Source organism: Alteromonas gracilis (assembly GCF_002993325.1).
Classification (GTDB): Bacteria; Pseudomonadota; Gammaproteobacteria; order Enterobacterales; family Alteromonadaceae; genus Alteromonas; species Alteromonas gracilis.
This window is the reverse complement of sequence record NZ_PVNO01000022.1, coordinates 57,672-115,342: the sequence shown is the minus strand read 5'-3', so window position 1 is coordinate 115,342 and position 57,671 is coordinate 57,672. Positions and strand designations below refer to the sequence as shown.

Below are 57,671 nucleotides of genomic sequence, written 5' to 3'. Positions count from 1 at the left end.
CAAAGGCATTAGGGTGATCGTAATTATTTTTCTCGCGCTGTTCCATCGGAAGATGGTCTTGCGCACGATAATAATGATCTTCACGCAGCACTTGAACAGGACGACCCTGAGCACTGAAGCCGTTGAACAAATTTTTTGTAAAAAGAGACTTCCCAGAGCCTGAAGCCCCAGAAATGGCAATAATAAGTGGCGATTGCATAGTACTATAAAGCTGGTTTTGTTGGTGCAAAGATACGCGTTTAGGCCTCGCGAATCAATGATATATTCACAAGTTATCTGTTTTTGGATCGGTCTTTGCTAGAACTTTATTGTATTTTCAAGGCATTGCAGGCTGTTTACTTAATTAGCAAAAAATGACAAAAAGCTCTCCAAGTGGTCAGTTTTTAGTTAGTTACCAATGATTGTTATATCCTCTTGCTTGATAGATGGTATTGCGTAAGAGTGTTGTTTAGACCGAGAACCCTCACCCTGAGCCCGCGGTGGGTAATACGTTTCTTTCTCTTCACTGAATGAAGAGAACACTTCGTCTAGAGCGGCTCTAATTTCGCTTAACGTCTTATCAAGATTTGCATTGAAATCTGGGCGCTTACGTTTTGTGTGGCCAAGTTCAATTAAGCGACCAAAACTTTTATTTGCAAGGGCTAGTAATTCACTTGGCACATCTTTGTGCGGGGGGAGTGGTACACCGGGGTGTTCAATGCAATATTTCACTAGTGCAGTGTAAAAGCAAAGTGGTTTGTTTTGCAGGATAACAACCTTATCGTCGATACCATTTGAAATTGTCTTTTCCTGAAGATTAATTACCAGCTTCGGTGAAGGAGGAATCACTTCTTCTAGCGACGTCGGTTTCTTTTTAACCTTATTTGAGACACTGAAAATAGGGGTCAATAGTAGTGACGACAGCAGTGCAGTCCAGCTAAAAGAGAGCGCACTTAGCGTTCCAACTGCTCGAATTTCTACGGTAATCGTTTGTTCTGCGTTTTTGAAATTAGCATTAATAACAGAACTGAAAGATGTGAAGTCTTCTTTATCGTCCTCAACAAACTGAATACTCTTTACAAGAACTGGATAATCTCCATCTTTGAGCGCCTTGTTGAGTTTCTCTAAATACCTAATAATTGCAAATTGATTGACGGGCGTATTGAGCGTGCTGTTTCCTACGTCAAGAAAGGCGCTATCCAAGCTTATTCTTCGTTCTACCTTATCGACTGCTTCATGAATTGATGATTGATGAGACCAGTATTGTGCGACGAGAGCCACACACTGTATACACGCAAAAAGTGCAAAGAATATAAAAAAGATAAAAGGCTTAGGCTTCCAGTTGAGAGATTTATTACTCATTAGTTACAGCCTTCTTCAAGTGTAATCGTTTTGTAATAAGGCCTTGGGTGTGACATAGCTATCTCGTTTACAACCGTTTGCATAGCGCAAAATAAATCCGTGTTTTGCGTAAGCATTTTCAAGTACCACTGCATGCCGCTGACATCCTCTTGGAGGGGCGTTGCATAGTTTTTGGAAAAGTTCTCACTATCTTCTTCAGCCCAGTAGGACGAAATTATATCGATTTCGCCGGCGAGTAATGCTCGCCTTAATTCTTTATGAGAACTGTAGTAAACAATGTTTACGTTGCTGTCACTTAACCCAATATTTTGTATCACGGTTTTCGGCACAATGTGGCCAGAGCGGCTGCTTGGATAATCTAAAAGTCCAATGCTTTTTCCTAGCAAATACTCTTTTGAAAGCTGTGGTCGCTCTCTCAAGGCAATAAAAAACGCTGAATAATCTGGATGGGAAGCTATTTTCGTTAATCCATATATTTGATCTGCGCCAAACGCATCAACCACGTTGCTCTTTACCAGCGCTAGATTAACTACACCGTGGTTAATGTAACGGAAAGTGTCATAGTCGCTTTGACCAATAGTTACCTTGACCTCGCCATATTGACGCTTGATGATTTTATCATCACACAAACGCTCGCTAGCCATTTCTGCGATTCTGCCATCGGTGACATAAACAGAAAAAACATCATTGTTACCCTCAAGACCAGTCTTGCAGGTTATATAATGACCGGTTTGTGGCGCGATATCACCATACGATGCAGAATTTAGAAAATAGTTTATCGAACCACAAGTAACAGCGGCCAAAATAAAAATTATCCATTTTCCTGAAGCAACAATTCTGAAATTAGTCAAAAAAACGACCGAATGAATTAACGATTTATAATGTGATTTCATCAGTTAAGGTTATTTATTGCAATAGGTAAGTTTATTTTAATGTGTTAATATATTGAAATTTAACGGTTTTTTATGGGTAAACCTGATTTTTATTAAACGCTGTTTATTAGTTGCCCGTCTGTCAAGAATAGGTCCAGCAAATCGAAACGGGTCAGCAATAATAATAACAAGTAAATTAACTTGACCATGTGGTCAAGAAAAAATTTGCAAACTCAGTATTCTCGTACGATTGCTGTTAAATAAAAATGTAAAAGTGTAATAAAAATGACATGAACCTTGACGACAATTCATCGGGTTCCGGTTAAGATGCAAGCACACTGCGTAATTTATGTGCAGTATTTGGCCGAAAAAAGAATTTTAAACAAAAAGGGAAACACACACATGAACTTCAAAGCAAAGCTAAGTCGCGTAGCGATCGCTGTTGCTGTTGCTGCAGGTCTGGCTGGCACAGCCACGGCACAAACAACAACGTCGTCTATCCGAGGCAATGTTGTTACTGAAGCTGGCTCAGACCTTTCTGGCGCGACAGTAACAATTAAACACGAACCTACAGGTACTACTTCGGTAGCAACTACGAATGAAAACGGCACTTTTTCTTCGCGCGGTCTTCGCGTAGGTGGCCCTTACACGATTACCATTTCAGGCGACGGCTTCGTTCCTGCGAAAGTTGAAAACGTTTATCTATCTCTAGACCAGGCGTTGGATCTTCCTATTCAACTTGAATCGTCTCGTAGCACTGAAGTTATTACTGTAACTGGTAGCTCTGCAGGTACTGGTTATACCAATGAAGCACTAAGCACAAGTCTTGGTCTTGAAGCGCTTCAGCAAGTAGTATCGATTGACCGTGATATCCCAGATGCGGCTCAACTTGACCCGTTTGCATCTGTAAACGTTCAGAGTGGCGGTTCAAAAGAACTTAGCATTGCAGGTGCAAATAATAAGTTCAACTCTTTGACAGTAGATGGTGTAGCATTGAACGACCGTTTCGGTCTTAACGCTAACGGTTACCCAACTCAACGCTCTCCAATTTCCTACGATGCAATTGAGTCTTTGTCAATCCAAACCGCGCCGTTCGACGTTGAGTATAACGGGTTTACCGGTGGTACAATTAATGCTGTAACCAAATCAGGTACAAACGAATTCCACGGCTCAGTTGGTTACTACTACACTGATGATTCATTCATTGGCGATAACAATGGTGATGAAGAATTCAATTTCGATTTCGAAGAAGAAACGTTTGTTGCCACTTTAGGTGGCCCGATAATAAAAGATAAACTCTTTTTCTTTGTTGCGTACGATAAATTTGAATCAGTAGCACCGCTTAATCGTGGCCCCGCTGGGTCAGGCGCCGTTAATGAAGTTTCAACAATCACGTTAGATGATGTTGCTCAAGTTTCTCAAATCGTTTCTGACGTTTGGGGCTTTGACATAGGTGGTTTCCAGAAAGACGACGTACAAGATGAGAAAGTTCTTGCGAATATCGACTGGAATATCAACGATGACCATCGCGCTAAGTTTACTTATATGCTTACCGACGGTAACTCAATCAATGAGCAAAATGGTAACAACTTCCTAGCGCAAGATGAAGTACTTGGTGCATCTTCGGCGTGGTATGACCGCTCAGAAAAAGTTGAAAGTTTTATTGCGCACGTCTTCTCTGACTGGACTTCAGACTTCTCTACACAGTTCAAGGTAGCGAAAACAACGCAAGCTACAGGCCAAGATTCTCTAAATGGTTCGGAGTTCCCTAACTTTGCCGTTTTCCTTCGTGAAGTAGATGGCGATGAAAATTACTTAACGATTGGTCCAGACCGCTTCCGTCACGGTAACTCTCTTGATCAGGACTTCTTCCAAATTAAACTAGTTGGTATTTACACAACTGGCGACCACATCATGAAGCTTGGTTATGAGCGCGAAGAAGTAGATGTGGATAACCTATTTGCTCAAAACTCTGAAGGCTCATATCTATTCGATAGTCTAGAAGACCTTGCAAATGCTGAAGCTTCTGCGCTTCTTTACAATAATGCTGTTACAAATAACGAGAACGACCTTCGCGCAATTTGGGGTTATAACTACAACTCACTTTATTTCCAAGATTCTTGGGAAGCTACAGCTGAGTTAACTATTGACGCTGGTATCCGTTATGACTGGTATGAATCTGAAGGTTCTATCCGCGAAAACCAGAACTTCGTAGACCGTTACGGTTATTCAAATACTAATGACATTGATGGACTTGATGTAATTCTTCCTCGTGTGTCATTCCAGTGGTATGCCTCTGATTATACAACTGTACGTGGTGGTATTGGTCGTTTCTCTGGTGGTGCACCAAGTGTTTGGGTTTCAAATAGCTACTCAAATGACGGTGTAATTTCTGATAATTATGAAGATTTTGGTTCTGGTCAGACATATCAAGTTCCGACTACACCAGATCCAGTAACAGGTCAGTACATTCCTCAGAACATTCTTGATCTGCTTGCTAACATCGATCCTGATGGCGATGTGAACGCGTTGGCGAATGATTTTGATATCCCTACTACTTGGAAAGTAAGCCTTGGAGTTGCTCACGAACCAGAGATTGAAGAACTAGAAGGTTGGTTGTTCTCTGCTGATGTGCTTTACAACAAGCTTGAAAATGCAACTTACTGGTATGATCAACGCTGCGAAAACCCAGTTAGTACAGCGCCAGATGGTCGTGGTGTTTATGACTGTAGTGAAGGTCCAGAAGCTATCGTAACTGGCTCAGTTGATGAAGGTGATTCAATACTATACGCCTTGTCTGCTTCAAAAGCGTGGGATACCTCTTATGGCTCATTCGACTTCTTCACGAGTTATACTTATGCTGATGTAGAAGATGTTGGTTATGGCACATCTTCAACTGCAACGTCTAACTATTCAGACTTCGCTGCTTACGATCGTCAGCAGCCACGTGCTGGAACTTCTAACTTCCAGACTGAACATTTATGGAAAATGCGCTTCAACTGGAAGAAAGAGTTGATTGATGGTTATGAAACGACTGTTTCAATCTTTGCAGAGCGTCGCTCTGGTCAGCCTTACAGCTACACATTTGATGAAAACAACGCATGTGTGCTAGATGTTGGTGGTGGCCGTTGTGCGCGTGAAAGCCGTAACGATGATGCAGGGCACCTACTTTACGTTCCAGATGGCATCAATGATCCATTATTTGCAGCAACTTCATTTGGTGGTGACGTAGCCGCTCAGCAGGAGTTCATCGACTATATCAATAGTTCAGAGCTAGCTCAGTATAAAGGTGGAATTGCTGAACGTAATGGCGATAACTCTCGCTGGTCAACAATCATAGATGTGCGTATTCAACAAGAACTTCCAGCGCTTTACCCTGAGCATAAGTTGACGGTTTTCTTTGATATTGAGAACTTTGGCAACCTGCTTAATGATGACTGGGGCCGTATCGAGCGTACTCAATACGAATACGAGCGTGCAGTAGTTTCTGCAAATATAGTAGATGGTCAATATGAATACTTTGACCTGAACAGTGATTCACGTATTAAAAACCTAGAAGTACTTGATCAATCAGTATGGCAAGTTCAGTTTGGTATTAAATACGACTTCTAATCACTTAGTGTAAAAAAGTTTGTAGTGTTAGGTGCCACTCTCCTTAACAGGAAGTGGCACTTTTTTATGCCTGCGATTTATCTCACCCATTTGCAACTAATCGATCCTTCTCTTCTTTTATGATCTAAGACCCTCCATCACACGAATTAACTGGCGTTACATTTTTAAATGCTCGCAAGGAGGGCTTATGTCAAAACGTATGTTAATGGTAATGACGTCTCACGAAATTATGGGCGATACTGGTGAGAAGACAGGTATGTGGCTAGAGGAGTTCGCCGCACCTTATTACGCATTTAAAGACCAAGGTTACACAATTACACTGGCCTCGCCGATGGGAGGGCAGGTTCCGATTGACCCTAATAGTCTATCTGACGATGCCATGACCGATGATGCAATTCGATACACGAAAGATGAATTAGCACGTAGTGCGATAGCGTCAACTATTCCACTTGAAGATGTACGTGCCGAAGAATTCGACGCGGTATTTTATCCTGGCGGTCATGGACCATTGTGGGACCTCTCAGATAACGCGCACTCTATCAAATTGATTGAAGAGACTATTGCCGCTAATAAGCCCGTCGGAGCGGTTTGTCACGCTCCAATCGTGCTGAAGGATGTAAAAACTCCTGATGGCAAGTATTTAGTAGACGGCAAAGCCGTAACCGGTTTTTCAAATAGCGAAGAAGCCGCAATGGAACTCACTGATGTAGTGCCTTATCTTGTTGAAGATGAGTTAGTCAAGAAAGGCGGAAATTATGAAAGTGCAGATGATTTCGCTGTGAAGGTTTGTACAGATGGGCTATTGGTTACCGGTCAAAATCCGCCATCGTCACGCCCAGCAGCAGACGCGCTCATTAAGCTTCTGTCCTAATTAACGTGCTAATCCTATAAATGAAGAAACCGCCTCATTACGGCGGTTTCTTTGTTTTGCGAAGCTATAATTTAATTTAAAGCGCTTTTTAGTCAATGGTACTTTTAGACAGATGCACTTTTTTAAACGTTCTCAAACAGGTCTTCAACTCGCTGTCTTAGCTCTTCTATTTTAGATACATCTGCGGGGGCAATAAATATCGTATCATCGCCGGCAATGGTGCCTAATACACCGTCTTTTTTGCTCAAAGAATCTAGCAAGCGCGCGATAAGCTGAGCAGCACCTGGACTCGTTCTGATAATCACCATCACATTATTGTGCACAATGTCTAATACGAGCTGTTTTAACGGGCTTTTAGCCGTTGGCATACCCAACTCAGGGGGAAGGCAATAAACCATGTCACCACGGGCGTTACGCGTTCTTACCGCACCAAACTTGCTCAACATTCTTGATATTTTTGACTGGCTGATATTGTCAAAGCTTTGCGACTTCAAAGCATCCACAATTTCGCCTTGTGAACCGTAACTTTCCGCTTTGAGAATCTCTTTAAAAGCCTTGATGAGTTGCTCTTGTTTTGCGTTTGCCATTAGCGCTCTTTTCTTTTCTGAGGGTTATCGTTAGGAATTATATTTAGTATGCGTATATTGTGCCGCACAGGTGGACTTTGCGCAATTTCTTTGCATAATCATTCATGATAATGAATATCGAATAAAAATCGCCATAAATAACGTTAATAAGACGATCCGGTGATTGAGTTTTCCCCCGCGTTGCATTAGTGTGACGTTCCGTTTAAATACGTGAAGTAATCCCATAGGAGAAATGGTATGAAAGTAGCCGTGTTAGGTGCTGCCGGTGGTATTGGTCAGGCGCTGTCTTTGTTGTTGAAAACACAATTGCCAGCAGGTTCAGATTTAGCGCTTTACGACGTTGCGCCAGTAGTTCCTGGTGTTGCCGTTGATTTGAGCCACATCCCCACTGCGGTAAAAGTAACCGGTCACGGTAAAGATGACCTAGCTGATGCATTAACTGGAGCAGACGTAGTTCTGATTCCAGCAGGTATGCCTCGTAAGCCAGGTATGGATCGCTCTGATCTGTTCAACATCAACGCCGGCATTGTTAAAAACCTAATTGAAGGTGTAGCTGATAACTGCCCGAACGCGTGTGTTGGTATCATCACTAACCCAGTTAACACTACTGTAGCTATTGCAGCTGAAACGCTAAAAGCAAAAGGCGTTTACGACAAGAACAAGCTTTTCGGTGTAACTACGCTTGACGTTATCCGCGCTGAAACTTTTGTTGCTGAACTTAAAGGTGTAGACGTATCTTCAGTGCACGTACCGGTAATCGGTGGTCACTCTGGTACAACTATCCTTCCTCTACTTTCACAAGTTGAAGGCGTTGAGTTTACTGACGAAGAAGTGTCTAGCCTAACTACTCGTATCCAGAATGCGGGTACTGAAGTTGTTGAGGCAAAAGCGGGCGGTGGCTCTGCAACCCTATCTATGGGTCAAGCAGCAGCACGTTTCTGTTTATCTCTAGTTGCAGCAATGCAAGGTGAGAACGTGGTTGAGTACACTTACGTACAAACTGACGACAGCGACGACGCAGCATTCTTCGCACACCCAGTTCGCCTAGGTGCAAACGGTGTTGAAGAAATCTTGCCATACGGCGAGCTAAGCGCATTTGAAGAAAAAGCGAAAAACGACATGCTTGAAGGCCTACGCGGCGACATCAAGCTAGGCGTTGACTTCGTAAACGGCTAATCGGATAACATCATTGGCGGAACTTTGAACGCAGACCCGCCGTGAATACGTCCATGTAGGCTTCGCCACCGCATCCCTGCGGTGGAGAGCCTGCTTATCAAACTTCCCCCCACTCAATACGTCACCCAACAACCTTTGACAAACTCATTAATTGGGGAAAATTAAGTCTGTTACGACCTTACGTATCCAGCCTTTTTTTGCGGCGTGTTTATAGACTTTGCCACTGCACATTCAGAACAGGAGAGCTACGTAAAGCGGTGCTTGTTGAAAGCATCACCTAGCAGCTATTCATTAGTTTACCACCTAAGAAAATTAGTGTGCTTTGGCTGGCTCTATGCGGTACAGCTTTATTGCGCCCATGGCTGCTGGATAGCCCTTATGAATTGCGTAGGTGTAGCCAGAAATCATGTTGTCTGTTAGCACGAAAAGAATAATTTTTGATGCAAAAGTTGTGTGAGTGGCTTCAATTTCGATGACTCTTCCATCAATACTTACATTGTTAGCAGAAAAATTTGATTGAACTTCATTGAGAAGGTTAGCGCCTTTTCTGTAAACGCGTAAGGCTCCTTGCTCACTTTCATTTAGCTGCAGTAATGCTAATTCAGGCTTGTCCAAATACTGCATAACACCAATCCAAGTGCCAAAAGGGTGTTCAGTTGTATTTTGCTCTGCATCAACAATTAGCTTCCCACGTTTTTCGAGGAATTTTCGAGGCGTAGATTCTGCGTCTTGTTTTACCAGGTGATACGTGTGAGATGTGTAACTCTCTTCACCTTTGAAGCTCGATTCAAGTGCCTTCAAGCCCCTATCTAAATAGGGAGACACAGTAATCGTGCGCGTTACATCGCCTTCAATAATAGTTTTTATAGTGCACCTGTTTTCTATACAAGCAATGTCTTCATTGGTGAATGGCGTGCGACGCACTCTTTTTAAACCACCTGGAATGGCTATTTCAAAAAAGCTGTGTTCGCCACTTTCACTTATTTGAAGTAATCGGAATGTGAGTTCATCTTCACTAATGCCTTCCCACAATCCAGTAGGTAACTCCATATTACTGGGAAAACAGCGGCCACTGAGTGAAAGCAGAGTGATGAAGAGTATCAATAGAGATGTGCGCATATTTAGTCCATTAACGCATAGGGTGACAAACTTTGTTACTAATCATATTCATATTCTGTTGAGTCGCAAAGTATTTCATTATTTACTAGTCACTCTCAACGGTTCTATTCGAATTAAACAAGGATGTATTATGACGTCTATGATGCGTAACGTTTTGCTTCACATTATGTGTTTTGTATTTTGTTTTAATGCCAACGCGACGGGTGAGGCTCTTAACAAAGCCAATGATGAAGCACTATTAGCAGGCCAAATTTTTACTCAATTACCTAAAACACTTACGTTAAAAGGCAATGCATTGCCCTTCGAAAATTATGGGGCGTGGCTTGCGCATGCACAAAGCAATAATCAAAACGTAGCGTATGTGGATAGATGGCAAAAAGCGGTAAATCCTAAAAAATTCAATGCGCTTATAAAGACAACAAGTGCGCAATGGATTGAGTATGAATCGGATGGTTTGAAGATTTCAGGTGTTATGGTGTCACCAAAGCATGTTGGCGGCAAAAAGTTACCTGTGATCATCTTTAATCGCGGTGGTAACCATAAGCATAATGTAACGCGCATAGCCGTTGTTGAGCGTTTAATGCCGCTCGCCGAACAGGGTTATATTGTTTTGGCGAGTAATTATCGCGGCGCTAAATTTAGCCAAGGGAAAGATGAGTTTGGCGGCGCAGATGTTAACGACGTCTTACGACTGATTGAAATAGCCAAACAGCTACCTAATGCCGACCCTAATAAGATAGCCCTATATGGCGTTAGTCGTGGCGGCATGATGACATGGCAGGCGCTTCGCAAGAACACAAGCGACATTACTAGCGCAGTTATTGTAGCTGGCCCCTCTGATTTACATACCACTGTGGAACGTCGTCCAGATATGCGGGCGCTGCTTAATGAACTTGTTCCAAATATGGAGCAGAATCAAACGAAAGCCCTCGATGAGCGCTCTGCAGTAAAATGGATTAATGAGCTAAATCCGAATGTGCCTATTTTGTTAGTGCACGGAAGTGCTGATGTGCGCGTCGATATTTCACATTCACTTAAGGCGGCACAGCAGCTAAAAGATAATAATCACTCGCATAAGCTTGTAGTTTACGACAACGGCGATCACAGCTTAACTTTCTATCGCGATGAGGTGGAAAGGGAAATCAACAAATGGTTAGCAGTACATTTTCAGTAGCGCAATAAAAAAGCCCGCTACGTTAAACTAAGCGGGCTTCTATGGTTTACTGAATAAGCGTATTTAACCTGTATTACGCATACCGATAGCAATACCCGCAATGGTAACCATCATTGCACGCTCTAAGCTGGTATTTTGCGACTCATCACCGGCCTTACGGATACGGTCAAGAAGCTCAATTTGCAGGTAATGAAGAGGTTGAAGATACGCAGCGCGAATTTCCATAGACTCTTTACCCTGCGGGTCGTTCTTCATAATGTCGTCGTCGCCTGTAATAGCCAATAGTGACGAGATGCTTTCTTTCAGCTCGCTACGCAGCGCTTCACCAAAGTGCTTGAGCTCTTTAGGTACAAGGCGTTCATCATACGCTTCGCTGATACGAGGGTCGGCTTTGTGGAACACCATGTCTAGCATAGAAAGACGCGAACGATAGAACGGCCACTCGCTGAACATCTCATTTACCACTTTCTCATTCTCAGGGGTCTTCACGCTATCAATAGCTCGCATCACGCCTAACCAGCTTGGAAGTACTAAACGGGTTTGTGCCCATGCGAAAATCCATGGAATAGCGCGAAGGCTTTCAATACCACCTTGTGGCTTGCGCTTCGCAGGGCGACTACCTAGCGGAAGTTTACCTAACTCTTGCTCTGGCGTTGCTACGCGGAAGTAAGGTACGAATTCTTCATCGTGTCTTACCGTAGCGCGGTAGTTATCGCGACCTTGGGCTGCCATTGCGGTAATAAGCTCTCGCCATTCTTCTTTAGGCGCCGGAGGCGGGAACAACATGGCTTCAATAATAGCGCTGGCGTAAATACCTAGGCTGCGTTTAGCTAGCTTTGGCATGCCGAACTTATAGCGAATGGTTTCACCTTGCTCTGTTACTCGGAAGCCGCCGTCTAATGAGCCAGGAGGCTGAGAGTAGATAGCTGCATGTGCAGGCAAGCCACCACGACCAATCGTACCACCACGACCGTGGAATAGGGTCAGGCTTACGTCAAATTCATCAGCAATGGCTACAAGCGCTTCTTGCGACTGGTACTGTGCCCAGCCTGCTGCTAGTGCACCAGCGTCTTTTGCTGAATCAGAATAACCAATCATCACAAACTGACGACCTTTCACGTAACCGCGATACCAGTCGATTGATAGAAGTTTGCGCATGACATCAGGTGAGTTGTTCAAATCGTCCAACGTTTCGAACAGTGGCGCTACTGGCATTGGCCAATCTACACCGCTTTCCTGAAGTAGTAACTGAACCGCTAATACATCTGATGGCTCACTTGCCATAGAGATAATGTAGATCCCAAAGCCGTGCTTACTGTGTTTCGCAATCACTTTACAAGTATCGAGTACTTCTTTTACGTCATCAGACGCATCCCATTGCGCAGGGAAGAGTGGGCGTTTTGAGCCCAGTTCTCGCAACAAGAACGCTTGCTTGTCGGCTTCGCTCCACTGTGCGTAGTCGCCAAGGCCAAGATAACGAGTTAACTCGCTAAATACGTCGGCGTGACGCTCAGAGTCCTGACGTACGTCTAGGCGTAGAAGGTGAATGCCGAAAACACGTGCACGGCGAATAGTATCTAGAAGTAGACCATTTGCTACAACCTGCATACCGCAGTCTAGTAGAGACTGATAGCAAAGCATGAGCGGTTCGATAAGCTCGTCGTCGCTTTCTATCCAGTTTGACGTATCTGGATTTTTGCCTGCTAGATAGTCGCTGATGCCATCGCGGGTAGCAATGAACTTGTTCACTAATGGGCGAAGTAGGGCGCGGTATGGCTCGATGGCGTCGCCCACTTTTTCGCGTAGTTCTTCGTTGCAATCGTACATTGAAAGTTCAACTTGCAAACGATCAAGGTCGATAGCGAAAAGCTTAGCTGCGCGCTTTCTTGCCAGTAGCAATACTTGCTCGGTTACCTTTGACGTAACAAATGGATTGCCGTCTCTATCACCGCCCATCCAAGAACTAAATTGTACTGGTGATGCGTCTAGCGGTAGCGATACGTCGTAGTCTTCGTTTAATCGGCCATCAAGCTCGCGCATGAAATCAGGTACGGCTTCCCATAACGAGTTTTCAATAACGGAAAAGCCCCAACGCGCTTCATCAACAGGGGTAGGGCGAACTGAGCGAATTTCTTCAGTGTGCCAAGCTTGCGCAATAAGATCAGCAATGCGGGTTTCGATTTTTTTACGCTCAACATCACTTAGCGACGCCTGATGCACTGCTTGAAGGCAGTCAGCGAGTTCTTTGTGTTTGTGAATAAGCGTTCGGCGCGTGACTTCAGTCGGGTGCGCAGTTAATACAAGGTCAATGTTCAGCTTTGCTACAGCATCTTGTACTTTGTCAGCTGTTAATTCAGCTTTATCTAGGTGTTTGAACAGCGCATCAATCGATGCATCGACATTCATTGCTGCGTTGTATTCTTGCTCGGCAATATTGCCCAAATTCAAGAATTGTGCGAAAGCACGGCCAACAGTCAACAAATCGCTGTCAGACATTGTTTTGAAAGTTTCTTTCAGTTCTTCACTGCATGCAGCGTCTCCCTGATAAGAGGCTCGGCCGCCTTTACGAATCTTTTCAATGCGGTCAAGCCACTCTTGACCCAATTGATTTTTGATTGTTTCACCAAGGGTTTTACCAAGGTATCGAACGGTATCTTTCAGTTCAGCATCATAGTGTGTTTGCATGCTATCCTCCTAAATATATGGGCTAACCATACTGTGTCCTTTGCGACTTGTCTAACCACTTTCGGTTATAATTTACAACATTTTGATACTTTTGCACCCTAATTAACATTGCTCAAAGCAAGATATTTTATGGTGTGATACACTCTTGCACCGGAAAATGCAGAAACATTTTCGCATTATGCGGTTTGTTTGAAATTTGTACTGCATTTGTAATTTAATTTCAGGAGTTCTTGTGACTGATACATTCAATACAGTAGAAACCCAAGCAAGTTACGGCATTGGTTTTCAAATGGGTCAACAATTGCAATCAAATCCTTTTGACGGTTTGGCAGTCGATGCAGTTGTTGCTGGCCTAAAAGACGCTTTTGCGGGTCAAGCCCCTCAAGTTGACAACGATACGCTGCGCGATGCGTTCGGTGAAATTCATAAGCGTATGCAAGCGGCTAAAGAAGAAGCGAGCAAAGCAGTTATTGAAGAAGGCACAAAGTACCTTGAAGAAAACGCGAAGCGTGACGAAGTAACGGTAACTGAGTCTGGCCTTCAGTATGAAGTCATTGCGGAAGGTGACGGTGAAACACCAGATGCATCTAGCACTGTTCGTGTTCACTATCACGGTACGCTTATTGACGGTACAACATTTGATAGCTCTTACGAGCGTGGTCAGCCGGCTGAATTCCCTGTTGGTGGCGTGATTAAAGGTTGGACCGAAGCCCTTCAACTTATGAAAGCAGGTGCTAAGTACCGTTTATACGTACCACATGACCTAGCTTATGGTGAACAAGGTGCTGGTGCAGCGATTGCCCCATACAGCACATTGGTATTTGATGTAGAACTACTAGACGTTCTAGGTTAAAAACACCATTACAGGAGTGCTCAATAGCGCTCCTGTAGAATTCAGCCTTCACTTTTCTTCCCTCAGTCTCTTCTTTTGTTTTCTCACAAATACCTATAAGTTCTCGACTATCAAAATGGCGTGATGCCGTTGTTTAATAACCTGTAAAATATAACAAATCTTCAAATATGAATGGGTGAGTGCTCAAGTTTTGTTGGTCTAACTACATGTATGCGATATGCTGGTTCCTTATCTGCTCCGAGTTGTTATCAGTGGCTTCGGCATTACAATAGCCCCACGCTCAAATAAGGAAAATTATTATGGTTATCAAGCCTAAAGTGAGAGGCTTCATTTGTACAAACGCGCATCCGGTAGGCTGTGCTAAAGCGGTTGAAGAACAAATTGCTTATGTGGAAGCAAAAGGTGACTTAGGCGAAGGTCCTAAAAACGTATTAGTGATTGGAAGCTCTACAGGCTATGGCTTGGCGTCACGCATCACTTCAGCGTTTGGTTATGGCGCAAAAACACTCGGAGTGTGTTTCGAGAAAGCCCCCACGGAACGAAAAACAGGTACAGCAGGTTGGTATAATACCGCTGCATTTCATGAAAAAGCGAAAGCGAAAGGCCTGTATGCAGACACCATCAATGGCGATGCATTCTCGGATGAAATCAAAAACGAAGCCATCGAAAAGATCAAAGCGGAAATGGGCAAGGTTGACTTGGTTATCTATAGCCTTGCATCGCCGCGCAGAACCGACCCTGAAACAGGTGTAACGTATAAGTCTACCCTTAAGCCAGTAGGTGACGCATACACAACAAAAACCTACGATACCGATAAAGACAAAGTACACGAAGTGGCACTAGAGCCAGCTAACGACGAAGAAATTCTGAACACTATCAAAGTAATGGGTGGCGAAGACTGGGAACGTTGGATGGACTTTTTGCGCGATGCAGATGTGCTTGCTGAAGGCTGTAAAACAACGGCGTATACCTATATTGGTAAAGAGTTAACATGGCCTATCTATGGTCAGGCAACGATTGGAAAAGCGAAAGAAGACCTTGATCGCGCCGCTGCTGCTATTATAGGCAAAAACAGCGACTTACTTGTGCAAGCAAATGTGAGCTCGTTAAAAGCATTGGTTACGCAAGCAAGCTCGGCCATTCCAGTAATGCCACTTTATATTTCACTTATATACAAGGTGATGAAAGAAGAGGGTACTCACGAAGGCTGTATTGAACAGATTTATGGCTTGTTTACAGAGTGTTTGTTCGGCAATACACCAACGTTAGATGAAGCAAATCGCTATCGTATGGATGGCAAAGAAACGAACGACGCCACTCAAGCGAAAATTAAAGCGCTGTGGGATCAAGTGACACAAGAGAACTTTCATGACTTAAGTGACTATAAAGGTTATCACCATGAGTTCTTAAAGTTGTTCGGTTTTGATATAGAAAACGTAGATTACGATAGCGAAGTTGACCCATTAGTTAAGTGGTAATTCGTTAACTTACTATTAATTAACGTAACGTTTAAAAATGAAAAGCCGTCTGATTTGACGGCTTTTTTACGTCTAATTACAGTCTGCTACATAGGAAAGCTTCGCAAAATGTAAATGAGTGAGACCAAAGGTTTACATTAAATTGTAGAAAAATTTGCCTTTATACTTAAATAGCGTGGCACAAACGTATGGGTTAATGCTAAAATCCCGAAATTAAGTAGGGGTCTTTTCTGCCTCTACCAAAACAGCAGTAGCGATTGCAGCTACACAACAACAATAATAAGTGTAAATTTCTGCTGGTGGTCTATAAAAAGAGGGCGAATTAAGCGTCCGCAAAAGGAATTATGCGTTACGGCTTCATAACAGGCTGACCGTAACAATTGCAGCAAGTTCCATCATTCAACAACGAAAAGGTGTCTAACACCTGTTAATAGTGCGTTTTTGCATGCTGACAGGCAGGTTTTCTGCGGTCATGCAAAAGGGTATTTCTATTAGAGTAGTGCGATTACATATGATAAAAATCAAGAAAGGTCTCGACCTCCCAATTGAGGGAGCGCCAAAGCAGGAGATTGCTGATGCATCTGCTGCTACGCGCGTTGCCATTCTGGGAGAAGAATATGTGGGTATGCGCCCTACCATGCACGTCCAAGTTGGCGATGTAGTGAAGAAAGGTCAGGTACTTTTTGAAGACAAAAAGAACCCTGGCGTTAAATTCACTGCCCCAGCAGCGGGTGAAGTGGTAGAGGTTAACCGTGGTGCAAAACGTGTTCTTCAGTCTGTAGTTGTTAAAGTAAGCGGCAGTGATGCTGTGACATTTGACAAAATTGCAGCTGACCAGATCGCGAGCGCTTCACGCGAGCAGCTTCAGTCAATCCTTGTAGAGTCAGGCATGTGGACGGCGTTCCGTACACGTCCATTTAGCAAATCTCCAAAGCTAGACTCTGTTCCAAGTTCAATTTTCGTTACAGCAATGGATACTAATCCACTGGCAGCAGATCCTGCTGTGATTATTGCTGAGCGCCAAGACGATTTCGTAAATGGTCTTAAAGCGTTAACGCAATTGAGCGGCGGCAAGACTTACGTTTGTAAAGCGGCAGGTGCGTCAGTTGCTACTGGCGATGCGGCAGTTGATGTTGAAGAATTTGGCGGTCCTCACCCTGCGGGCCTACCGGGTACTCACATCCACTTCCTTGATTCTGCCGGCATGAACAAAACGGTTTGGCACATCAATTACCAAGACGTAATGGCGATTGGTGCATTGCTGACTTCAGGCGAGCTAGATAACCGTCGTGTTATTTCACTAGCAGGTCCTGCAGCAACAAACCCACGCCTAGTGCGCACGGTAATCGGCGCAGACTTAACCGAGCTAACTGCAAACGAGCAAGTTGACGGTGAAATACGTGTTATCTCTGGTTCTGTACTTAGCGGTACAACGGCGATGGGCGTTCACGGCTTCCTAGGTCGTTTCCACACGCAAGTTTCACTACTAAAAGAAGGTCGCGAGAAGAAGCTATTTGGCTGGATAACTCCAGGTTCAGATAAGCACTCAGTGACACGTGCTTACTTAGGTCACCTAAGTGGCAGCAAGACATTTGATATGACAACAACTACCAATGGTTCTGAACGTTCTATGGTTCCAATTGGTAATTACGAACGCGTTATGCCCCTAGATATCATTCCTACGCTTCTGCTTAGGGACCTGATTTCTGGTGATACTGACGGTGCTCAGACATTGGGTTGCTTAGAGTTGGACGAAGAAGATTTGGCATTGTGTACTTATGTATGCCCTGGCAAATATAACTATGCTCCTATCTTACGCGACTGTTTGGCCACGATAGAGAAAGAGGGTTAAGTCATGGGTTTAAAAGCGTATTTAGAAAAGATCGAACCAAACTTCGAACCAGGTGGTAAGCACGAAAAGTGGTATGCGCTTTACGAAGCTGCGGCGACCATTTTCTACACCCCAGGTAAAGTAAACAAAGCTAACACGCACGTGCGTGACAGCATTGACCTTAAGCGCATCATGATCATGGTATGGATGGCAACATTCCCAGCTATGTTCTTTGGTATGTACAACATCGGCTTCCAAGCGCAAGAAGCAATTGCTGCTGGTGCAGGTACACTTCCTGATACGTGGCAAGCAGGCCTATTCGCTGCACTTGGCGGTGACTTGGCAAATGCGGGCACACTAGGTCTGTTCTTCTATGGCGCATGTTTCTGGTTGCCAATCTACGCGGTAACGTTCGCGGTAGGTGGTTTCTGGGAAGTATTGTTCGCGTCTGTGCGCAAGCACGAAGTTAACGAAGGTTTCTTTGTTACATCGGTATTGTTCGCACTAACACTTCCAGCCACTATTCCTCTATGGCAAGTTGCACTAGGTATTACCTTCGGTGTTGTTATTGCTAAAGAAGTATTCGGTGGTACAGGTCGTAACTTCCTTAACCCAGCACTGTCTGGTCGTGCATTCCTTTACTTTGCGTATCCTGCACAGATTTCAGGGGACCAAGTATGGGTAGCGGCGGATGGTTATTCTGGTGCAACGTCTCTAAGCCAAGCGGCGTCTGGCAACCTTGACTATGCGAATATGGATCAGTGGATGAACAGCTTCATCGGTACTATCTCAGGTTCTGCGGGTGAGGTGTCTACTCTTGCGATTATTCTTGGTGGCTTGTTCATCATGTACATGCGTATAGCAAGCTGGCGCATTGTTGCTGGTGTAGCAATTGGTGTAGCGTTCTTCGCAACCTTGCTAAACCTAATTGGCAGCGATACTAACCCTATGTTTGCAATGCCTGCACATTGGCACTTTGTTGTTGGTGGTCTTGCTTTTGGTATGTTCTTTATGGCGACAGACCCAGTTTCTGCGTCGTTCACAAACCAAGGTAAGTGGGCTTACGGTATCTTCATTGGTTTCATGACGGTACTAATCCGCGTCCTAAACCCAGCCTTCCCTGAAGGTGTAATGCTAGCGATTTTATTTGCTAACTTGTGGGCGCCACTGTTCGACTATTTCGTCGCACAAAGCAATATCAAGCGGAGGGTAGCACGTGTCGGCTAAGAAAGAATCTTTAGGCAAAACGGTAGGTATTGTTGTTGCCGTATGTTTAGTTTGTTCAATTGTTGTTTCTGGCGCGGCTGTTGGCCTTCGCTCTTTACAACAAACAAACGCTGCTCTTGATAAAAAGAGTAACATTCTTAATGCTGCAGGCCTTTACGAAATGGGCATGAGCAACAACGCAATTGAAAGCACGTACAGCGAGCGAGTAGAGCAGCGTTATGTAAATCTTGACGAAGGTACTTTTGTAGAAGCGCCTAAGCCAGATTACGATATGTATAAAGCAGCCAAAGAAACTGAGTACAGCACTAAAGTAACTAACAGCAATGTTGGTTTCCAGCGCCGCCCTAACGTGGCAAGTGTTTACTTAGTTCGCGACGACGCAGGTGATGTATCTCGTATCATTCTTCCTGTACACGGCAGCGGCCTTTGGGATCTTATGTACGGTTTCTTAGCGGTAGACGCAGACGGCCAAACGGTTCGCGAGCTTATTTACTATCAGCAAAAAGAAACGCCAGGACTAGGTGGTGAAGTGCAAAACCCTGCTTGGCAGGACAAATGGGACGGCAAAGAGCTTTACGAGAATGGCGAAGTTGCTATTCGCGTAGTGAAAAATGCTAACCCTAGCAATCCTCACACTATCGATGCGCTTTCAGGTGCAACCCTAACCAGCAACGGTGTTGAAAACACAATTCGTTACTGGGTAGGCGAGCAAGGCTTCGGCCAGTTCCTGAAGAACCAAGCATGGCGTTCATAAGGGAAGTCTCATGGCAGATACTAAAGAAATGAAAAAGGCCCTCTTTGGGCCAATCCTGGACAACAACCCGATCGCCCTACAGGTATTGGGTATCTGTTCAGCACTGGCAATTACCACTAAGCTGGAAACAGCCTTGGTAATGTCGCTTGCGCTTACCAGCGTTGTAGCGTTCTCAAACTTGTTTATTTCACTAATTCGCAACCAGATCCCATCTAGCGTTCGAATTATTATCCAGATGACCATCATTGCGTCGTTGGTAATCGTTGTTGACCAAATTCTGAAAGCGTATTCGTATGAGATATCGAAGCAGCTGTCGGTATTCGTTGGTCTTATCATTACTAACTGTATCGTAATGGGTCGTGCTGAAGCTTACGCCATGAAGAGCCCACCTCTGATGAGCTTCCTTGATGGTATCGGTAACGGCTTGGGTTACTCTTTCATTCTAGTTGTAATTGGTACAATTAAAGAGCTATTTGGTTTCGGTACTATTTTAGGTTTCGAAATCCTTCCACTGGTTCAAAACGGTGGCTGGTATCAAGGTAACGGTTTGTTGATCCTACCATTCAGCTCATTCTTCTTAATCGGCGGTATGATTTGGTTTATCCGTACTATCCGTCCAGAGCAAGTAGAGCCTAAGGAGTAAGTCATGGAACATTATTTGTCGTTATTTGTTCGCTCAATTTTCGTTGAGAACATGGCGTTATCACTTTTCTTAGGTATGTGTACATTCCTAGCGGTATCTAAGAAAGTTAAAACTGCTATGGGTCTTGGTGTTGCTGTTATCGTGGTACTAGGTATCTCTGTACCTGTTAACCAAGTTATTTATGTAAACATTCTTGCTCCAGGCGCACTAGCATGGGCAGGTTTCCCAGAAGCTGACCTAAGCTTCCTTAACTTCCTAACGTTTATCGGTGTTATTGCGGCGTTGGTACAGATTCTAGAGATGAGCTTAGACAAGTTCTTCCCTGCGCTTTACAACGCACTAGGTATCTTCCTTCCGCTAATTACCGTTAACTGTGCAATCTTCGGTGGTGTGGCGTTTGCGGTACAGCGTGAATACAACTTCACTGAAAGCATCGTTTACGGCGTTGGTAGTGGTATGGGCTGGGCATTAGCAATTGTATTGCTAGCGGCAGTACGTGAAAAGCTGAAGTATGCTGATATGCCTGATGGTGTTCGTGGTCTTGGTTCTGTATTCATGATCGCTGGCCTAATGGCACTTGGCTTCCAGTCATTCACTGGTATTCAGCTGTAATAGAGCTCGGGAGCATATAAATGAATAACGTAGAAATATTTCTTGGCGTCGGCATGTTTATTGCCATCGTATTGGCGCTAGTATTTATCATTATGTTTGCCAAGTCTAAATTGGTACCAAGTGGTGATGTAACCATCACTATCAATGGTGACCCAGACAAGGCAATCAAAACTGCACCGGGTGGCAAACTTCTTGGTGCACTAGCTGACGCAGGTTACTTCGTATCGTCTGCGTGTGGTGGCGGTGGCTCATGTGGCCAGTGTCGTGTAGATGTACACTCAGGTGGTGGTGAAATCCTTCCAACTGAACTAGACCACATCACTAAAGGTGAAGCGCGCGAAGGCTGCCGTCTTTCATGTCAGGTTGCTATCAAGCAGGACATGGAAATTGAGCTAGAAGAGTCGGTATTTGGTGTTAAGAAGTGGGATTGTGAAGTTATCTCTAACGATAACAAAGCAACCTTCATCAAAGAGCTTAAGCTTAAAATTCCTAACGGTGAAAGCGTACCTTTCCGTGCAGGTGGTTATATTCAGATTGAAGCGCCAGCTCACCATGTTAAGTACAAAGACTTTGAGATTCCTGAAGAGTATCGCGGTGACTGGGAGCGTTTTGGCTTCTTTGACATCGAGTCTAAAGTAGACGAAGAGACTATTCGTGCTTACTCAATGGCGAACTACCCAGAAGAAGAAGGCATTATTATGTTGAACGTGCGTATCGCTACGCCGCCACCTAATAACCTAAGTCTACCTGCTGGTAAAATGTCATCGTACATTTGGAGCCTGAAAGAAGGTGACAAAGCGACTATCTCTGGTCCATTCGGTGAATTCTTCGCGAAAGAAACTGAAAACGAAATGGTATTCGTTGGTGGTGGTGCTGGTATGGCCCCAATGCGTTCACACATCTTCGATCAGCTTCGTCGTCTTAAGTCTAAGCGTAAGATGAGCTTCTGGTACGGTGCACGTTCACTTCGTGAAATGTTCTACACAGAAGACTTCGACGAGTTAGCAGCAGAAAACGATAACTTTGAGTGGCACGTAGCACTTTCTGATCCTCAGCCAGAGGACAACTGGGAAGGCTACACAGGGTTCATTCACCAAGTACTTCTAGAGAACTACTTGAAAGATCACCCTGCACCAGAAGACTGTGAGTTCTACATGTGTGGACCACCGATGATGAACGCGGCCGTAATCAACATGCTTAAAGATTTAGGTGTTGAGGACGAAAACATCATGCTAGATGACTTCGGTGGCTAAGCTACCAAGCTAACAAGCAATTTAATAAAGGGGCGAAAGCCCCTTTTTTGTATAAGCTTAACGCGCAACGTACATCTCGCCTCAAGGCTGTGTACATGTTAGTAAGGACAACACTGTGATTCGATTTGCAATTCGAATTTTTCTCGCTTTTTTTGCTATAGGTATTCTTTTACTAGCAAGCTGTAGCGATGACAAAACGCCTGTGGTCCACCTTCAGGGCCAAACTATGGGTACAACCTACAATGTGAAATACCTTGTAGCTGAAACGCCAGTAGAAGGCTTACAGGCTGAAATAGACGCCCGTCTTGTTGACGTTAATAAGATGATGTCGACCTATGACCCTACATCAGAGTTATCAAGGTTTAATCAATACCGCTACACCGATAACTTTGCTGTGTCGCCAGATACACTTACCGTGGTAAATGAGGCACTGCGCTTGGCAAACCTCAGTGGCGGCGTACTCGATGTAACCGTTGGTCCACTGGTTAACCTATGGGGCTTTGGCCCAACAAAGCGCCCTGAAAAAGTACCGAGCCAGGCAGACATCGACGAGATTCGAGAGTATGTAGGATATAAAAAGCTATTAACCACGCCGACGGGCTTAAAGAAAAGCCACCCAATGTTGTATGTCGACTTGTCGACCATTGCTAAAGGGTTTGGCGTTGATGAAGTGGCAGAGATCCTTGAAAAGCACGGTATTGAAAACTACCTTGTGGAAATAGGCGGTGAAATGCGCGTAAAAGGTGAACGCGGTGACGGCAGTGAATGGCTTATTGCTATCGAAAAACCGGTTACTACTGAGCGCGCTGTACAAAAAGTGGTGTCTATTGGTACTAATGCCGTGGCAACATCCGGTGATTATCGCAACTACTATGAAGAAGACGGTGTTCGTTACTCGCACCTAATCGACCCCACAACGGGAAAACCAATTTCCCATAACTTGGTGTCGGTCACAGTTGTTCACCCATCATCTATGACGTCAGATGGTTTGGCGACAGCGTTTAATGTGATGGGATGGGAACAGGCGATAGCGGTTGCAGAGCAAGAACAGCTTGCCGTATTTCTCATTCGTCGCACAGATGACGGATTTGAAGAGTATGCGTCGCCAGAATTTGATAAACTGGTCACAGTTCATAATTAGGGGGTAGCGATGTCTACATTCATTCTTGCTTTTGGTTTCTTTCTTACTATGGTTCTGGCTATGGCCATCGGTTACCTAGTTCAGAAAAAAACGATTTCTGGAAGTTGTGGTGGCTTAGGCGCACTAGGTATTGAGAAAGCCTGTGACTGCCCAGAACCGTGCGATCGTAAAAAGTCGCGCATGGAAAAAGAAGAAGCCCGCCAGAAAAAGTTAAACGAGTGGAAACAAAATCAAATTTTGTAATGCTTAGTCTCTCGTTGGCTTAATATTTAGAAGCGCTGTTAGAGTAAATCGACAGCGCTTTTTTGTTTTTTAGCATTGCCTTCAAATATAAGTGCGAGCCATTACTTCGATTTAGAAGCCATGATTAGATAGTGTAATTCAGCACTATTAATAATATACTGTCTTTTTGTACAGTTTTACGTTTGTAGCGATATAGCAAAGGCAGGTAATGCGAAAAATTATCCACGTCGACATGGATTGTTTTTACGCCGCAGTTGAAATGCGCGATAACCCAGCCTTGCGCGATATTCCTATTGCCATTGGCGGCAGTGCCGACCGTCGTGGCGTTATCTCTACCTGTAACTATCCCGCCCGCAAATTTGGTGTACGTTCAGCCATGGCTACAGCGTATGCCCTGAAACTATGCCCAAACCTCACTTTAGTGAAAGGGCGCATGGATGTGTACGCTGCCGAGTCGCAAAAAATACGTAAGATTTTTGCTGACTATACCGACTTAATTGAGCCTCTATCATTAGACGAAGCCTACCTAGATGTTACCAACAGTGAGTTTTGTGGTGGCAGTGCTACATTAATAGCTGAAGAGATACGCGCTCGTATACAAAAAGAACTAGGTCTTACTGCTTCAGCAGGAGTGGCGCCCTGTAAGTTTGTGGCAAAAGTAGCCAGTGATGAAAACAAGCCCGACGGCATTTGCGTGATAACTCCCGACAAACTCGATGAGTTTGTGCGCGACATGCCGCTAAAGAAAATTCCGGGCGTGGGCAAGGTTACTATGCAAAAGCTTCAGCGCATGGGGCTTAATACCTGCAACGATGTTCGCAAATATCCCTTTGAACGTATTCAAAAAGAGCTTGGAAAATTCGGCAGTGTATTGTGGGAGCGTGCCCACGGGATTGATGAGCGTGAGCTATCCGTATCTCGTGAACGCAAATCTATCGGTGTAGAACGCACGTTAAACGAAGATATACACACGTTCGATCAGTGCCTCGACTTTTTGCCGCACCTGTTTGAGAAGCTTCAAGAACGAATGGAAAATCACAAAAAGCGAACGGGCAAGCCTGTACGTATTCGAACCCAAGGTGTTAAGCTCAAGTTTAATGATTTCCAGCTAACCACGGTTGAACATCGCTGCGCAACCCTTAATGAAGCGTACTTTCGCACATTGATGCAGGAAGCCTTTGAACGGGCAACAGGGCGAGGTATCCGTCTTGTGGGCGTGCACATAGGGCTTGCGGCCGATCAATCAACTCAGCAATTGGTTTTGCCTTTTGAACAGATTTAACTAAAGGTATCATGCATTTTTAAGGCTCGTGCGCTGTAGTCGCTTGTTATAGTTAGTGCGGCGAAGTTGTGGGGCATACCGCTGATGCTATCTTGCGTAGCGAAAGCACAGACTAGTGGTTTGGCAGCCAAGGCATTTTTATCTGCGGCACTCAAACAAAGCAGCTAACTGCTGCTATTTTATTACTCTTTTAATGAAGAACATTATGAACTCAAATCAACTCAAAACCCCCGGTCGTTATAAACACTACAAAGGCAATTTATACGATGTATACGAGGTGGCCAACCATTCGGAAGATGAAAGCAAGTTAGTGGTGTATCGGCCGTGTTACGGTGAAAAAGCGTTGTGGGTTCGCCCCCTTGAGATGTTTGTAGAATCGGTAGAAAGAGATGGGGAAACATTCCCTCGCTTTGCTTATGTTGGTGATATTCCTGATGATGAAAAAATGATCTAATTGTGAAATTGGGTCATAGTGTAAGAGGTCTTATTTAAACAGACTTTCTACAAGGAAATAATAATGAAAACTGCACCTCGTTTTAGCGCGCATATCATGGCCGCACTTATTGCTGCTAGCCCTTTGATCTATTCAACGATTAACCCTGCAATTGCACAAGATAGGTTTGCCGATGTCGAAGTGAAAGCGACGGCAATAAAGGGCTCTGTGCACATGCTTACAGGAGCTGGCGGAAATATCGGCGTATCAGCTGGGGAAGACGGCGTTTTGATCATTGACGACCAATTTGCGCCACTTGCTGAAAAAATAGCGGCGCAGCTTGGGGAGTTAGGCAGCGATAAACCAAAATATGTAATAAACACCCATTATCACGGCGACCACACTGGCTCTAATGCGTTTTTTCATAGCCACAAAGGCGCGACTATTCTTGCCCATGAAAATGTGCGTGTTCGTCTAGCTAACGATGAAAAAGTAAAACCCGAAGCCCTGCCAACCATCACTTATGAAGACGGGATTAAAATTTACTTTAATGGTGAAACCCTTCACGTAATGCATTTAGCCGTCGGCCACACCGATGGCGATAGCGTAGTGTGGTTCGAGCAACCAAATGTCATGCATACAGGCGACTTATTTTTTAACGGTCGTTTTCCCTACATTGACCAAGGCGCAGGTGGCAATGTCGTTGGCTATATGGACTCAGTAAAGCAGCTACTGACTAAAATAAATGACGAGACGGTTATAATTCCAGGTCACGGTGATATTAGCAATAAGCAAGAATACAGCGCGTTTTTAGCTATGATCAGCGAAACTTTTGACTACGTGAAAGCACTTAAGCAAGACGGAAAAACTCTTGATGAAGTGAAAGCGATGGGCTTAGATGACAAATGGGCTGATTGGAGTTGGGATTTCATCAATGAAGAGAAGTGGATAACGACGCTATACAAAGATGCGTAGAGGCTGAACTTATTTAACTATAAAGCTATGCGGCTCTAAACTCTCTATGAATCGAAGAGCCGCTGCCTAACTGTTTCCATCTCTAACGCTGTTTTGTCTACATTTCCTGTATCCATAAAGTCTACGAGAATGTCACTGAGCGGCTGATAGTAATCCTTACTCGTAGAGCGGTCGAAAAACTGTACTACTCCTTCGGCCTTTTTTAAATTAGAGCTACCGCGTTGAACAAAGCTCACATCACTTATTTGGGCATCTGGGTGTGCGGGTAGAAAATTAAGCCTTTGATTGAGTAGGGCTTGTACATCATCTTGAATTACGTATCGTAAAAATACTTTAGCAAGTGATTTTTTTTTGCTGCTTGCGCGAAGAATGAGAAAATCCGTAGGGGCAATTTCAAACTGGACTATCTTCTCATCCACAAAAGGAAAAGGGATAAATTCCAGCTTTTCAGAGACCGCATCAGGGATCTGGCTTATCGTATAATTTCCTGAAAGCACCATTCCCACTCTATCGCGATACAGGAATGGGAGAACTTGCTTTTGTGTGTACTCATCAGCATTTTTTAGAAAACATTGGTTATCAATCATTTCTCTCCACAATTGAAGTACCGCTAACACCTTCTTATCAGTAAATTTTACATTTCCTTCCATTACCTGATTGTGAAAATAAAGCCCGTTTACTTTGAGATTTAAATAGTCAAACAGTGCTAGAACAGGCCACTTTTCTTCTAACCCTAAACCGATAGGAACAATTTGATTTCGAGACAGTGTTCGGCATGCACTAAGCAGATCGCTAATATTTTCAAGACGATTGATTTCAAATTCTTTTAGGACGTTTCGGTTGGCAAAAAATCCCCAAAAACCCACTGATAAAGGAACGCCGAATTGCTCTCCTTTATGAGTAATCAATTCTTTCATTTCGTTTGGATATTTCTGAAGCTCTGTTTCTGTCCAAAGAGACGTTAAAGGTTCTATCAACCTTCTCTCAATGACCTTTTTTAGCTCGACAGGCCACAACCATACCATGAGATCTAGATTAGGGTTGTCGCTTAACCACAGCCCAGTCATTTGCTTGTAGCCGGTATCATCTGACGATGAGTAAACAATATCTATACCCGGGCATTGTGCTGAAAAGTTCGCTGCCATTTCTTCAAAGGCATTTCGTTGTTCGACACTAAAAATAAGCAATGACACATTTAATGTGCCCTTCGCTTCTTCACAATCCACAGCAGAAACGGGGAAGGTAAAGTAGAAATAGAAAAAGGACGGTAGAAAGAAAAACTTAAGCCACTCCGGCTTACTTTTACCCCACATATCAACATCCCTTGTAAATCAAAACATTCAAAAATTATTCATTAGCTGTATTTGAAGTGTAGTACATGAGAGGGGAGTCGCTAGTTAAAAAACGCAAGGCTATTGTCATAGTTAGATGAGACCCTTTGACTGAAAGGGCTATTCAGGCTGTTTAAACGTTTGTATGTAAAGCTGCTCTACTTTATCTCTTGCCCATTGTGTTTTTCTTAAAAATTTAAGGGATGACTTAATAGATGGGTCGTTATTAAAGCAGTTCACTTTGATACGGTAATACAACCCATCCCAGCCATATCGTTCGTGAAGTTGCGTGACGATTGTCTCTAAAGTTAAACCGTGAAGCGGATTATTAGGTTGTTGGTTCATGACGTGTCGCTGCTCTGTTTCTATTCAAGCTGTAAGTTTATCACGAACGTAATAGGTTATGGGGTCAGAGTCATTACTCTGACCCCATAACCTGATAAAGCCGCATTAAGCACTGCTCTTCGTAGCCTGCTGCATGGTTTGTTGTTCTGAGCTGAGTTCCGGTAAATTGGCACTGGAGGATGGGGCCTTTAGCTGCTTTGGCTTTCTCGGCGTTTTATAAAGCGGCCATATGAGTTGCTCTTTCCAGTTGGCATAAAACATACCTTCAATCCCGTATTCCTTGGGATACTGCCTTGTAATTTTTGCAGTGCCAAAGAGCACATCCCAAAAGAACAATAGGTTGCCATAATTACCTTTGTAGTTGGTCACTCCGTCATCTGCTTTCAATCCATGGTGCGCGCTATGTGTAGAAGGCGTCGATATAGTGCGTTCAACCACCCAGGCAATAGGATGTAACCAAGGTATACTGTACAGCACTTTGTCCCACTTCCATTCTGCATGAGCGCCAGTTATCACAGTAAGCTTTACCACTAAATAAAGGGCGTAAGTCCAACCCAATCCCATATAGATTAGCGCGCCAGAAAACCATAATGACGGCATAAATAAGTAATAGAAGAAGTTATTTCTGTAGATAATACGAACACTCATGTACTTAGCGTTATGGTGGGCTCTATGTAAGTTGTAGAGAAATCGGGTTGAGTGCGAAAGCCTGTGCCACCAGTATTGCATCATGTCATCAAATATTAAAAGCAGCGCTAAGTGCAAGAGAGTAGAGGAATCTGCAAGTACTCCCTGAAATTGGGGGAATGCTAACCTCATTATTGCAACAGAGCAAAAGAGAACCAGAGGTTGTGTTACGGTAAATAATAGTAACGTACCGATAAACTCTACTTTTCCATCATCGCTGACTTCTGTCGCTTTTTTAAATAGCTTACCGTTCTTCGCTTCAAGCAAAGCGAACGTAACGAAAACAGCCAAAATTGCCCATTGATAACTCATAGTAATCACTCACACCACAAGATTGTTGAGATTGAATTTACATTGCGTTAACATCGTAGAATATATATTTATATAGATTTGATAAGCATGTCGTACATTCACGGTATACAGCAGACGGTTATGCCTGATGATTACCTCGATATTTGTATGCCCTTTGGAAAGGTAATAACCTATGCAGCTAGCTCTACTATTCACGATAGAGGAAGCAAGAATAAAGGGTTGTCTATTGTAGTGGCGGGAGACGTTAAAATAGGTAACTATGGATTAGACGGCAGCTATCAAATCACCACCATACTGCAACGCGGAGATACGTTCGGAGAATTTACGTTATATGCTTCACTTGCCAGAACTCACCATGCACAAGCGCTAACCCAAAGTAAGATATTGCAGATCCCTGAACCTGCTTTTCGTTCTCTTATAAACCAGCATCCCGAAATCTCTGACTTTATCTCTCGATCACTCGCAATAAAGCTTCATGCGGCGCTAGAAAGGCTAGATGATATTCGACGTCTACCCACTTACGTTCAATTGGCAAAGTTGATTTACCAGTCATATTTGACCACACAAAGTGACGTCATACCCCTGCGGCAAAGCGATTATGCAGAGAGGTTGGGAGTAACAGTACTTACCGCACATAAGTCGCTTACTAAGCTGTATGACTTACAACTCATAGAGAAACGATATGGGGGAATAGCAATTACCAATGTTGAGCGCCTTAAAAATTTTTTAAAAGACAGTTCGTCTTTATTACCTTTGTAGGGGGCTCTTGGTACTCACTCAAAAATTACAACGACCTACTGCATGTCTTATCTAAACAAAATACATTGAGCGTCCTTCCAATTTATTAGATTTTTATCAAGGCTTTAGGCCGTCTAATAAAATGTGTTGAATATTATTAAGGGTGGTATCGAAGAAAACCGGGTCGCTTAAGTTTTTTCCGGTTACAGCTTTTATCTGCACGCTAAAATCGGCGTAATGCTGAGTAATAGCCCAAATGCTGAATATCAAATGTATGGGGTCGACCGGTTTTAACTTACCTGCTTTTATCCATTCGTTAATGACGGCGCTTTTTGCATCCAGCAATGTTTTAAGCGGCGTTTCTAATTCTTTTATTAAAAGGGGCGCACCTTGTACTACTTCCATACAAAAAAGCTTAGATTCGGCTGGGTTGTCTCTCGACATTTCAAGTTTTACTTTAATGTAGTTGCTTAGGGTTTCTATAGGGTCTTGTTCTGCTGAAAAGCTCTGAAGGGGCGTTAACCATACATCCAGCAGGTGGGTGATAACCGATAAGTACAATCCATCTTTACTTTTAAAGTAATAAAGCAAGTTACTCTTTGAGACATTCGCTAACTCTGAAACTTGCTCTACCGTAGTACCGCTAACGCCGTTTTTTGAAAACAAGGAAAGTGCAGCATCCATAATTCGGGTGCGCTTTTCTTGGAGGGCTTGTTCACGCCGCTTTTGAGTTGTAGGGCTAAATGCTCTTGCTGTTTTTGTATTTACGTGACCTTCAGGTTTACTCACTTCTCATCTCTTCTTAACCGTGTTCTTCGCGATCTGATACCTAGTTTACGTGGAGTTTTCGTTGCTATAAACCCATTCGCACAAATATGCACCAATTAAGTTCAATTGCACTGGACTTGGTGTTCCATTTTGAACCAATGAGTCCAATTTAAACTGTGAAATTGTTTAAGTCACTGAATTTTATGAATTTAATAATTTGGCCTGCTTTATGCTGTTCACTATGTATACCGCCACTTCAATGTTTTGAATTCGGCAACCTTAAAAAAAGCGGGGTTAACCGCTTAAAACGCATACAAGCAGAGGGAACAACATGGATATAGGTGTATTTATTCCGATTGGTAACAACGGCTGGCTAATTTCGAAAAATTCGCCTCAGTTCAAACCATCATTCGATCTCAACAAAGAGATTGTAATGAAGGCAGAAAAGTACGATATGGACTTCGCGCTCTCTATGATCAAGTTGCGCGGTTTTGGCGGTGAAACCGAATTTTGGGACTACAACTTAGAGTCGTTTACGTTAATGGCAGGCCTTGCCGCCGTTACCTCAAAAATTCAGCTATACGCCACAGCTGCCACACTAGTCTTGCCACCTGCGATCATGGCGCGTATGGCCAGTACCATCGATTCTATTTCCAACGGTCGTTTTGGGGTCAACCTTGTTACCGGATGGCAGCGCCCTGAATATTCGCAAATGGGTATGTGGCCGGGCGATGAATTCTTCGGTAACCGCTACGAATACTTAGATGAATACATTCAGGTAGTAAAAGAGTTATGGGAAACCGGAAAAAGCGATTTTAAAGGCGAGCATTTCCAAATGGATGATTGTCGCATGCTGCCCAAACCACAACGAAAAATTCCACTTATCTGTGCGGGCCAAAGCGCAGCTGGCATGGATTTCTCGGCCCGTCATGCCGACTATAACTTCTGTTTTGGCAAAGGTGTGAATACACCTACTGCATTTGCTCCTACCGCAGCGCGCTTAACCGAAGCGGCTGAAAAACACGGTCGCAGCGTGGGGTCAGCGGTACTTATCATGGTTATTGCCGATGAAACCGACGAAGCAGCCATGGCGAAATGGGAAAGCTATAAAGACGGTAAAGATCAGTCCGCGTTAGATTGGATGGCAACGCAAGGGGCCGCTGATAAGAAATCGGGTAAAGACACTAATATTCGCGATATGACCAACCCAACCTCAGCGGTAAACCTGAATATGGGGACGCTTGTTGGCTCGTACGAATCGGTGGCTTCTATGCTAGATGAAATTGCCACAGTGCCAGGCTGTGAAGGCGTATTGCTAACCTTTGATGACTTCCTTAAAGGCATGGATGATTTTGGTACTAAAATTCAGCCGTTAATGAAATCCCGTCAGCACTTGCTTAGCACATCGGGAGCAGCCTAATGTCTGCCGGTGAAGTATTTGAAGTATCGGGGTGCTTTCAAGCACGCCAAACAGGGCAGCCCGTACTGCCGGCTAAACCTGAGCCTTTAACCCTAAACCCATCTGAAACGGCCGTGATAGTTGTGGATTTGCAGAACGCTTATGCCAGTAAAAACGGTTATTTAGACAAAGCTGGTTTTGACGTATCTACTACTGCGCCTGTTATTGAAAATACCGTCAAGGTGCTTGATACCGCTCGCGCTGCGGGCATGCCGGTTGTCTTTCTGCAAAATGGTTGGGATGCCGACTATAAAGAAGCTGGCGGCCCGGGTTCACCTAATTGGTATAAGTCTAACGCCCTCAAAACCATGCGTAAACAGCCAGAGCTTAAGGGTAGTTTGCTTGCCAAAGGCACTTGGGACTATGCGCTTGTCGACGCGCTAAAACCTCAAACCGACGACATCGTTATCCCGAAAACCCGTTACAGCGGTTTTTACAACACCAATTTAGACAGCATGCTTCGCGCACGCGGTATTCGCAACTTAGTGTTTACGGGCATTGCAACTAATGTGTGTGTGGAATCTACGCTGCGCGATGGCTTTCACCTGGAATATTTTGGCGTGGTGTTGGCCGATGCTGCATACCAAGCTGGTCCGCCCGATATTCACGAGGCGTCACTTTTCAATATTCAGACGTTCTTCGGATGGGTGTCTACTACTGCGCAATTTTGCGAAGTATTTGAAGGAGCGAGTTAGACGCTTTCTACTTAGCTTCGATTAGCTACAGAGACAAAAACAACACGATTAATCAGTTAGCACAAATTGAAATAAACCAGTTATAGGCGCTAGGCAGCAAAGCATCCATAGCGCAATGAAAAGGAAAAGAACATGCCAAAGAAAGCCATAATTCCAGCAGGTACATCCACGCCAATTGCCCCTTTTGTTCCGGGCTCTATGGCTGACAATATTTTGTATGTGTCAGGTACTTTGCCGTTCGACGAAAACAATGACGTGGTGCATGTAGGGGATGCCGAAGCGCAGACTCGCCATGTTTTAGAAACCATAAAAAGTGTCATTGAAGAAGCCGGCGGCACAATGGATGACGTCACCTTCAATTCCATTTTTATTACCGATTGGGACAACTACGCTGCGGTAAACAAGGTATACGCCGAGTACTTTCCAGGTGAAAAGCCAGCGCGCTACTGCATTAAGGTTGGGTTAGTAAAGCCTGAAGCCTTAATTGAAATTGCCTCTACAGCACACATTGGGTAAGCGATTATGTTTGGACTTCCCGTTAATTGTGCTCATTGGTTTTATGTAGGTGAGCTTTATGCCTTCTGATAAGCAGGCAAGCTACGCCCATATGAACGGCGAAATGAACGTTGGAGAGCGCAACAAGATACATTACGAGATACACGGCCTGACATCGCCCGACGCGCCAACTGTTGTTTTTAGTTCAGGGCTTGGCGGGGCCGCTAAGTTTTGGCAGCCCCAACTGGCTGACTTTGCCCAAGACTACAGAGTGATCACTTATGATCAACGTGGCACCAACAAAAGTGTGGGTGACTTGCCAGCGAATTACAGTATTTCGGATATGGCAGATGAACTCGCTGCACTGCTGAAAAAACTTGAAGTGCAGCAATGTCATCTGGTCGGCCATGCGCTCGGAGGGCTGGTGGGTTTAGAACTTGGGTTAACTCAGCCCAACCTTCTACAAAGCTTAGTGCTAGTAAACGCATGGAGCAGCCCCAACCCGCATACGCTGCGTTGCTTTGATATACGCAAAGCCTTACTCGCCGCGGATAGAAAAGATATGTATCTAAAGTTGCAGGCGCTGCTGTTGTATCCCCCTGATTGGATAGCGGCTAATGCAAAGCACTTAGACGATGAAGAGGCGCATCTACTTAATCATTTTCCCGATGTAAATAACTTGCTAGCTCGTATTGGCGCGCTTAGCGCGTTCGATATCGATGACAAATTAGCGGGCATTACGACACCAACACTGGCGCTGGCAAATAAAGACGACACCCTGGTTCCGTGGCAGCGCTCAAAAGTACTAGCTGAAGCTATGCCTAATGCAGAGTTATCGGTAATGGGATATGGCGGTCATGCATCGAGTATTACGGTGCCTGAGGAATTTAATAAATTGGTATTGGAATACTTACAGCGCTTGGCTTAGGCGATAAATATAACGAGCCTAAAAAAACGCGCTCAAACCAATACCTGGGTGGCTAAGACACTGCCTAACAATTTGAAAACTGGAAAGACATTGAAATGACGGTATCAGAGAAAACTGAATATGAAATAAAAGGCCCTATTACTGATAGCGGTCTAGCCCAGCTTTTTAGCGGTGCACACACGCACACTACATGGCTCGATAAAACGATAGATGAAGCCCTGCTTAAGCAGCTTTATGACTTAGTGAAAGTTGGCTCGACATCAGCAAATTGCAGCCCGGCGAGATTTGTTTTTATTACGTCAGATGAAGGGCGAGAAAAACTTAAACCATGCCTTTCTAGCGGTAACGTAGAGCAAACCATGACAGCACCTTGCACCGTTATCGTGGCCTATGATGAAGAGTTTTACGAAGAACTTCCTACGTTATTCCCTTATGCAGATGCGAAAAGCTGGTTTACTTCAAGCCCAGAAGCGGCCTATGAGACTGCCATGCGCAATAGCTCTATGCAGGGCGCTTACCTAATTAGCGCCGTTCGTGCACTAGGTCTTGATGCCGGTGCCATGTCTGGCTTTAACCCCACATTACTTAACGAGACTTTCTTTTCAGATAGCACGTGGAAGGTGAACTTCTTACTTAACATTGGCTATGGCGATGGAAAGAAAGTGCACAAACGTTTGCCTCGCTTAAGCTTCGAGCAAGCTTGTCAAATATTGTAACGCCAACACAAAGGATATTTGTATGACTATTACAGCAATAAAAAACGCAGTAACGGAAGTGCTTCCCCCGGTTACGCCTGAGCAATACCGTCAAGGCATGTCTAGCTTAGCGGCAGCGGTAAACGTCGTTACAACCACGGGTCCTGACGGACGTGCTGGCTTTACAGCAACTGCAGTGTGCAGCGTAAGCGACAGCCCAGCAACCTTACTGGTGTGTTTAAACCGCGGTGCGTCTGTGCATCAGGTATTTAAGAACAGCACGCATTTAGTTATCAATACGCTTACCTCGCAGCATCAGTTAATTTCAAACACCTTTGGTGGTAAAGCGCCTATGAGTGAACGCTTTGAAATTGGCGAGTGGGTGGAATCTACGACCGGCTGCCCTAGACTTGCCGATGCTGCCGTGAGCTTCGATTGTATTATTACAGACGTTAAAAGTGTGGCCACTCACGACGTTATCTTTTGCCAAGTGGTAGATATCAAGCAAGACCCAGAAGCCGACGCGCTTTTATATTATCAACGCGGCTATAACAGCGCTTGCAAAGACGCATAACTAAAGGATTAGACAAATAATGAAAGTAGTAGGCCACTTTATAAATGGTGAAACCTGTACCCCAAAAGGGCGCATGCAAGATGTTTATAACCCGGCAACAGGTGAAGCAGAGAAGCTCGTTTTACTTGCATCAAAAGCCACGGTGAACGACGCCATTGTCAGCGCGCAAAGTGCGTTTATTGAGTGGCGTAATACGCCCGTAAGTAAGCGGGCTCGCGTTATGTTTAAGTTCAAAAGCTTACTTGAAGAACATGCTGATGAAATTATCGCGCTAATTGGAGCCGAGCACGGAAAAATAAGCCACGACGCGGCTGGCGAGCTACAGCGCGGTATCGAGAACGTAGAATTTGCCTGTGGCGCGCCACAGTTGCTCAAAGGTGAACATAGTAAAAATGTTGGGCCTAGCATAGACTCTTGGAGTGAGTTTCAACCCCTTGGCGTGGTGGCGGGAATTACACCGTTTAACTTCCCTGCCATGGTGCCGCTTTGGATGTTTCCGCTCGCCATCGTGTGCGGTAACACCTTTGTTTTAAAACCATCTGAACGAGATCCAAGTTGCGCTATTTTCTTAGCTAAGCTCCTTAAAGATGCAGGGCTACCTGACGGCGTTTTCAACGTTGTTAATGGCGACAAAGAAGCGGTTGATCAAATACTTGATGATGAGCGCATTAAAGCAGTAAGTTTTGTAGGCTCAACACCTATCGCCGAATATATCTATTCAAAAGCCAACGCAAACGGCAAGCGCTGCCAAGCATTAGGCGGGGCGAAAAACCACGCCATTGTGATGCCTGATGCCGACGTTGATAACGCAGTTAATCAGCTGTTGGGCGCAGCCTTTGGTTCATCGGGGGAGCGCTGCATGGCGTTGTCTGTGGTGGTTGCCGTAGGCGATAAAGTCGCTGATGAAATTGTAGATAAGATGCAATCGGCTATGAAAAGCTTGAAAGTAGGAGCGTTTGACGATGGGACTAACGATTTTGGCCCGCTTATTACACTTCAGCACAAAGAGAAAGTAGAAGGGTACATTACAAGTGCCGCTGAGCAAGGTGCTAACGTAGTCGTAGACGGGCGAAGCCCCACAGTCGTGGGGTATGAAACGGGCTTTTTCTTAGGTGCCACGCTTATCGATAAAGTCACGCCGGACATGACAAGCTACAAGGCTGAAATTTTTGGCCCTGTATTGCAAGTCATGCGGGTTGAAACTATGGAGCAAGCTATGCAGCTCATCGACGCTCATGAGTACGGTAACGGTACCTGTATTTTCACCCGCGACGGCGAGGCTGCCCGTTATTTCTCAGACAACATCCAAGTGGGCATGGTAGGTATAAACGTACCGTTGCCTGTGCCTGTGTCTTATCACAGCTTTGGTGGTTGGAAGCGGTCACTCTTTGGCGACCTTCACGCATACGGACCTGACGGCGTGCGTTTTTATACTAAGCGCAAAACCATTACCCAACGTTGGCCTTCAAGTGGCGTACGAGAAGGAGTCAGCTTTTCATTTCCAAGTTAACTAACCATATTCGTAAACAATGACATGCAGCCAGTTTATTAATGTCTTTAGCTAGGACAGTAAATATTCACTGGCGGTAAATATAAAAAGCTACGCCATCAATAATAACAATTTAAAACCGCAAGCCTTTGACAGTTCCTCTCCAGTCCTGTCTTAGGTTTGCACCCCAGTGGCAATCGATAAGCAGTTCACGTCGACCGTTACTCTTATAAAAATATCGGGACAACACCGCCGCAAGGCTTGTTAAAAAGAACTATAAACGAGAGTAAAACATGCATACGTTAAACACACACAAGCGTCTGCTGGCGTTAACCGTAGCTATGGCGTTAAGTACGCCAGCGGCCTTTGCTGCAGAGAATGTTTGGGAAAGTATTGAAGTTACCGCGCAAAAGCGCAACGAGAACATTAGCGATGTGGGCATCGCCATTACCGCTTTCTCAGGGGAACAACTAGAGGCTTTAGGCCTTGAAAGTAGTACTGAGCTTATCGCATTTACCCCTGGCGTGTCGTTGGCCGGTGATATCGGTGGTCAGCGTGCCATCTTCAATATTCGAGGCGTGGTGCAAAACGACTACGCCGATTTAGCTGAGGCCCCCGTGGCCGTGTATGTGGATGGAGGCTATTTAGCCAGTACCCAAGCGCAAACCTTTGGCTTATTTGATGTCGCTCGCATCGAAATTCTTAAAGGTCCACAGGGAACATTATTTGGAAGAAATGCCACAGGTGGACTGGTAAATACGGTCACCGCAAAGCCCACTGCCGATACAGAAGGCTACGCAGAATTTACTGCCGCGCGCTTTGAACAATATCGCTTCGAAGGGGCGATATCTGGCGAGATAGCAGATGGTATTTATGGCCGTTTTTCAGGGTTTACCAATCAGCAAGGTGAAATACTCGAAAACATTTACGAAGACGGGGCAGCACCCGATACTCGTTTAGGTTCAGTAGGCGGTGGTGAAGACGGCTACAACGACGACACTAAAGCGTTTCGTGCTCAGCTGATGTTTGATATTGGCGAAGAAGGCTCGTTGCTTTTGAGCGGTAACTGGTCTGATACCACCAAAAGCGAAGGCCCTTATCAAGTGGTGAATACCACTGAAATAAAAGATGCCGACGGCAATGTGATTGACGTTATTTACGCTGCTGACGACCCGCTTGGCTGCGACACAATTCAAGCAGGCGTGTGCGTAGATGGTAATTTCAATGGTGACCCCTTCCGCCCAGTACAAGGTGGTGACTTCAACGGTAACTTCGACCCTGACGGTTCGGGTAATAAGGTAAACAAAGACTTCGCCTTCGACGATCAAAACAAAATCAAATCAAAAGGCCTGGCGGCAACATTAGACTATGCCTTTGAAAGCTTCGATTTCTTTGCCATGTCAGATTATAAAGAGTTCAAGCGAACTGTTGGTCTTGATTCTGACCAAACTGCGTCACCAGAACTTATTTTCCAATCTAACAGCACCATTGAGCAGTTTAGCCAAGAGCTTCGTTTCTCAGGTGAAACCGCAGATTTAAAGTGGGTTGGAGGGCTGTATTATCTTTCTATCGATACTGATTACAGCCAAGGCTTGGCGGGTTCACCCACTACCTTTTTCTTAGGCGGTGAAGAGAATAATACCTTAGTGGCGCTTGAAACCGAGTCTTACTCCGCATTTGGGCAAGTAGACTATAGCTTAACTGATGACTTGGTATTAGTCGGTGGCCTTCGCTACACCCGAGAAAACAAAGATTTTGTGGGGAATGTTTATCAGAACGAGAACACTAACGACCGAATTATTGAGATTGACACCCGCACCCCTTCGTTAGAATTTACAGAGCAAAGTAACGATCAAAACTTATGGTCGGCGAAGCTTCAGCTGGAATACAGCGTGGGTAATAGTTTGTATTACGCAGGTATCAATCGCGGCGTGAAAGCGGGGAGTTTCAATGCGCCTCTATTTGGCAGCTTTAGCTTTTATGAACCTGAAGAGCTTACTTCTTACGAAGCTGGCCTAAAGCACAGCTTTATGCAGGGAAGCGGCGTATTTAATGCTAACGTATTTTACTATGATTACAGCGATTATCAGTCGTTTTCATGGGTGAATAACGCAGGCGTTGTAACTAACGAAGAGGCTTCGTTTAGTGGGGTAGAGCTAGAAGTGTTTTTAACGCCGACAGATAGCTTAGATGTAATGGTTAACTTCTCGTATACCGATGCAGTGGTTGAAGATTTGGAAGTGGCTTCAGGTTATTTTGCCGATACTACTCCGCCATTTACCCCCGAATATCAGGCGTCCGCCATGCTTCGCTATAACTGGGATGCCTTTAACGGCAATATGGCAGCGCAATTGTCAGCTAGCTATCAATCAGAAACCTTTCACAACGCGCGTAATTTTACCGCTCATCAAATTGATAGCTACGCCACGGCGGATGCACGCTTAACCTGGGTAGATGGGCAAGACAAATGGAGCCTAGCCGCTTACGTAGATAACCTGTTTGACTCTGACCATGAACTGATTGGCTTTGACGTGACGGGCTTTTATGGGACCAGCCAAATATCCTATGCGAAGCCAAGAACCTATGGCGTAACGGCAAGGCGTAATTTTTAATTTGAGTAGTAATGCGCTTTATTCCTATTGAATAAAGCGCCATATCCAGCTTCAAAAAATACGTATGGCTAGCCGAGATACTAAAAAGTACAAAACGGTATGTAGGTATAGCTTTATCAAAGCACGCGAAACGGCAGTGTTTTTGCTTTCCATTTAGTCTTACAGGCAAAGACGCTGCATTTAATAAGTTAAACGTTAGTAAAAGACTTCGCGAAGAGCGACTTTTTATCAATAAGCAACGTTTGTTAAATGTCACTATGCGCACTACAAACTCAACAAGGAAAGAGATCGTGGATAACACCAATAATCAACCCATGACAAAACCTTCCCATTACGATGGCGATTTATGGAACGAAGATTTAGCGCCAACCAGTAAAGCAACAAGAACCTGGGGGTGGAAAGATTATGCGGCATTATGGGTCGCTATGGTGGTGTGTGTACCTACATACCTCTTATCTGCCGGACTAGTGTCTGAAGGCATGAATTGGTACCAGGCTGTGATTACCGTGCTGTTAGGCAACGTTATTGTGCTGGTGCCAATGATGTTAATTGGTCATGCGGGCGCTAAATACGGCTTACCTTTTCCTGTATTACTGCGTAGCGCGTTTGGCACCAAAGGCGCAAAAATTCCTGCTTTGGCCCGAGGACTTGTTGCATGCGGGTGGTTTGGCATTAATACTTGGGTTGGCGGCAGTGCCATTTACGTTATCTTGAATAGCGTGAGCGGCGACGCATTTGTGGGGCAGGCGCTGCCATTTTTAGGTATAGATATTACCCAAACCCTGTGCTTCTTTGCTTTTTGGGCAATGCACTTAGTTTTCATTAAGCACGGCACTGAATCTATTCGTTGGCTTGAAACTTTTGCTGCACCATTTTTGATCTTAATGGGCTTAGCGCTTCTTGCTTGGGCATATATCAATGCCGGTGGATTTGGCGCTATGTTATCTACGCCATCTCAATTTGTCGAAGGGGGCGCTAAAGAAGGGCAGTTTTGGTCTGCTTTTTTCGCAGGTCTTACATCTATGGTGGGCTTTTGGGCAACCATGGCATTAAATATTCCCGATTTCACTCGCTTTGCTAAATCACAAAAAGATCAAATGTTAGGCCAAGCTATTGGCTTGCCATTACCTATGGCACTGTTTGCCTTCATTGGCGTAGCGGTAACGTCGGCAACCGTAACCATTTACGGTGAAGCTATTTGGGACCCAGTTGCCCTTGCAGGCAGAATGGGCGGTGTTGGCGTTGTGTTTGCTCTTGCAGCCCTAGCGCTTGCGACTTTGACCACCAACTTAGCTGCGAATATGGTGGCTCCGGCCTACGGGTTTTCGAATGTGGCACCGTCTAAAATAAGCTTCAAAATGGGAGGATACATTACCGCGGGGATAGGTGTGGCTATTTTCCCTTGGAAGCTGCTTGAAACCGCCGGTGGATATTTATTTACATGGCTTACTGGATACTCAGCGCTACTCGGCCCAATCGCAGGTATTCTAATTGCCGACTATTTCATCTTAAGAAAATCGACGTTAAACATCGATGCGCTGTTTCAACACTCTGGCGAATACGGTGCGAACAACGGTTGGAACATGGCGGGTGTGGCTGCACTTATTATTGGTATTTTACCTAATATCCCCGGCTTTTTGCACGCCGCAGGTTTTGTAGACAGCGTACCAGCCATTTTCGATACGCTGTATGCCTACGCATGGTTTGTAGGGTTAATCATTGCCAGCATTGTTTACCTACTGCTGTCCAACAGAGTACCCGTCATCATGCAGGCAAAAAGCGCCTCCTAACCAAAAAATGGGGTCAGAGTACATTTCTATGAAATGTACTCTGACCCCATTGCTTTTATTTTCGCTTCATGTTTTCAAATAGAGAGGGTTCCCATGGCCGCATAGCCATTAAAAGACCAATGTGCTGGCGTTCTTCAATTGGCAGGGCATTATCTTCGCTGCTGAGCTTAGCTGCTTCTTGCCTAAGCTGCTCTAGGCGCCGCTGAATAATCGAAACCGAGGTCTGAGAATAGCGGCCGCGCAAATAAAAACGGAACATCCAAGGTTCGTTCTTCTTTGGGTCCATAAACTTCACCATGACCTCTTGTTCCATAAACTTCTCAAGCGGGCCTCCAGGGATCCAGCGAAAATCCTGTGCAATAAGCAGCTTATAATGGTTGTTCGGCAACAGTTCGATAAGCTTAAGCCTATCAAGGGTTGTCATTAGCTTAATGCCTTCTACTTCATCAATATCGTAATGTTGGATAAGTTCAGAAAAGCGCCAGCCGTCTCTAACACATACTGCAGCAAGCAGTAACTTAGGGTTAGCAAGCAGTTCCATTTCTTGCTGTTCAGACAGCTCTGAAATCTTCTCCTGCTGTTTTTGTGAAAGACTAAATAGATCGCTTAACGACAGGTTTAAACATTCACAAATTTGCTCTAACTTATCAAGGCTGAACGCCTGCAACGAAAAGTTACGCTTCACACTCGCTTCGCTAACATCGAGCGCCTCTGCAAGCTGCTTGTAGGTGAGTCGCTGTTCCCGTAAGCATTGTTTTAAGGTGTCGTACACAAGGCTAATTTGGCTCATGGTATTACTTTCTTATACTTGTGGTGTAATTTAATACTACATTAATCATTTTGGTTTACGAAATTTATTCTTGGTTCTAGTGTAGAAAGTGTTCAGGCACGTCTTGCCTTAACAAACTAGGAGCAAGTGATATGAAAAATACACGTTCAACATTGATGTTAACTGCACTATTAAGTAGTGCGCTTTTTACCCACTCTGCAATGGCGGATGACTCTTTTGACCATAGCGGCAAAGCCAGTAAGCACAGTGCATTAGCTGCTTCTGAAGGCTTGGCGACAACCGCTTCGGTAGCAAGTGCGGTCGTAGCAGTACCGGTGGTATTGACTGGAAGTGCTGTTGTTGCCGGAAGCGCGGTGGTAGAAAGCGCGGTGAATGAAAGTGCTCGCAACCTTCATCAGGCAAGCCATCAGTCTTCCGTGGCGAGTAACCAACCTTTGGTAATAACCGAAACCATAATTACCGCCGATCCAGCCCCGAACCAAGTGGTTACTACTAAAACCAAAGTGATCACGACTACAACTAACACTAAGCGGTAGGTTACACATGAAAACCTACATAACTTCAATCGGGTTTGCCCTTGTACTATTGATGTGTGGTATTCAAGACGTATACGCGGGGAGCCAGCAGCATGGTAAGCCCTCTTTTACGCCAGAAGCGATCGCAACTTTTTCAAAGAGTGTGGAAAAGTATGCGGCAGGTGAAGGGGCTCGGGCATTTATCATTGCCAGACGTGGCAGACCAATTGATGATATGCCGAAAGGTATTCGCTTTACCCATACCGCAATCGCTATTTACTCAAGTATTCAGCTAAGTAACGGCGATACGGCGAAGGGTTATGCCATACACAATTTATATCAAGATGCTGAAGAGCAGGGCAAAAGTCATTTGATTACTGACTATCCTGTTGATTTCTTCTGGGGCGCATATGCACTGGAAGCAGGAATAATTATTCCTTCAGCAGAAGTACAGCAAGCGTTGGTAAATCTATATCGCGATGACAAAGCTAAGCTGCTTCACAATCCTCAATATTCGGTAGTGGCAAACCCGTTTAATAGTAAACGTCAAAACTGCACGGAATACACACTAGATGTTTTGAACGCGGCAATTTATTCAACCACTGATATCGCGCAGCTAAAGGTAAATGCAAAGGCCCATTTTTCTGCGCAAAAAGTAAACATGAGCCGCGCTAAACTTGGATTAGCAAGTATGTTCAGCGATGGCTTAACCCTGTCAGATCACGGTCGCAAAGTAGAAACAACAACCTTTGGAAGCCTTGCCCATTACATGCAGAAATACGATTTATCTGAAAAGGCAGTTATTTTTGCGAGTAACGGTGAGACAACTATTATCGAGGAATTTAACAATGCAGACTCAGATTAAACCAACGAAAGCATTTCGAATCGCGTCACTAGCAGCATTAATTGTAGGCGTAGGAGCTTATTTCATAGGCTTGTACAATGCGCCTATGGCCCTCAACGAAAAAGGCTATTACTTCACCATTATGTTATTTGGCCTATTTTCAGTGGTAAGTTTACAAAAAACGGTTCGCGATAAAATGGAAGGCGTACCTACAACCAAGGCATATTTTTTAGCTTCAGCAGTAGCTACCGGTTCAGCAATAGTACTGTTAGTTATTGGATTGCTGAACGCCGAACTCTTACTCAGTGAGAAGGGCTTTTTTGGCATGGCGTTTACGCTTAGCCTGTTTGCCGCCATCACGGTACAAAAGAACGTACGCGACAGCCAAATTACAGACGAGTCATGCCAAACAAAAAGCGATACCCGAAGCACGGATACAGTGCATGAAGACACAACAAATATAGAAGCCGCTTAAAAAATTGGGTCAGAGTACATTTTCTTCACTACTCAATGTGCTCTGACTCCATTACTTAAATATTTTCTTACACCTTTGTTACGACTCACTCTTTTGGTGCTGCTACATATCGAGTATGGTATAGCGTAACGCTGGTTAGGTTCTCAACCAGCTTGTTTAACGCATCAAGGATGAATTATGCGTAAGCCCGTTAAGTACCGAATCGCTTTTCTAATAGTCGCTGCTGTCTGCTTTCATGTGGGCACGTTATTTTTACCTGCAACCCTTCCTGAAATAACCTTCTCCCTTAAAAGTATTTGGGCAAACACACAATGGCGTAATACCGTACTGGTTACGTTGGCATATTTTGTCTTTTTGCCTGCGCTTTATTATTTCTGGATCATCCAAATTGGCAAACAAGCGCTATGGAAATTATTACTCATTATTTCTTTAAGTAGTTTGGTCGCCCGCTATAACTATCCTGAGCAGTTAGCCTATTACTTTGAGTTCATTACTTATCTTAAATACCCGATTATTGCCGTATTGATGGTAATTGAGCTTCTCCTTCTGGTAACGATAGTTAAAGCGCTGTGGGGGGCTCGAAAGCTCTCTGGCGACCCGCGAATACATATGCTGGAACAATACGAAGGTGATAATGTTTATGAAAAAGGGTCTAAAGAAGCAAAGAAGCTAGAGCTGGCACTTATGTTTGCTCATGAGCCAGCTAGTTGGTACTACGCCATACCTCGTTTTAGTAGAAACCATGTTCCCGTTTTAACAAAACTGCGTTTATGGTCTGCACAATGGTGGCATGTGTCACTCGTATGTATCGCCCTGGTCATTGCAACGTATGCAAGTTATCTCGCCATTGCACTGTGGAGTGAAACAGTTGCCATTGTTGTAGCAACCTTGGTGTTTTACCTTATCGTGATGTTTATTGCTAATTACAGAGTTAGCAAGCATTATTCAGTCTATCTTATAAAAGATAAGCTCGTGGTGAACAATTCATGGTGGGGGATGACCGTTATTCCACTTTCAAACATTCAACAAATAGAAACAGGCAGTTGGACGGCAGCTTCGACGCAAGAACATTTCCATTTCGGTAGAGGCAACGCAAACGTTAAGCTTACTTTTGTTTCAGAACAAACGTATCACTCGGGTTTTGCGACCTTTGTTGAGCAAATGGATACCTTATATCTCAGCGTTGACGAACCATCGGCCTTACTGGAAATTTGTCAGCCACAATAAGACACTGCATTATCCGCTTAAAACTGAATAATGGGGTCAGAGTACTTTCTTAACAAATGTACTCTGACCCCATAACTCTCGTATCTTTAACAAAAAGTAGTAATCCTAACCAATGTCGAATTGATTCAACGTGATAGCTTGCGTATTCTCAACGTACTTTGTGAGATAACTGCTATAGGTAATAAACGCTGTGTGTGAACTTTTAGGCATGAGTGCGAACACGCCAACCGACCTTTGTTTTAGTTTTACTGGGCTGACGCGCCGCGGTGGTGAAACCGGGCCGCACAAAGACGGCTGGGGCGTTGCTTTTTATGAAGGGAAAGGCGTGCGTATGTTTCACGATCCTGAGCCTTGCGCCACATCACCCATTGCTGATTTTGTTTCGAAGCTGCCTATAAAAAGCAAAAATGCGATATGTCATATTCGTCAGGCGAATGTGGGTAACATCAACTTAGCTAACACCCACCCCTTTACTCGCGAACTGTGGGGAAGATATTGGGTGTTTGCGCACAACGGGCAACTCCCTAACTTCTCACGCCGAACAGGTATTTACGAAGCGGTTGGGGATACCGACAGCGAAGAACTTTTCTGCGATATTATGAATAATGTTAGGCAAAACCTCCCCCGAGACGCTATGCCTGAACAATTAGCAGAAACGCTGGTGGCGCTTGCAAAAGAGTATGCTCAGCAAGGCGTATTCAACTGCTTACTGAGCAATGGCGACTGGTTATTTACCTTCTGTAGTACAAAGTTAGCCAGCATTACCCGTAGAGCACCTTTCGGCCCCGCTTGTTTAAGTGATGTCGAGGTAGAAATTGATTTTGCAGCGGAAACCACGCCAAAGGATGTGGTAAGTATTATTGCTACCGAACCACTAACGAATGACGAGCAGTGGGATATTTACGAACGGGGCGAGTGGAAGCTATGGCAAGAGGGGGAAGTCATTGCCTCGGGTAAAGTGGATGTGCCTGAACATAAAAGAGAAGCAGAGATGGTAGCGCCCGATCCGTCGCTTCACGACTAATTACGAATTGTGGGGTTCAGAGTAATTTTCATGGCTCCACTCTCAATAAGCTCGGCGCTTGGTTGGTAAGCCAGCTCAACAATGTACTCTGACCCCAAATCTCAAATTATGGGGTCAGAGTAACTTTAATAACCTGCTCTTAGAATGCTCGGCGTTTGGTTGGTAAGCCAAACTAATAATGTACTCTGACCCCAATTTTTAACCCAATACTTGTATGATGGCTTGTTTTATTACTTGGTAGCGGGCGGGCAGTTCGCTGTGTGCGGTTTGAACGCTGTAAAGAGGTTCAGTTACGTCGTTTTTTCCGTTGTATACAGTGAGTTTGTTTGCAAAGCTAACAAAGTCTAGCGTGCTGGTGGGGAGCACGGTGAAACCCAGTCCTTCGCTTACCGGCAGCAGAATTTGCGAAAGCTGGTTAATGTAGCCGGCATGAGGCAGCTTATTCGGGTTAACGTTAGCTAATTCAGGTTCTCCGCAATCATTAAAGTAGCGCTGTAAGTAATGCATCGCATCGGGGTGATTGATGAGCCCTAGTGAATTGATAATGTCTTTTAAAGCGATCGTATCATTTAGTTCAAGGTTTCCATTTCTAGATAAGGGCTGTGTCTTAGCATTAGCAAGCGGAGTGGCGTGTTGCTCGTTTTTAGATGAGTTTGAAGACTTTTCTTTAAGCGCACTCGATAAGCTACGGGGTAGTATAATCCCTAATGCTTCCTCGCCTAAGTATTCGCTATGTATATCCTCGCTCTCTGGCTGGTTTGTCACAATACCAAGTTCAAGCGTATTGTTCGCTATGCCAGATAAAATTGTGCGGCGAGGCGCGACTTCCACATGAATATTAAGCCCGCTATGCTGTTTTTGCAGTACCAGTAGAGCGGGGTAAATACGCTGAGCAATTGCACCTGAGCAGGCCACAACGCACTTACCTTCAAAAGGGGCGTCAAACTTTAAGCTGGCAATAAAATTTTGTTCTTTTAACTGCTGCTCTTTGGCGTAGTGGTAAACACGCTGGCCCTGTTCAGTAAGCTGGATCCCTTTGCCTAAGCGGACCACTAATTCACACTGGCAGACCTCTTCAAGTTTTTTTAGGTGCTGGCTTACCCCGGGCTGCGTCATAAATCGCTGCTCAGCGGTACGAGTGAAATTTCCTGTTTCTACCAAAGTAATGAAGGTGTCTAGCCAAATAGGATTTATCATTAAGGTATAATATTAAATTATCATATTTAGAAAATATCATAATTTCATGTTTTGTTTTTGTCTAGCTACTATGTATGCACGTTCACTTAAGCGGTATTCGAGTAGATCTTCTAGTCCAAGAGGTTTGTTATGACGTCTATATCAAACGCGTTATTGAGCCTGCATTGGTCTTGAATTGAACTTGCTTTGATCTGGGCACCGAAACAGCCTAGAGGGCGGCCGCTTAAGCTATTTTGTTAACTTGCACTACAGAGGAGTAAGTGATGACTGAAGCAGTAAAAACACCGTATCCACGTACGTTTTCTCATATTGGTATTTCAGTACCTGACTTAGACGCTGCCGTAAAGTTTTACACCGAAGTACTTGGCTGGTACCTCATCATGAAGCCCACCGAAATTGTTGAAGATGACTCAGCCATTGGTGAAATGTGTACTGACGTATTTGGCGCAGGTTGGGGAAAGTTCCGCATAGCGCACCTTTCAACAGGTGATCGTGTTGGCGTTGAAATCTTCGAGTTTAGCAACCAAGAGAACCCAGAGAACAACTTTGAATATTGGAAAACCGGTATCTTCCATTTCTGTGTTCAAGACCCAGATGTAGAAGGCTTAGCCGAAAAGATTGTTGCAGCTGGTGGTAAGAAGCGAATGAAGGCGCCGCGTTATTACTATCCCGGTGAAAAGCCTTACCGCATGATTTACATGGAAGACCCGTTTGGCAACATTCTTGAAATTTATAGCCACAGCTATGAATTACATTATGCAAGCGGTGCTTACGAATAAGCATTCATTGCTAATACCTGTTACATATCGCTATAAGCATGTTTGCAACAGGTATGAGATAACAAAAAGGCGAGGGCGCTGCAGTTAAAGGCACCTCGCCTTCTTCATTTTACTAGTGCTTAGGCTACCCAAACCTGCCAGACACATAAGGATTCGTGGCCTTTTCAGTCGCAACGGTAGTGGTTGGTCCGTGGCCCGGGTAAATCGTCATATCATCGGGCAATACCATAATTTTTTGCTTGATAGAGTCGATAAGTTGCTGATGATTACCTTGTGGAAAATCGGTTCTGCCGATTGAGCCCGCGAAAATTACATCACCCACGATAACGCGATTGCTTGAGCGCTCTACCAACACCACATGTCCTGGCGTATGGCCCGGGCAATGAAGCACCTCAAGAGTCAAATTTCCCACCGATATCGTGTCGTTGTCGTTTAACCACTCGTTAGGTGCAAAGGGCTGAGCCGGTGGAAAGCCAAACATCTGGCTTTGCTGCATAAGTGCATCTAACCAGAATTTATCGCCAATATGAGGCCCAACAATAGGTACACCGTAATGTTCTGCGATGGCGACAGTGCCGCCAACGTGATCTAAGTGCCCGTGAGTGAGAATTATTTTTTCAATACTCACGCCCTTATTTGTCGCAGCTGCAATAAGCTTTTCGATATCGCCGCCTGGGTCGACAAACGCACCTTTGTTAGTGGATGAATCCCAAATTAACGAGCAGTTTTGGGCAAAGGGCGTAACTGGTATAACTTCAATTTCCACTGTTTAACCTTTTGATAGTTTTTTGCTAAAAAGCGCTAGATAGAGCAGTGCGCCAACAGCTAATTCGCCGAGTAAAAACAACCATGCGTTAGTCGAAGATTGAGCGATAGACCATGCGCAAACCGCTAATGCGACTAAGGGTATCAAACGCTTTAATAAGTTAACATAGCTGTCTTTTGAGCCTGCAGCGCCTTGAATGGAAGGGCTCTGCTCAGACGCGCCACGCAAAGAGCCTTGTTGCGCTTTTATTAGCACGACCACACACATGGCGTACACCACAAGCCGCGCCAATACGCTGGAAATCGCAAGCCACACAAAGCTGCCGCTAAGCGCCATAGCACCAGCGAAAAGACCAAGTACTAATATGGACAAATACGGCGTTGCAAACTTGTTGTGAACCCTTCCCAATATATTACCTAGCTTCCCAGGAACGAGTGACTGCTGCGCCATAGAATAGGTAAGGCGGGATGTGGAAATCATATTTGCCAGCAAGTTTCCGGCAACCGAGACTACAGCGGTTAGGGTCATAACAAGCGCCCCGGTTTCGCCAAATATCATGTTGGCGAGTGCGATAAGTGGTGCGCTATCGGGTTTCTCTGGTCCAACGGTATGCCAATAAAGCCACTGCACGCAAAAGTAAAATATGGCAATGCCTGAAACAGTAAGCATTAATGCGCGAGGTATTGTTTTTTTCGGTGAATTGGTTTCTCCACTTGTCACCACTACCGTTTCAAAACCAATAAAGGCATAAAGCGTAAGGAGGGCGCCAGCAGATATGGTGTCAAATGCTGGAATAACGGAAGCAGAAGAGCTGGTTAGTGCAGTAGAAAAATCTAGCTGCCAATAGCCCACTGCAATGAGCGCTACAAAGGGCACCAGTTTTAGCACCGAGATAGTATCAAGCGAGCGCATGGCGGCTTTTAGGCCAACAATGTTTACTGTAATTAACGCTGTTGTTAGTACAACAATCGCAAATGACTTACCTGATCCTGTATTAATCTCTGGCCACACATAGCCTGCGTACAGCAATAACACATGCATGTTAGCTGCTATAGCGGTGGCGCGAGCGAGGTAATAAACAAAGCCGGTTTGAAAGGCAGCGGCGTCGCCGAACCCTTTGCGCGCATACACCACAGGCCCACCGGTTTCTTGGTAACGCGCCGCTAATTGCCCAAAGCACCACACAATGGCAAGCATAAGCGCGCCAAAAATCAAAAAGATATAGGGGCTAAAGGCACCGAGCTCCGCGGCCATTTTGGCAGGCAGCGCAAATATGCCCGCCCCAATTAGCCCGTTTAATACCAAAAGGGCAGCGCCAATGCCGCCAATCCCTTTGGTCAAAAGCCCTTTGTTTAAACTACTCATTATTAATGCTTAACTTCTCTTTAATAAACACTAGTGTTTCGGTGCTTGCTTGGAAAATACTTGCTCACCCGCCACATAGGTTGCGTGTACTTCTGTCTTCCAAATGTCTTTGGCATCAATAGTGAAAATATCTTGATCAACTAGGATAAAGTCTGCCCATTTGCCTGGCGTTAACGTACCTAACGAATCTTCCATATGCCCCGAGTAGGCCGCATCAAGCGTAAAACCTTTAAATGCTTGTTTAACGGTTAACGCTTCATGGGCGTACCACCCTTTTACCGGCTGGTTATTTCTGTCTTGACGGGTAACCGCAGCGTGAAGACCGTAAAACGGGTTGGCTAATTCAACGGGAAAATCAGATCCTAATGGGAGTGGGATACCAGAATCTAAAAGTGTCTTCCACGCGTAAGCGCCTTTCATACGGTCTTTACCAATGCGATCCTCTGCCATGTTTTTATCGCTGGTAGCATGTGTTGGCTGCATGGAAGGAAGCACTTTTAGGGATGCAAAGCGCGCTAAATCGTCTGGAGCAATGACCTGAGCATGCTCAATACGATTGCGCAATTCGCTGCCGCCAATGTTTTCAAACGTAGTTTCAAATTCATTTAACGCAACATGGTTAGCTTTGTCGCCAATGGCGTGATAGTTAAGCTGGAACCCTGCACCGATAACGGTAGTGAAAAGTTCTGTCATGTCCTCTGGTTGTGTCAGCAATAGGCCATGTTGGTGCGGCGCATCTGAATAAGGCTCAAGTAATGCGGCGCCTCGGCTACCTAATGCGCCATCGCCATAAGCCTTAACCGAACGAATATACAGAAAGTCGTCTTCATCGCGTATTGGTCCATTACCTAACATGGTTGAAAGTTCAGGGTCAGTGGCACTTACCATGGCGTAAATACGCACCGGTAAATCACCTTCCACGGCCTCTTTCAAATAGAAATCATAAACATCTCTACCTACGCCTGCATCGTGCATTGATGTTATGCCATTTGCTAGTAAGTGCTCACCTGCAGCATTTAGCTGTTGCTCATAAATTGCATTGCTTGCTTTAGGTAAATGCTCTTCAATGAGTAGCGATGCGTTGTCAATGAACACGCCGGTAGGGTTGCCGTTTGCGTCTTTTATTATTTCGCCGCCAACGGGGGACTTGGTGTCTTTAGTGATACCAGCTAGCTCCATAGCCTTAGTATTGACCCAGGCTGCATGACCATCTACCCGAGTAAGGAATACTGGCCTGTCAGACACGACTTTGTCTAAATCGGTAGCGGTGGGAAAAGCTCTGTCAGACCATAATTCTTGATTCCAGCCGCGGCCAGTAATCCAAGATTGTTGACTATTAGCAAACGCATAGTCAGCAACCATCTTGGCCGCGTCTTGCGCACTGCTACTTTCTCGCAAATTAACTTCGAGCAAGTTTGCCCCCAAACCAAGTAAATGACCGTGAGCATCAATAAGCCCTGGCAGCATCACTTTGCCATCACCATTAATAGTCTCGTCGATGCTAGCTGTAATATCAGGTGCTGTTTTATTTACGTCCAGGGCAACCACTTTACCCTCATCCATCACAAGGTTTTTGAACGAGATAAGTTCGCCAGCCTCATTAAGCGTATACCCTTTAACATTTTCAACGAGAGTAGCCGCGCTAGCGCTTCCTATGGCTGCAAAAGACAGTGCAGTGAATAATGCAGAGCTTATGGCGCCAAGTCTTAATGGCTTTCTCGTTTTTGATTTGCGTAAAGTAGAGTTCATGGAGTTTTCTGCCTTCATTTAATTATTCTAAGATTGTTATTCTGCGTAACTTGTATCGTTATGCTTTGAGCTTTTTACGCCTTCGCCTCACTCGTTTCATGAAGCTCCTCGGTTTCGCTAAAATCGAGAATGGGGGGCTGTAATAAAAAGTCACGTTCCCATATTTTTGCCATGCTCGACTGGCTAATGTTTCCGCCGCTTAATATGACCAACGCAGTTTGCCCTGGAGGCGTGTTTGCTGCCCATGCTGCAACCGCAGCCATGGTCATGGCGCAAGTTGGCTCAATGTGAAGCTTCAGTAAATGATGAAGCCACTGAGTCCAGTAAGCAATTTGTAGCTCATCAACTTCATAAAAATCGTCAAGTTCTTGAAGAAGCGGGAAAGTGACATCGCCAACAGAAGGCGTTGCTGCGCCATCTGCCAAGGTGTCTGGAGTATGGTTTAAAGCAATAATTTCCCCTGCCTGAAGCGACATTGATGCATCATTGGCTTCAGCCGGCTCAGCCCCAATAACCAGTGCATTTGGTTGCAACGCGCGAGTTGCCAAAAGTGTACCCGACAACAATCCGCCACCGCCGCATGGCGCAAAGACGGCATCTACCTTACCCACCTCATTGAGTGCCTCAAGCGCCGCGGTGCCTTGCCCGGATACAATATCCTCATGATTGAACGGGGGGATCCAGACAGTATCTGGCGCTTTCGATGCTTCTTTCACCGCAGCGTCGGCCTCTAGACGGGTGGAAAATAGCTTTAATTCAGCACCATAACTTTGTGTGGCCGCGGCTTTAATAGGAGATATCGTTTCGCTTGCAAAAATTGTCGCTTTAACACCGAAGTGAGCAGCTGCGTAGGCTACCGCCTGTGCATGATTCCCAGAACTATTTGCAACCACATGCTTTGGTAAACGGCCTTCTTCTTTTAAACGAGCTAAAAAATTCATTGCACCGCGAATTTTAAACGCCCCGATGGTTTGCAAACATTCTGCTTTGAATAAAATACGGTTACCCATCCATTGGTTAAGCAACGAAGATTCCACGATAGGGGTTTTCTTAACGTTATTTTTGATACGCTCGTAAGCAAGCTTAATACTATCAAAGCTGGGAGGTGTTCTCATTTTCTGAATGCTCTTTTATTCTTTATTTTTCAATGCATACAAGGTTTTAGCGTTCATGCCAAAATTGCAAAAGCTACTTTAAGTCTCTGTCACGTTTTATTTTGAACGTGTTAATACGCATCAAAAGAAAAACTGATTTCATACAGTGCCAGATACTTTTCACTTACGCCAGTATCCTCACCGCATCGTGTATAAGGCAATTCATATTTATTTCATAATTCTACTTTAGTATACCGCGTGCAGTTTTCGGAGATAGACACATGTTAAGCAAAATGAACCATCGCATATACGCCCTGCCTGCGGTGTTATTTCTGCTTCTTTCTTTAATCTTCATATCCGCAGGCGCCTTTATTCAAAACGACGAACGCGCTGCCCGAATCTCCAAAGCCCAGTCAGTTGCCGAACAAGTAAAGATCAGCCTTGAGGTGTTCTCAAATGAACGCATTAAAGCGGTGCACAACCTTATGCAGAACTGGCCCACCTTTGAACCAAACCAAGTGGATTGGTTTAACGCTCAAGCCCTGTCGTTAATGGGAATGCAACAAGGATTTTCCTCTCTGGTATTTGTTGATGCCACTGGAAAAATCGCTTGGGTAACAACGCCCAATACGGGTATCAAGACGCGCATTGACAATACGCTAATTGGGAAGCCAATGGAGGCGCTAGGATTAAATGTCTCTAGCCTGTCTGAAGATTTAGAAAGTACATTGCTTTATTCTCAAGAAGCTGAACATCATTTTATCGTAGTAGGCAGAGCTATAAGCCCTCAAGAGCCCGAGCACGGCTATTTAATAGCGGGGTTCGATGTTCAAACCATATTGGGGGTTATGTTAGGTGAATTAGTTGGCCCTCAGTTTAATTTCCAAATCCATTCTGACGACGCCACGTTATTTAAAAGCGGCGAATTTGCTGACGACGGCACAATTGTTTCTTTGGCTCCCTTTACGTTTTTAGAAAGAGACTTTTATCTTTCTATGCAGTCACAGCTAAGCCCTTACAACCCAGGGCTCCTCATCATACTAACGGGCTTACTGATGTCAGCGTTGGTTAGCTATGTACTGCACAAACAGTTAAAGGGGGCAGTTAGTTTATCGCTCAGCCAACAGCGTTATTTAACCGCAAGCGAAGCCTCTCTTGATGCGTTGCTTATCTATCAGCCTAAAGACGGCGACTTTTCGCTAGTCGAAGCCAATTCCTATACCCGCTATCTATTTCGCGGGGCGTGTGAAGCACTGCGCTCAATGACATTGGCAGAGCAAATGCGGTATTTAGGGTTGAGTCACGAATTTATAAATACGCAAAACGTGTATAAAGATGGCGTACCTTATGAAGCCCATATTGCCATTGAAAGTACCGAAATTAGCCCAGAATGGATAAAAGTTCAGGTGGTAAAGGCGGGGGAGAATATCGCTTTAACAATAAGGGATGTCACCGAACGTTTTCGTGACCAAAATGACCTTAAACGCAGCGAGGAAAAATACCGTCGTTTAGTTGATGGGATGCATAGACACTTTGTTTACACTAAAACCGTCGAGCATAATTTTATCTACGTGAGTGCTGGTATTGAAAAAATTCTTGGCTTTTCTGCGGATGATTTTTGCGTAAATGAATCGCGCTATGTACGCCAAGTACCTGATGAAACTTTCCAGATTCGTCAAACCATTGCTCGCGGAGAAAAACCTGAACCTTACATTGTTCATTACCAAGGCAAAGTAGGTGAGCCATTGGCACTGGAGTTCTCTGACACGCCAATATTAGATGAGGAAGGCAGGTTAGTGGCCGTTGAAGGTATAGCGCGAGACGTCACTAAAGAATTAGCGCTTCAGGAAGAAGTTTACTTTCAAGCAAATCATGATCAACTAACAGGGCTCTTCAACCGTTATGCTTTTGATGAAAAGTTAAGAGAGATCCTTAACGACACACATCGCAGCAATAAGCAAAACGCGAGTGGTAAAAACGTTGAGCTTGCCGAGCTAGAAGAGAACCATATCGGAAGCCGCTCGGGTTACAATGAGGTAACCTTCTTAAACATGCCTCATGCTCAGCACAAACAAAGCGTGATGTGCTTTATCGACATGGACCGTTTTAAACTGGTGAACGATAGCTGTGGTCACCCCGCTGGCGACAAGCTATTGAAAGAGATATCTACCATATTCAGACAATACGTTAACGGGCAAGACTTGCTAGCGCGAATAGGCGGAGATGAATTCTGTATTATATTTCGTCATCAAAGTTTAGATGAGGTGACCAAGCGTCTAGATAAACTGTTGTTGGCTATCTCTAATTACCGTTTTGTATATGACGACAAGTTGTTTTTTGTAGGCGCAAGCATTGGCGTAATCGAAATAAACGAAAGCACTCAAAGCGCGGAAGCATTGATCAAAGCTGCCGACAATGCCTGCTATAAAGCAAAACACTTGGGGCGAAACCGTTACTTTGTGTTTCACGACAACGACTCACAAATGGCCATCGACGATAGTGAAAATCAAGTACTGCATGCGTTACACCACGCGCTGCAAAACGACGGCTTTGAATTATATAGCCAAGCTATAATGCCGCTTAATGTGCCTAATGAAGATAAAGCGGGACACCTTCAACATTATGAAATATTGCTTCGTCTAAACGCTAGAGAGGGCGGTCTTATCAGCCCAGGATTATTTATCCCGTTAGCTGAACGCCACGGTTTAATGAATAAAGTGGATTTGTGGGTAGTAGATAACACCCTCAAAACCCTTGAAAGTAATCCAGCGCATATTGATAACGTTGGCAAAGTGGCTATTAACTTATCGGGCATAACGCTAGGTGACGAGATGGCTCTTCATAAAATTACGCAAAGAATGCAGAGCACGTCGGTACCTGCAGAGAAGATTTGCTTTGAAATAACAGAGACAACGGCGGTAACGAATTTAAGTGCCGCTAAACACTTTATATCCACGCTGCGCGATTTAGGTTGTAGCTTTGCCTTAGATGATTTTGGTGCAGGTATGTCGTCGTTTACTTACCTTAAGCACCTTGACGTAGACTACGTGAAGATAGACGGTTCCTTTGTGCGAAACATTGTTCACGATCCAATTGATCATGCTACAGTTACTGCGATTAATAATATTGCGCACAGTATGGGTAAACAAACGGTAGCTGAGTTTGTAGTGGACAACGCTACTGCAGAGGTGCTTAGAGAGCTTAAAGTCGACTATGGTCAGGGCTTTGCTTTAGATAAACCCAAGCCACTGGCGCACAGAGTTCAATGGCGAGTAAAACTTGCCTCTGCCTAAAAGGAAATAATTATGGGTTTATTCGATACCATTATGGGTAATGCAAGCGAGACAAGCGCTTCCGATGTACAAGAAGAGCTGACGCCCATACTTGCAGCTAACGAGACCGTTACCTCTGCGTTTAAGCTAGTGCGCGATTTAAGTGTATTCACAAACAAGCGTTTGATCCTTATCGATAAGCAAGGGCTTACTGGGCGCAAAGTGAACTATCACTCTATTCCTTACAAATCGATTACGCAGTTCATCGTTGAGACGGCAGGGCATTTTGATACCGACGCCGAGCTTAAAATTTGGTTGTCGGGTAAAGCCGATCCTATTGAGATTGAGCTGAGTGCGTCGTCTGCGCAGGCAGTACAGCAAAACCTAGCGACCCAGATGTTTAGCTAGTTTATTAAGTGTGTTGAAATTGACTGCCGCTTTAAAATAAAAATGCGTTAGGGCTGCCAACGTCACGAAAGTTCACGCGATAAAATGACGAAAGAGTGACATAAGCACATCATTAAAAAAAGAAATTGAACGGCTAAAAGCTGATTTAACAAAAAAGCGATGCATTCATATGCATCGCTTTTGTTTTTTATTGTGCCTTTTATTTATTACTACGCTGTAACCGCATCAGTCTTTCAAGCTACGGTTAAAGAAGTTAGTAATGGTTTTGTATAAGTGAATGCCCGTTTGCTTACCACGGATACTGTGCTTCTTGCCCGGGTAATCCATAGTTTCAAACGGGATGGCCAAGTCTTGAAGGTGCTTGTATAGCATAGTCGAGTGGGTAAACAGTACGTTGTCATCCGCCATGCCGTGGTAAATTAAAAGGTCGCCTTTAAGATCTTTTGCGTAAGGGAATACTGAAGACGCCGTATAAGCATCGTCATCCGTGTTTGGGTTACCCATGTAGCGTTCCGTGTAGTGGGTGTCATATAGGCGCCAGTCAGTTACCGGCGCACCTGAGACACCCGCTGCGAAGTAGTCGCCCGCTTTGAACATGGTCATCAGGGTCATATAGCCGCCATAGCTGTGACCGTGAACACCGATACGTTCAGCATCAACGTAAGAAAGTGTGCGCAAGAACTCTACGCCCGCAACCTGATCGTCCACCTCAATAAAGCCCATTTTTTTGTAAATAGGATCTTCAAAGCCTTTACCGCGATAGTTAGAGCCACGGTTATCTAACGTGAATACCACATAGCCTTGGTCAACCCAATGCTGGAACAGCAAACCACGGTTGCCAGCCCAGCTGTTAGTCACAACTTGTGCGTGAGGGCCGCCGTAGAGATAAACGATTACAGGGTGTTTCTGCTCAGGGTTTTGCTTGGCACTGTCAGGCGTGTAAATTCGATACTTAAGGGTTGTGCCATCTTTTGTGGTGATGTCACCAAACTCAGGTGCCGTCCAGCTATCCATATAGGTATGCAGCGGGTGGCCTTCTTCAACCTTGTTCTCTTCAAGCCAGGTAATTCGCTCGCCGCTGGCGCT

52 protein-coding genes (2 of these 52 cut by a window edge) are annotated in these 57,671 nt (G+C 44.7%); 35 read left to right on the top strand and 17 right to left on the bottom strand.

Annotation, left to right across the window (positions count from 1 at the left end):
* The 3 genes from udk to C6Y39_RS06050 form a co-directional block, all read right to left on the bottom strand.
* Positions 1 to 199, bottom strand: partial view of a uridine kinase gene (udk, locus tag C6Y39_RS06060; RefSeq protein WP_105930445.1) — the start only. 425 nt of this gene lie to the left of the window's left edge; 199 of the gene's 624 nt are visible here — the first part of the coding sequence; it begins with the start codon at positions 197 to 199; the stop codon falls past the left edge of the window.
* Between the two features lie 188 nt (positions 200 to 387).
* Positions 388 to 1,341 (bottom strand): hypothetical protein, encoded by a 954-nt coding sequence (locus C6Y39_RS06055; protein ID WP_105930401.1) that lies wholly within the window; start codon positions 1,339 to 1,341, stop codon positions 388 to 390.
* Positions 1,341 to 2,234: a substrate-binding domain-containing protein gene (locus C6Y39_RS06050; protein WP_105930400.1), complete on the bottom strand. Its 894-nt coding sequence runs from the start codon at positions 2,232 to 2,234 to the stop codon at positions 1,341 to 1,343. Before C6Y39_RS06050 ends, C6Y39_RS06055 begins: the two co-directional genes overlap by 1 nt.
* Positions 2,235 to 2,615: 381 nt before the next feature.
* Between C6Y39_RS06050 and C6Y39_RS06045 the strand changes: the two genes are divergently transcribed.
* The gene (locus C6Y39_RS06045; RefSeq protein WP_105930399.1) at positions 2,616 to 5,825 is read left to right on the top strand and encodes a TonB-dependent receptor; all 3,210 of its coding nucleotides are present in this window, start codon (positions 2,616 to 2,618) and stop codon (positions 5,823 to 5,825) included.
* A gap of 187 nt (positions 5,826 to 6,012) precedes the next feature.
* A complete protein-coding gene (locus C6Y39_RS06040) occupies positions 6,013 to 6,696 on the top strand; it encodes a type 1 glutamine amidotransferase domain-containing protein (RefSeq protein WP_105930398.1) in 684 nt (227 codons plus the stop codon).
* Between the two features lie 122 nt (positions 6,697 to 6,818).
* On the opposite strand, the gene argR is transcribed toward C6Y39_RS06040, so the two are convergent.
* On the bottom strand, positions 6,819 to 7,283 hold the full coding sequence (gene argR / locus C6Y39_RS06035) for a transcriptional regulator ArgR (RefSeq protein WP_105930397.1): 465 nt from the start codon (positions 7,281 to 7,283) through the stop codon (positions 6,819 to 6,821).
* A 237-nt stretch (positions 7,284 to 7,520) separates the two neighbouring features.
* Between argR and mdh the strand changes: the two genes are divergently transcribed.
* Positions 7,521 to 8,459 carry a malate dehydrogenase gene (gene mdh, locus C6Y39_RS06030; protein WP_105930396.1) on the top strand — a complete coding sequence of 313 codons (939 nt, stop codon included), beginning with the start codon at positions 7,521 to 7,523 and terminating at the stop codon, positions 8,457 to 8,459.
* 312 nt (positions 8,460 to 8,771) lie between these two features.
* Here the strand turns inward: mdh and C6Y39_RS06025 are convergent, their stop codons facing one another.
* Positions 8,772 to 9,578, bottom strand: coding sequence for a hypothetical protein (locus tag C6Y39_RS06025; protein WP_167390628.1), 807 nt, complete (start codon positions 9,576 to 9,578; stop codon positions 8,772 to 8,774).
* A gap of 130 nt (positions 9,579 to 9,708) precedes the next feature.
* On the opposite strand from C6Y39_RS06025, the gene C6Y39_RS06020 reads away from it, so the two are divergent.
* Positions 9,709 to 10,752, top strand: coding sequence for an alpha/beta hydrolase family protein (locus C6Y39_RS06020; protein WP_167390627.1), 1,044 nt, complete (start codon positions 9,709 to 9,711; stop codon positions 10,750 to 10,752).
* Positions 10,753 to 10,815: 63 nt separating this feature from the next.
* Here C6Y39_RS06020 and ppc read toward each other — a convergent pair whose 3' ends face one another.
* Entirely contained in the window at positions 10,816 to 13,437 is a 2,622-nt protein-coding gene (ppc, locus tag C6Y39_RS06015) for a phosphoenolpyruvate carboxylase (RefSeq protein WP_105930393.1), read from the bottom strand.
* A gap of 232 nt (positions 13,438 to 13,669) precedes the next feature.
* Here ppc and C6Y39_RS06010 point away from each other — a divergent pair, with 232 nt between their 5' ends.
* From C6Y39_RS06010 to C6Y39_RS05950, 13 genes are all read left to right on the top strand, one after another.
* Entirely contained in the window at positions 13,670 to 14,290 is a 621-nt protein-coding gene (locus tag C6Y39_RS06010; RefSeq protein WP_105930392.1) for a BamJ family beta-barrel-assembly machinery protein, read from the top strand.
* 299 nt (positions 14,291 to 14,589) lie between these two features.
* Positions 14,590 to 15,768 carry an enoyl-ACP reductase FabV gene (gene fabV, locus C6Y39_RS06005; protein WP_105930391.1) on the top strand — a complete coding sequence of 393 codons (1,179 nt, stop codon included), beginning with the start codon at positions 14,590 to 14,592 and terminating at the stop codon, positions 15,766 to 15,768.
* A 511-nt stretch (positions 15,769 to 16,279) separates the two neighbouring features.
* The gene (locus tag C6Y39_RS06000) at positions 16,280 to 17,620 is read left to right on the top strand and encodes a Na(+)-translocating NADH-quinone reductase subunit A (RefSeq protein ID WP_105930390.1); all 1,341 of its coding nucleotides are present in this window, start codon (positions 16,280 to 16,282) and stop codon (positions 17,618 to 17,620) included.
* A gap of 3 nt (positions 17,621 to 17,623) precedes the next feature.
* Entirely contained in the window at positions 17,624 to 18,826 is a 1,203-nt protein-coding gene (locus C6Y39_RS05995; RefSeq protein ID WP_014950797.1) for an NADH:ubiquinone reductase (Na(+)-transporting) subunit B, read from the top strand.
* Positions 18,816 to 19,580 (top strand): Na(+)-translocating NADH-quinone reductase subunit C, encoded by a 765-nt coding sequence (locus C6Y39_RS05990; protein WP_105930389.1) that lies wholly within the window; start codon positions 18,816 to 18,818, stop codon positions 19,578 to 19,580. The genes C6Y39_RS05995 and C6Y39_RS05990 overlap by 11 nt, the downstream gene beginning before the upstream one ends.
* A 10-nt stretch (positions 19,581 to 19,590) precedes the next feature.
* Positions 19,591 to 20,223 carry an NADH:ubiquinone reductase (Na(+)-transporting) subunit D gene (locus tag C6Y39_RS05985; RefSeq protein WP_014999629.1) on the top strand — a complete coding sequence of 211 codons (633 nt, stop codon included), beginning with the start codon at positions 19,591 to 19,593 and terminating at the stop codon, positions 20,221 to 20,223.
* Between the two features lie 3 nt (positions 20,224 to 20,226).
* Entirely contained in the window at positions 20,227 to 20,835 is a 609-nt protein-coding gene (nqrE, locus tag C6Y39_RS05980) for an NADH:ubiquinone reductase (Na(+)-transporting) subunit E (RefSeq protein WP_014950794.1), read from the top strand.
* Between the two features lie 20 nt (positions 20,836 to 20,855).
* Positions 20,856 to 22,088 (top strand): NADH:ubiquinone reductase (Na(+)-transporting) subunit F, encoded by a 1,233-nt coding sequence (nqrF, locus tag C6Y39_RS05975; protein ID WP_105930388.1) that lies wholly within the window; start codon positions 20,856 to 20,858, stop codon positions 22,086 to 22,088.
* Positions 22,089 to 22,203: 115 nt separating this feature from the next.
* Complete coding sequence (locus C6Y39_RS05970; RefSeq protein ID WP_105930387.1) at positions 22,204 to 23,229, top strand: FAD:protein FMN transferase; 1,026 nt, start codon at positions 22,204 to 22,206, stop codon at positions 23,227 to 23,229.
* Positions 23,230 to 23,238: 9 nt separating this feature from the next.
* Positions 23,239 to 23,472: a (Na+)-NQR maturation NqrM gene (gene nqrM / locus C6Y39_RS05965; RefSeq protein ID WP_105930386.1), complete on the top strand. Its 234-nt coding sequence runs from the start codon at positions 23,239 to 23,241 to the stop codon at positions 23,470 to 23,472.
* Positions 23,473 to 23,680: 208 nt separating this feature from the next.
* Positions 23,681 to 24,754: a DNA polymerase IV gene (gene dinB, locus C6Y39_RS05960; protein WP_105930385.1), complete on the top strand. Its 1,074-nt coding sequence runs from the start codon at positions 23,681 to 23,683 to the stop codon at positions 24,752 to 24,754.
* Positions 24,755 to 24,959: 205 nt separating this feature from the next.
* Positions 24,960 to 25,208, top strand: coding sequence for a DUF1653 domain-containing protein (locus C6Y39_RS05955; protein WP_105930444.1), 249 nt, complete (start codon positions 24,960 to 24,962; stop codon positions 25,206 to 25,208).
* A gap of 63 nt (positions 25,209 to 25,271) precedes the next feature.
* Entirely contained in the window at positions 25,272 to 26,162 is an 891-nt protein-coding gene (locus C6Y39_RS05950) for an MBL fold metallo-hydrolase (RefSeq protein ID WP_105930384.1), read from the top strand.
* 44 nt (positions 26,163 to 26,206) lie between these two features.
* Here C6Y39_RS05950 and C6Y39_RS05945 read toward each other — a convergent pair whose 3' ends face one another.
* The 3 genes from C6Y39_RS05945 to C6Y39_RS05935 form a co-directional block, all read right to left on the bottom strand.
* A complete protein-coding gene (locus C6Y39_RS05945) occupies positions 26,207 to 27,475 on the bottom strand; it encodes an ABC transporter substrate-binding protein (RefSeq protein ID WP_105930383.1) in 1,269 nt (422 codons plus the stop codon).
* A gap of 138 nt (positions 27,476 to 27,613) precedes the next feature.
* A complete protein-coding gene (locus tag C6Y39_RS05940; protein WP_105930382.1) occupies positions 27,614 to 27,838 on the bottom strand; it encodes a VF530 family protein in 225 nt (74 codons plus the stop codon).
* 105 nt (positions 27,839 to 27,943) lie between these two features.
* Positions 27,944 to 28,837 (bottom strand): sterol desaturase family protein, encoded by an 894-nt coding sequence (locus C6Y39_RS05935; RefSeq protein ID WP_240618820.1) that lies wholly within the window; start codon positions 28,835 to 28,837, stop codon positions 27,944 to 27,946.
* An 87-nt stretch (positions 28,838 to 28,924) separates the two neighbouring features.
* Between C6Y39_RS05935 and C6Y39_RS05930 the strand changes: the two genes are divergently transcribed.
* Positions 28,925 to 29,596 carry a Crp/Fnr family transcriptional regulator gene (locus C6Y39_RS05930; RefSeq protein WP_105930381.1) on the top strand — a complete coding sequence of 224 codons (672 nt, stop codon included), beginning with the start codon at positions 28,925 to 28,927 and terminating at the stop codon, positions 29,594 to 29,596.
* A 96-nt stretch (positions 29,597 to 29,692) separates the two neighbouring features.
* On the opposite strand, the gene rutR is transcribed toward C6Y39_RS05930, so the two are convergent.
* Positions 29,693 to 30,364, bottom strand: a complete 672-nt coding sequence (gene rutR / locus C6Y39_RS05925; RefSeq protein WP_105930380.1) for an HTH-type transcriptional regulator RutR — start codon at positions 30,362 to 30,364, stop codon at positions 29,693 to 29,695.
* A gap of 310 nt (positions 30,365 to 30,674) precedes the next feature.
* Here rutR and rutA point away from each other — a divergent pair, with 310 nt between their 5' ends.
* From rutA to C6Y39_RS05880, 9 genes are all read left to right on the top strand, one after another.
* Positions 30,675 to 31,763 carry a pyrimidine utilization protein A gene (gene rutA, locus C6Y39_RS05920; RefSeq protein WP_014950780.1) on the top strand — a complete coding sequence of 363 codons (1,089 nt, stop codon included), beginning with the start codon at positions 30,675 to 30,677 and terminating at the stop codon, positions 31,761 to 31,763.
* Positions 31,763 to 32,497, top strand: coding sequence for a pyrimidine utilization protein B (gene rutB / locus C6Y39_RS05915; protein WP_105930379.1), 735 nt, complete (start codon positions 31,763 to 31,765; stop codon positions 32,495 to 32,497). Before rutA ends, rutB begins: the two co-directional genes overlap by 1 nt.
* 132 nt (positions 32,498 to 32,629) lie before the next feature.
* Positions 32,630 to 33,013: a pyrimidine utilization protein C gene (rutC, locus tag C6Y39_RS05910; RefSeq protein WP_105930378.1), complete on the top strand. Its 384-nt coding sequence runs from the start codon at positions 32,630 to 32,632 to the stop codon at positions 33,011 to 33,013.
* Positions 33,014 to 33,071: 58 nt separating this feature from the next.
* Positions 33,072 to 33,920, top strand: coding sequence for a pyrimidine utilization protein D (rutD, locus tag C6Y39_RS05905; protein WP_205664151.1), 849 nt, complete (start codon positions 33,072 to 33,074; stop codon positions 33,918 to 33,920).
* Positions 33,921 to 34,015: 95 nt separating this feature from the next.
* Positions 34,016 to 34,636 (top strand): malonic semialdehyde reductase, encoded by a 621-nt coding sequence (locus C6Y39_RS05900; RefSeq protein WP_183043345.1) that lies wholly within the window; start codon positions 34,016 to 34,018, stop codon positions 34,634 to 34,636.
* Positions 34,637 to 34,658: 22 nt separating this feature from the next.
* Positions 34,659 to 35,189: a flavin reductase gene (locus C6Y39_RS05895; protein WP_105930377.1), complete on the top strand. Its 531-nt coding sequence runs from the start codon at positions 34,659 to 34,661 to the stop codon at positions 35,187 to 35,189.
* 19 nt (positions 35,190 to 35,208) lie between these two features.
* Positions 35,209 to 36,699 (top strand): CoA-acylating methylmalonate-semialdehyde dehydrogenase, encoded by a 1,491-nt coding sequence (locus C6Y39_RS05890; RefSeq protein ID WP_105930376.1) that lies wholly within the window; start codon positions 35,209 to 35,211, stop codon positions 36,697 to 36,699.
* A 272-nt stretch (positions 36,700 to 36,971) separates the two neighbouring features.
* Positions 36,972 to 39,290, top strand: coding sequence for a TonB-dependent receptor (locus C6Y39_RS05885; RefSeq protein WP_105930375.1), 2,319 nt, complete (start codon positions 36,972 to 36,974; stop codon positions 39,288 to 39,290).
* A gap of 290 nt (positions 39,291 to 39,580) precedes the next feature.
* Positions 39,581 to 41,080, top strand: coding sequence for an NCS1 family nucleobase:cation symporter-1 (locus tag C6Y39_RS05880; RefSeq protein WP_105930374.1), 1,500 nt, complete (start codon positions 39,581 to 39,583; stop codon positions 41,078 to 41,080).
* Positions 41,081 to 41,135: 55 nt separating this feature from the next.
* Here the strand turns inward: C6Y39_RS05880 and C6Y39_RS05875 are convergent, their stop codons facing one another.
* The gene (locus tag C6Y39_RS05875) at positions 41,136 to 41,870 is read right to left on the bottom strand and encodes a helix-turn-helix domain-containing protein (RefSeq protein WP_105930373.1); all 735 of its coding nucleotides are present in this window, start codon (positions 41,868 to 41,870) and stop codon (positions 41,136 to 41,138) included.
* Positions 41,871 to 42,001: 131 nt separating this feature from the next.
* Between C6Y39_RS05875 and C6Y39_RS05870 the strand changes: the two genes are divergently transcribed.
* The 5 genes from C6Y39_RS05870 to C6Y39_RS05850 all read left to right on the top strand — a co-directional run bounded on the left by C6Y39_RS05870 (position 42,002) and on the right by C6Y39_RS05850 (position 45,955).
* The gene (locus C6Y39_RS05870; RefSeq protein ID WP_105930372.1) at positions 42,002 to 42,406 is read left to right on the top strand and encodes a hypothetical protein; all 405 of its coding nucleotides are present in this window, start codon (positions 42,002 to 42,004) and stop codon (positions 42,404 to 42,406) included.
* Between the two features lie 7 nt (positions 42,407 to 42,413).
* Complete coding sequence (locus tag C6Y39_RS05865) at positions 42,414 to 43,250, top strand: DUF2145 domain-containing protein (RefSeq protein WP_105930371.1); 837 nt, start codon at positions 42,414 to 42,416, stop codon at positions 43,248 to 43,250.
* Positions 43,234 to 43,704 carry an inner membrane protein YiaA gene (gene yiaA / locus C6Y39_RS05860; protein ID WP_105930370.1) on the top strand — a complete coding sequence of 157 codons (471 nt, stop codon included), beginning with the start codon at positions 43,234 to 43,236 and terminating at the stop codon, positions 43,702 to 43,704. Before C6Y39_RS05865 ends, yiaA begins: the two co-directional genes overlap by 17 nt.
* A 177-nt stretch (positions 43,705 to 43,881) precedes the next feature.
* Positions 43,882 to 44,931 carry a hypothetical protein gene (locus tag C6Y39_RS05855; RefSeq protein WP_105930369.1) on the top strand — a complete coding sequence of 350 codons (1,050 nt, stop codon included), beginning with the start codon at positions 43,882 to 43,884 and terminating at the stop codon, positions 44,929 to 44,931.
* Between the two features lie 190 nt (positions 44,932 to 45,121).
* Positions 45,122 to 45,955, top strand: coding sequence for a class II glutamine amidotransferase (locus C6Y39_RS05850; RefSeq protein WP_105930368.1), 834 nt, complete (start codon positions 45,122 to 45,124; stop codon positions 45,953 to 45,955).
* Between the two features lie 198 nt (positions 45,956 to 46,153).
* Here C6Y39_RS05850 and C6Y39_RS05845 read toward each other — a convergent pair whose 3' ends face one another.
* Positions 46,154 to 47,152, bottom strand: coding sequence for a LysR family transcriptional regulator (locus C6Y39_RS05845; RefSeq protein WP_105930367.1), 999 nt, complete (start codon positions 47,150 to 47,152; stop codon positions 46,154 to 46,156).
* A 263-nt stretch (positions 47,153 to 47,415) separates the two neighbouring features.
* Here C6Y39_RS05845 and C6Y39_RS05840 point away from each other — a divergent pair, with 263 nt between their 5' ends.
* Positions 47,416 to 47,931 (top strand): lactoylglutathione lyase family protein, encoded by a 516-nt coding sequence (locus tag C6Y39_RS05840; RefSeq protein WP_105930366.1) that lies wholly within the window; start codon positions 47,416 to 47,418, stop codon positions 47,929 to 47,931.
* Positions 47,932 to 48,055: 124 nt separating this feature from the next.
* On the opposite strand, the gene C6Y39_RS05835 is transcribed toward C6Y39_RS05840, so the two are convergent.
* The 4 genes from C6Y39_RS05835 to C6Y39_RS05820 all read right to left on the bottom strand — a co-directional run bounded on the left by C6Y39_RS05835 (position 48,056) and on the right by C6Y39_RS05820 (position 52,926).
* Positions 48,056 to 48,697, bottom strand: a complete 642-nt coding sequence (locus tag C6Y39_RS05835) for an MBL fold metallo-hydrolase (RefSeq protein WP_105930365.1) — start codon at positions 48,695 to 48,697, stop codon at positions 48,056 to 48,058.
* A gap of 3 nt (positions 48,698 to 48,700) precedes the next feature.
* Positions 48,701 to 50,062 carry an APC family permease gene (locus tag C6Y39_RS05830; protein WP_105930364.1) on the bottom strand — a complete coding sequence of 454 codons (1,362 nt, stop codon included), beginning with the start codon at positions 50,060 to 50,062 and terminating at the stop codon, positions 48,701 to 48,703.
* 30 nt (positions 50,063 to 50,092) lie between these two features.
* Positions 50,093 to 51,811, bottom strand: a complete 1,719-nt coding sequence (locus tag C6Y39_RS05825; protein ID WP_105930363.1) for an amidohydrolase — start codon at positions 51,809 to 51,811, stop codon at positions 50,093 to 50,095.
* A 74-nt stretch (positions 51,812 to 51,885) separates the two neighbouring features.
* Entirely contained in the window at positions 51,886 to 52,926 is a 1,041-nt protein-coding gene (locus tag C6Y39_RS05820; RefSeq protein WP_105930362.1) for a serine/threonine dehydratase, read from the bottom strand.
* A gap of 260 nt (positions 52,927 to 53,186) precedes the next feature.
* Here C6Y39_RS05820 and C6Y39_RS05815 point away from each other — a divergent pair, with 260 nt between their 5' ends.
* Positions 53,187 to 56,198: a sensor domain-containing protein gene (locus tag C6Y39_RS05815; RefSeq protein ID WP_105930361.1), complete on the top strand. Its 3,012-nt coding sequence runs from the start codon at positions 53,187 to 53,189 to the stop codon at positions 56,196 to 56,198.
* Between the two features lie 12 nt (positions 56,199 to 56,210).
* The gene (locus C6Y39_RS05810) at positions 56,211 to 56,585 is read left to right on the top strand and encodes a PH domain-containing protein (RefSeq protein ID WP_014950757.1); all 375 of its coding nucleotides are present in this window, start codon (positions 56,211 to 56,213) and stop codon (positions 56,583 to 56,585) included.
* Positions 56,586 to 56,810: 225 nt separating this feature from the next.
* Here C6Y39_RS05810 and C6Y39_RS05805 read toward each other — a convergent pair whose 3' ends face one another.
* A protein-coding gene (locus tag C6Y39_RS05805; protein ID WP_105930360.1) for a S9 family peptidase crosses the window boundary here: on the bottom strand, positions 56,811 to 57,671 show its final stretch. The gene runs 1,353 nt beyond the window's last position; 861 of the gene's 2,214 nt are visible here — the last part of the coding sequence; its start codon lies beyond the right edge, outside the window; its stop codon occupies positions 56,811 to 56,813.

Bases quoted from the DNA above. Each gene is read 5' to 3' on its own strand.
- C6Y39_RS06055 (WP_105930401.1), bottom strand. From the start codon at position 1,341: ATGAGTAATAAATCTCTCAACTGGAAGCCTAAGCCTTTTATCTTTTTT.
- C6Y39_RS06050 (WP_105930400.1), bottom strand. From the start codon at position 2,234: ATGAAATCACATTATAAATCGTTAATTCATTCGGTCGTTTTTTTGACT.
- C6Y39_RS06045 (WP_105930399.1), top strand. From the start codon at position 2,616: ATGAACTTCAAAGCAAAGCTAAGTCGCGTAGCGATCGCTGTTGCTGTT.
- C6Y39_RS06040 (WP_105930398.1), top strand. From the start codon at position 6,013: ATGTCAAAACGTATGTTAATGGTAATGACGTCTCACGAAATTATGGGC.
- argR (WP_105930397.1), bottom strand. From the start codon at position 7,283: ATGGCAAACGCAAAACAAGAGCAACTCATCAAGGCTTTTAAAGAGATT.
- mdh (WP_105930396.1), top strand. From the start codon at position 7,521: ATGAAAGTAGCCGTGTTAGGTGCTGCCGGTGGTATTGGTCAGGCGCTG.
- C6Y39_RS06025 (WP_167390628.1), bottom strand. From the start codon at position 9,578: ATGCGCACATCTCTATTGATACTCTTCATCACTCTGCTTTCACTCAGT.
- C6Y39_RS06020 (WP_167390627.1), top strand. From the start codon at position 9,709: ATGACGTCTATGATGCGTAACGTTTTGCTTCACATTATGTGTTTTGTA.
- ppc (WP_105930393.1), bottom strand. From the start codon at position 13,437: ATGCAAACACACTATGATGCTGAACTGAAAGATACCGTTCGATACCTT.
- fabV (WP_105930391.1), top strand. From the start codon at position 14,590: ATGGTTATCAAGCCTAAAGTGAGAGGCTTCATTTGTACAAACGCGCAT.
- C6Y39_RS06000 (WP_105930390.1), top strand. From the start codon at position 16,280: ATGATAAAAATCAAGAAAGGTCTCGACCTCCCAATTGAGGGAGCGCCA.
- C6Y39_RS05995 (WP_014950797.1), top strand. From the start codon at position 17,624: ATGGGTTTAAAAGCGTATTTAGAAAAGATCGAACCAAACTTCGAACCA.
- C6Y39_RS05985 (WP_014999629.1), top strand. From the start codon at position 19,591: ATGGCAGATACTAAAGAAATGAAAAAGGCCCTCTTTGGGCCAATCCTG.
- nqrE (WP_014950794.1), top strand. From the start codon at position 20,227: ATGGAACATTATTTGTCGTTATTTGTTCGCTCAATTTTCGTTGAGAAC.
- nqrF (WP_105930388.1), top strand. From the start codon at position 20,856: ATGAATAACGTAGAAATATTTCTTGGCGTCGGCATGTTTATTGCCATC.
- nqrM (WP_105930386.1), top strand. From the start codon at position 23,239: ATGTCTACATTCATTCTTGCTTTTGGTTTCTTTCTTACTATGGTTCTG.
- dinB (WP_105930385.1), top strand. From the start codon at position 23,681: ATGCGAAAAATTATCCACGTCGACATGGATTGTTTTTACGCCGCAGTT.
- C6Y39_RS05955 (WP_105930444.1), top strand. From the start codon at position 24,960: ATGAACTCAAATCAACTCAAAACCCCCGGTCGTTATAAACACTACAAA.
- C6Y39_RS05950 (WP_105930384.1), top strand. From the start codon at position 25,272: ATGAAAACTGCACCTCGTTTTAGCGCGCATATCATGGCCGCACTTATT.
- C6Y39_RS05945 (WP_105930383.1), bottom strand. From the start codon at position 27,475: ATGTGGGGTAAAAGTAAGCCGGAGTGGCTTAAGTTTTTCTTTCTACCG.
- C6Y39_RS05940 (WP_105930382.1), bottom strand. From the start codon at position 27,838: ATGAACCAACAACCTAATAATCCGCTTCACGGTTTAACTTTAGAGACA.
- C6Y39_RS05935 (WP_240618820.1), bottom strand. From the start codon at position 28,837: ATGAGTTATCAATGGGCAATTTTGGCTGTTTTCGTTACGTTCGCTTTG.
- C6Y39_RS05930 (WP_105930381.1), top strand. From the start codon at position 28,925: ATGTCGTACATTCACGGTATACAGCAGACGGTTATGCCTGATGATTAC.
- rutA (WP_014950780.1), top strand. From the start codon at position 30,675: ATGGATATAGGTGTATTTATTCCGATTGGTAACAACGGCTGGCTAATT.
- rutB (WP_105930379.1), top strand. From the start codon at position 31,763: ATGTCTGCCGGTGAAGTATTTGAAGTATCGGGGTGCTTTCAAGCACGC.
- rutC (WP_105930378.1), top strand. From the start codon at position 32,630: ATGCCAAAGAAAGCCATAATTCCAGCAGGTACATCCACGCCAATTGCC.
- rutD (WP_205664151.1), top strand. From the start codon at position 33,072: ATGCCTTCTGATAAGCAGGCAAGCTACGCCCATATGAACGGCGAAATG.
- C6Y39_RS05900 (WP_183043345.1), top strand. From the start codon at position 34,016: ATGACGGTATCAGAGAAAACTGAATATGAAATAAAAGGCCCTATTACT.
- C6Y39_RS05895 (WP_105930377.1), top strand. From the start codon at position 34,659: ATGACTATTACAGCAATAAAAAACGCAGTAACGGAAGTGCTTCCCCCG.
- C6Y39_RS05890 (WP_105930376.1), top strand. From the start codon at position 35,209: ATGAAAGTAGTAGGCCACTTTATAAATGGTGAAACCTGTACCCCAAAA.
- C6Y39_RS05885 (WP_105930375.1), top strand. From the start codon at position 36,972: ATGCATACGTTAAACACACACAAGCGTCTGCTGGCGTTAACCGTAGCT.
- C6Y39_RS05875 (WP_105930373.1), bottom strand. From the start codon at position 41,870: ATGAGCCAAATTAGCCTTGTGTACGACACCTTAAAACAATGCTTACGG.
- C6Y39_RS05870 (WP_105930372.1), top strand. From the start codon at position 42,002: ATGAAAAATACACGTTCAACATTGATGTTAACTGCACTATTAAGTAGT.
- C6Y39_RS05865 (WP_105930371.1), top strand. From the start codon at position 42,414: ATGAAAACCTACATAACTTCAATCGGGTTTGCCCTTGTACTATTGATG.
- yiaA (WP_105930370.1), top strand. From the start codon at position 43,234: ATGCAGACTCAGATTAAACCAACGAAAGCATTTCGAATCGCGTCACTA.
- C6Y39_RS05855 (WP_105930369.1), top strand. From the start codon at position 43,882: ATGCGTAAGCCCGTTAAGTACCGAATCGCTTTTCTAATAGTCGCTGCT.
- C6Y39_RS05845 (WP_105930367.1), bottom strand. From the start codon at position 47,152: ATGATAAATCCTATTTGGCTAGACACCTTCATTACTTTGGTAGAAACA.
- C6Y39_RS05840 (WP_105930366.1), top strand. From the start codon at position 47,416: ATGACTGAAGCAGTAAAAACACCGTATCCACGTACGTTTTCTCATATT.
- C6Y39_RS05830 (WP_105930364.1), bottom strand. From the start codon at position 50,062: ATGAGTAGTTTAAACAAAGGGCTTTTGACCAAAGGGATTGGCGGCATT.
- C6Y39_RS05825 (WP_105930363.1), bottom strand. From the start codon at position 51,811: ATGAACTCTACTTTACGCAAATCAAAAACGAGAAAGCCATTAAGACTT.
- C6Y39_RS05820 (WP_105930362.1), bottom strand. From the start codon at position 52,926: ATGAGAACACCTCCCAGCTTTGATAGTATTAAGCTTGCTTACGAGCGT.
- C6Y39_RS05815 (WP_105930361.1), top strand. From the start codon at position 53,187: ATGTTAAGCAAAATGAACCATCGCATATACGCCCTGCCTGCGGTGTTA.
- C6Y39_RS05810 (WP_014950757.1), top strand. From the start codon at position 56,211: ATGGGTTTATTCGATACCATTATGGGTAATGCAAGCGAGACAAGCGCT.